Raw genomic sequence first — 54,520 nt, 5'->3', positions numbered from 1 at the left:
GGAGCGAATGGCCTGTTCTCTCACCACGCGCAGACCGCACGCGGGAGAGGCGAAGACCACCTTCGCCAGCATGCCATACTACCCCTGTTTTGCCCGACGGAGCAACCGGCGGCTTCGCCTTTCACGAATTCTGAAAAACGTCAATGATTTCCGCACCAGCCCTGCTGTGCATGGGGTTGTTTTCGCACTTTCGTTTTGCGAGGCTCTCGCCGGCCGCTACGCTGAGCCCCTCCGCCCCGGTCCCTGAGGTGATCCATGCCGATCCAGCATTTCGCGCCCCCGCCGCACGTCAAGGCGCCGCCGCTGTCCTTTGCGACGCGGGTTGGCGACCTCCTGTTCCTCTCCGGCATTCCCGGCTTCGATGCATCAGGCGCGCTGCCCGACGGCTTCGAGGCGCAGTTCGCCAACGTCGTCGTCAACATCCGCCGCGTGCTCGACGAGGCCGGCGCCACCTTCCGCGATCTCGTCAAGGTCAACGTGCTCCTGACCCGCGCCTCGGACGTTGCCGCCATGAACGCGCTCTATGCCGGCGCCTTCGGCCCGCCGCCGTACCCGGCACGCACCACCTGCGTGGTGCAGGCCCTGCCCGATCCGAAGATGCTGATCGAGATCGAAGCGGTCGCTTCGCTCGCCAAGTGAGCACCAAGTGAGAGCCAAGTGAGAGCCAGTGTGAGCCGAGCAAGCTGCCTGTGGCCCATCGGGCACGCAGCCAAACCAAATGCTTGGGGCAAGCCTGACATGTCCGTGAACGGCGGCTCCCCCGCTTGCAAAGACCGTGCTTTTACCGCACGAATTTTTCCGGTCCCATGTCCCACAAGGAGATAGTTCATGCGTCGCCTTCTCGCGCTCAGTGCCGTTGCCGGCATCGCCTCTTCCGTGTTCGCCGTGCCGGCCTCGGCCGCGGTCGGCTATTACGTGATCCGCTGGGACAACACCGGCATCTGCCAGGTCTGGAACGAGGACCTGAAGTACAAGCCGTTCCAGTTCGGGGTGTCGACCTACAAGGTCGTCAGCAAGCCGCTCCCGACCTTCCAGCAGGCCTCGGACCTGCAGATCAAGATGCGCGCCGAGAAGAAGTGCACGCTCTGAACCGGACGCGAGCATCGCATTGAAGGGCGGGTCGCGCGGGCGATCCGCCCTTTTGCTTTGCGCCGGCCTGAAGCGTTTCGCCGGCCGAAATCGCGCATCTCCAGCGCACATTGTTTGAACCTCGGCGGCGGGTGGAACTACTCACATCTTGTCCGGGGCGCCTGCCAAGCGCTTCCCGCACCGCCCTCCCCGTCATTGTCGGGAGGCACATCACATCATTCATTTGAGGAGCTGATCATGCGTCGTATTTCCATGCTGTGCGCTGCCGCCGGTCTTGCCGTCACCGCGTTCGTCGCCGCAAGCCCGGCCGAAGCCAGCTATCATCTGATCCGCTGGCAGGACACCGGCTTCTGCCAGATCTGGGACGAGAGCATTCCGACCACGCCGTGGCCGGCCGGCTACCAGCGCGCCAGCGCCAGCGTGCCGACCTTCGTCGATGCGCTGATGGTCAAGGACGCCGCGCTGAAGAGCGGCAGCTGCAAGTGGTAAGGTAATCGATCGGCGGACGATGAACCGGGCAAGGACGCAAGCGTCCTTGCCCGTTTTTCTTTTCGAAGGCCCGAGACGTTCACGCGTCCTTGTGTGCGCCGGGATGGATCAGGATGTCGCGCGCGGCGGCGAGGTCGATGAAGGCTTCGGCGCTGCCGCCCTGGTCGGGATGCAGGCCCTTGGCGGCGCGGCGATAGGCCTGGTTAATGTCCTCGCAGGTGAGCTGCACCGAAAGCGGCAGGCCGAGCATCTTGCGGGCGCGGTCCTCGCTGGAGAGCTTCTTCGGCGCGGCGTTGCGACGGCCGAAGCGCGGCGCGGTCAGATCGTGCACGACCTCGAGCACTACGCCGAGACGGCGCTGGGCCGCCGCCGTCACGCTGTGATCGTCATTGTCGACGGCCTGGCGCAGCACCGGCAGCGCCTGCTCGGCGGCCTGGCGCAGCGTGACGTCGCTGCTCATCCGCGCGATCTCGGCCACCAGCCGGCCGGCCTCGGCCCATTCCGGCGCTTGCGCCGACCGCAGGCGTTCCAGAGCGAGTTTCCAGGTTTCGAGCCGTTCCATCATGCGCGCAACGTTTAGCAATCGAGATCAGTATGCCAAGGCCGCCGTTTCCGACCCCTTAATTTCGCGTTAGCGTTTCGTGAAACTTCGAAACGAAAACGGGAGGAAACTGCCATGGCGCTGCTCGCAAACCACATCGCCGTCGTCACCGGCGCCGGTTCCGGAATTGGCCGGGCGATCGCCGCCGGCTATGCGCGCGAGGGCGCGCAAGTCGTGCTGCTCGACGTCAACGCCGAGACGGCGGCGGAGGCGGCGCAGGAGATCCGGACAGCGGGCGGCAAGGCCGAGAGCTTTGCGCTTGATGTGACCAGGCGTGAGGATTGCTTCGCGCTCGCCAAACAGGTCGCGGACAAGATCGGGCAGGTCTCGATCCTCGTCAACAATGCCGGCATCACCCGCCGCAACGCCTTCACCGCGGAGACCGAGACGGTGGCGAAGGACTGGAACGACATCATCTCGCTCAACCTCAACGGCGTCTTCAACGTGACGCAGGCGTTCCTCGCGCCCTTGCGCGCCAGCAAAGGCCGCATCGTCAATATCGGCTCGATCCAGTCCTTCGTGCATCTGCGCACGCCGAGCTCGGCGGCCTACACCACTTCGAAACACGGCTTGCTCGGCTTCACCAAGGCGCTCGCGGTCGAGCTCGGCAAGGAAGGCGTGCGCGTCAATGCGATCGGCCCCGGCTTCATCGAGACCAACCTCAACGCCAATGCGCGCGCGACCAATCCGGCGCTGGTGCAGGCTTTCATCGATCACACCCCGCTGGCGCGCACCGGCAAGCCCGAGGACATCGTCGGCCCCGCGGTGTTCCTCGCCTCCGATCTGTCGGCCTATGTCACCGGAACCATCGTGATGGTGGACGGCGGCTATCGCACGGTGTGAGGCGAGGCTCGCGCCAATCGCGGCCGCATCTGGGCATTCTCAAGATCAATTCGGTGCAGCCCCTCCAATTAACCTTTCATTAACCAAACCCGACCACCGTAGACCTACGGCTTGGGGGTCGTTGGTTCTCGATCCGCTTCCGACGATGGAAGCGGGCGTTGATCGGGAGGTGTGGTGATGACCACTGTTCATGTCGCCGCGTCCGGGCCGGACGCACAATTCCTTGCCCCGAACCAGATCGTTCCGCTTCTAATCGGTGCCACCGTCGACGAGGTCGAGCGTGAGCTCGTGCTCCAGACGCTGGCGCGCTGCGACGGCAACCGCACGCGCGCCTCGCGCGTGCTCGGCCTTTCGGTGCGCACGCTGCGCAACAAGATCAGGCTCTATGCCGCCTCCGGCATCGACGTGCCCGCCTGTCAGGATTAGCGCACGACATTAATCGGCCCGCGACGGCGCGCTACAATGATGTTGATCAAGCCTGGCACGATGCGCGGGCAGAATTGCTGCTGTCGTCAAACGCCGCTAAGTAGCTTGCTCCAGGTGAAGGGAGCGACTGCGTGGCAGACGACCAGGGACGACGGCCGGGGCCTCAGGGTCCTCGTGGGCGGCAAGGCGAGCCGGGACGGCCGGGGCCACAGGGTCATCCGGGCCGTCGCGGCCCGGATGGCGCACGCGGCAAGCCCGGGCCGCAGGGCAAGCCGGGCCCGGTCGGGAAGGCCGGACCGGCCGGCAAGCCTGGTCCGCAAGGCAAGCAGGGCGAAGCCGGTCCGCGTGGGCCGGCCGGCGCACCGGGACCTGCCGGGCCGCAGGGGCCGGCGGGACCGCAAGGCCCGCGCGGCGAGCCGGGTCCGCCCGGCCAATTGCCGTCGATCGAGCAGGTGCTGCCGTGGCTCGACCAGCTCTTCGACGCCTGGGACGAACGCCGCCGCCAGCGCGAACGCGAAGCCGCCGAGCGCGAAGCGCTCGAAGCCGCCGTCCAGGAGAGCGACGAGGCAATCGTCGACGGCGAGAGCGATGGCAGCGACGATCACAGGAAGAAAAGGAAAAAGAAAAAGCACGGCAAGGAATAGCCGACGAGTCTAGTCGGGCCGATCCTCGCGCCGCGGCAGCATGCCCATGCGCTCGAACTGCCAGCGCATGGCGCGATACCAGAGATAGCCGACCGCCGCGCCGCACAGCGCGAGGATGATCACATTCGCGCTCGAGAACGAGCCGCTCCACCACATCATCCACGCGGTCCACAGCAGCGTGAAGACGATGGCACCTGCTTTCAAGGGAAGAAGGGGGTGGCTCATGTCGTGCTCCGGGCGATCAAAACCCCGGCCGCCACCATCGCAAGCCGAGGCAGCCGATACCGTGAGCCAGATCACGGAGCACGCGGCCTGAGCTCACGTACCGAAACGCAGCCGCGAACGCTCTTTCGCCTTTTCCGCCTCAATCTCGCGGTCGCGCGCCGGCGCGTTCGTATGCAGCGAGGTCAGGAGCTTTCGCGCGACATCGGAGACCTCGGCCACCGCACGTTCGAACGCCGCCTCGTTGGCCTGCGACGGCTTGTTGAAACCCGACAGCTTTCGCACGAATTGCAGCGCGCTGGCGTGGATCTCATGCTCGCTCGCCGGCGGCTCGAAGTTGAACAGCGTCTTGATGTTGCGGCACATGCGGTCTCTCCCGAGTTTCCATAAAGACGATCGGCCGAGCTGAAATCCTACAACCTTCCGCATACTTCTGCTAAGTTCCGTCCCAACGTGGCCGCTAACGACGAGCCGCACTGGGGAGGAAAACATGAAGCTGTTTTGCACGGCGCTGTCGGCCGTCCTGCTGTCGTTTTCGATATCGGCGATGGCTGCCGACTACCCCACCCCCACGCAGGGCGACTGGATCGCCAAAGATTTCAAGTTCCACACCGGCGAAGTCATGCCTGAGCTGAAGCTGCACTATACCACCGTCGGCGAGCCTTCCGGCCTCCCGGTGCTGGTGTTGCACGGCACGGGCGGCTCGGGCACCGGCATGCTGGGGCCCTCCTTCGGTGGTGAGCTGTTCGGCCCGGGGCAACCGCTCGATGCCGCCAAATATTACATCATCATTCCCGACAATATCGGCCACGGCCAATCGTCGAAGCCCTCCGACGGGATGAAGACGAGCTTTCCGAAATACAATTACGAGGACATGGTCGAGGCGCAATATCGCCTGGTGACGGAAGGCCTCGGTGTCAAGCATCTGCGGCTGGTGATTGGCAATTCAATGGGCGGCATGCACACCTGGTTGTGGGGCGAGAAATATCCGAAGGCGATGGATGCGCTGATCCCGATGGCCTCGCAGCCGACCGAGATGGCCTCGCGCAACTGGATGATGCGGCGGATCATGCTCGACACCATCCGCAACGATCCCGACTACAATGGCGGCAATTACAGCAGCCAGCCGCGCATGATGAAATATGCCGTCACGGCCTACGGCATCGCCAGCATCGGCGGAACGCTGGCCTATCAATCGCAGGCGCCGACCGCGGCCAAGGCCGACAAGATGGTCGACGACCGGCTCGCGACGCCGATCACGGCCGATGCCAACGACTTTATCTACCAGTGGGAGTCCTCACACGATTACAATGCGAGCGAGAAGCTGGAGGCAATCGAGGCTTCGTTGCTGCTGATCAATTCCGCCGACGACGAGCGCAACCCGCCCGAGACTGGCCTCACGGAGGCCGCAATGAAGCGCGTCAAGAACGGCCGCCTCTATTTGATCCCCGCGAGCACCGAGACGCGCGGCCACGGCACCACCGGCAATGCAAAGTTCTACAGCGAGCAGGTCAGGCAATTGCTACAGACCGCGCCGCAGCGGACGATGTAGTACTTGCAGCACGACGATATGTCGAAAGCCCGCTTTCGCAAGGCTGCACTCGCGCTTCCCGGTGTCATCGAGGGCGCGCATCACGGCCATGCCGACTTCCGCGTCGGCAAGCGCGTGTTCGCGACGATCGGCTATCCCGATGACACATGGGGTATGGTGAAGCTGACGCCGGACCAGCAGGCCATGCTCGTCGATGCGGAGCCGGCGATGTTTCGGCCCGTGCCCGGCGCCTGGGGCAAGAACGGCAGCACGAATGTGAAGCTGGCGAAGGTCGATCAGGTGACGCTGCGAAGCGCGCTCGAAATGGCCTGGCGCAATGCCGCGCCAAAATCGCTCCTCGCCGCGATCGAGGCGCCATAGCGAAGGTCATGCCGCAACGCATCATGCGCCGCGCCTCTCGCGCGCATATTATTTGAGCATGCAATGCGCTGACAGCTCGGGCTTAATCGCATCAACGATACGAATCGGAATGCGGCGGAGGATCGCATGCGAAGGCTCGCAATGTGCGTTTGGCTGATCGCGGCGACGGCACTGGCAAACGTTGCGTTCGCGCGCGACAATGGCCAATACGATCACGTCCCGCCCGACATCCGCGCCTGGTTCAAGAGCGTGATTGCGCCGAACGGCGTGCCCTGCTGCGACATCTCCGACGGGCATCGCACCGAATACGACGTGCGCAATGGCGCCTATTGGGTGCCGATCGAGGGACAATGGATGGAGGTGCCCGGACGCGCCATCATCCGCGACCAGGGCAATCCGGTCGGCCAGGCGGTGGTGTGGTACGTCCACCACCGCGGCTCCATCGTCATCAGCTGCTTCGTGCCGGCGGATGCGGTGTAACGCGCCTTGGTGATTTCCATTGGCTGACGACGGCCCGATCGGGTAGCTTGAAGCCAAGCTGAAGTGGAGGCACGCCGTTGACCGATCTTAGCGCCGAAGACCTCGCCACCATCTATGCCAAGCCGAGCCCGCGCGTGATCGCGAAGGCACGGCCCGCGATCGATGCGCATGCGAGGAAATTCATCGAGATGTCGCCATTCTGCGTGCTCGCGACGTCGGGAGCGGACGGCAGCGTCGACGCTTCGCCGCGCGGCGGCGGCATCGGCTTCGTCCGCGTCGCCGGCCCCAACCAGTTGCTGATGCCCGACCGCTCCGGCAACAACCGCATCGACAGTTTCCGCAACGTGGTCGAAGGCTCAGGCTTCGTGCATTTGCTGTTCTTCGTTCCGGGCATCGACGAGACGCTGCGCGTCGGCGGACGTGGCACGCTGTCGGCCGAGCCGGATCTGCTCGCCTCGATGGAGGAATTCGGCAAGCCGCCGCGCGCGGTGCTGAATGTCGCGGTCAGCGAGGTCTATTTCCATTGCGGCAAGGCGCTGATGCGCTCGAAGCTGTGGTCGTCGGAGAAGATGCCGCGCTCGGTGATGCCGAGCATCGTCACGGTCATTCACGACCAGACCGGCCTCGGCGAGCCGGCGAGCCATGAGGCCGTGGAAGAGCTCTACAAGACGCAGCTGTAGCCGAGCGGTTCCGCAAAACGAAGCGTCGTGCGGAACACGTGGATGGCCGGGCTTTCGCCTCGCCGAAGCGGCTTCGGCCGCGCAGGCGGGTCAAGCCCGGTCATGGCGATGGAGGTAGCCGGGGCCCGAGTTTAGTGCCCGTCGCCCTCGAGCCCGCCGACATGCTTCTGGGTGTAGAGCTCAAGGCCGATGCGGCCGATCAGATCGAGCTGGGTCTCGAGGAAGTCGATGTGGTGCTCCTCGTCGCTCATCAGCTTCTCGAACAGGTCGCGTGTGACATAGTCCTTGGCGCTGTGACAGTAGGTCGCCGCTTCCTGATAGAGTGCCCGCGCGCTCATCTCGGCGGCGAGATCGCACTCGATGATTTCCTTGACGTTCTGGCCGATGCGAAGGGGGTCCAGCACCTGCATATTCGGAAAGCCGTCGAAGAACAGGATCCGCTCGGTGAGCTTGTCGGCGTGCTCCATCTCCTCGATGGATTCCTTGCGCCAGACCTTGGCCATGTCCAACAGTCCCCAATTGTCGAGGAAGCGGTAATGCAGCCAATACTGATTGATCGCAGTCAGTTCATGACGCAGCGCCTTGTTGAGATAGTCGATGACCTTTGCGTCGCCCTGCATGGTTCACTCCAGCTCTTGCAGTCCAAATCGGTCCCAAACCGAGTTTAGAACGTTTCTAAATCACTTTGCGAGCGAGAGCAACCGGCTACGGGAACCCAGCCGGGGAAAAGCTCAGCCGGAGTTGCGGAGTTTTCAGCAAGCCGCGAGGGCGAACTCGGCGGGTTCGGCGGTCTCGTCGTTGGCGGCCACGGTGTGGCTATGCGGGCAGCCGGCGCAGCAAGACTGCGCACAGGGGCCAAGCGCTTCGTCGATGATGCTCTTGATCGTCCGGGCGCAGCGGCCGCATTCTGCGCTGCAGCCGAGACAGCCATAGACCTGTTTGGCATGCCGCACGGCGTCGTCGGACTCGGCGACGGCGGCGCGGATATCATCATCGCTCAGCACGTTACAGGAACAAACGATCATGGAAGCGGCAGGCCCTTCGGTGATGTGCCATCATCGATATTTAACAGGCCCGCCGGATGCAAAAGGAAAAACCGGTATTTGAAGCTATTCCAAACTGGCCTGATCCAAGCCTAGAACGGCTCTAAAACAAGCGGTTGCGCTGGATCAAGATTGTACCAGGACTAGTCGCCGCCGCCGCCTCCTCCTCCGCCGTCGCCACCGCCTCCGCAGTCGCCGCCGCTGCTGCTGCCGCTATCGCTGCTCGAACAGCTTGCGCCGTCGCTAGAGCTCCCGGAACTGCCGCCGGAAAACCAGCTTCCCAGCGCGAAGCCGTCATTCGTCCCGGAATAGGTGCTGTCCCCACTACTCCCTCCGCGGCTGCCGGCGGTGGCGCGGGAGCGCCGTGCGCGGTTCTGGAGATGTGCGATCCAGCCGTAGCCGATCGCGAAAACGATCCCGGCCCCAATCAAAGCATTGACCATCGCGTTGCCCATCATCGTCTCCGGTGGGGACCCATACCAATTGGTCGTCTCCGGCAAAGGTGCCGTTCATTGATCATTCAAGCGAAATATGGAACCTTGCGGCCCAAACGGTTCCCGCGTGTTCGTCTGAAAGGTCAAGCAATGAAGAAGTCGCTCCTGGCGGTCGCTGCCGTCGCCACCCTGGCCCTGACGGCCGGAACGCCGGCCCATGCCCAGCGCGGTGTCGCGGCAGGCGTGGCGGCCGGGATCATCGGCGGCGCCATTGTCGGCAGCGCGCTGGCTTCTCCGTATTATTACGGGCCCGGCTACGGCTACTATGGGCCGGGCTACTACCCGCCGCGCTATTACGCCCCTGGTCCAGGCTATGTTGCCGACGATTATTACGGCGGCTGCGTCTGGCAGAAGCAACGCTTCTGGGATGGCTATGCCTGGCGCGTCCGTCGCGTCCGTGTCTGCGGCTGAGCGCGCCACGCCGGTCGACTACGGATGTGCCGTTCATCTCAGGGCCTGAAAAAGACCGCTTTTTCTCGTCACAGCTCCGTGTGCGTTTACCGTGGGTTGACCATTTGCGCGCTTCCTAGCTGCAAGGCCAATTCCATCAGAGTGTGCGTGAACCTTTGAAACCCGGGCGCCTCTCGCAGGAGGAACCCATCTCCCAGGAGAGCCAAGAGCATGAACAAGACTTTAGTTGCCGCCCTGACGGTTGCGACAGTCGCCGGTTCGCTGGTGACTGCAACCCCGCCGGCCAAGGCCGATAACGGCGTCGGTGCCGGCATCGCGGCCGGCTTGATCGGCGGCGCGATCGTCGGCGGCGCCATTGCCTCCAGCCGTCCCGCCTATGGCGGCCCCGTTTACATCGCCGAGCCCCCGCCGCCCGCGCCCTGCTACTGGCGCCGCGAGCGCTATTGGGACGGCTACGGCTGGGTCAGCCGGCCGGTTCGCGTCTGCTACTGATCTGATCGCAACGCGCTCATGAGCGCGGCGATCGAAGCCCGGCCGAGAGCATCGGCCGGGCTTTTTGTTTGCGCACGCTACCGCGCAGCCTGGATCGCGCGCAGCACCTCTTCACTCGGCCAGCAATCGACCTTGAGTCCCGCCGACTTCTGATAGGCGCCGAGCGCCGCACGCGTCTGCATGCCGGCCTTGCCGTCGATCTTGTCCTTGTAGAGCCCGATGCGGGTGAGTCCGCGCTGCATGGTCTCGACGTCCTTGGTGCGCAATTGCTTCGAAGCCGACCAGGGCGTTGCAAACGGCAGCGGGCTTGTCATGCGATCGCTGAGATGGCCGACGAACAGCACGTAGAGATCGGAGAAATTGTACTCCTTGATGACGAAGTAGTTCTTCGTGGTCAGGAACGACGGACCATAGATGCCTTCGGGCTGGAGCAGCGAGGCCGGCTGCGCCTGCTCGGCGGCGCTGAGCTTTTGGCCGCGTACCGGGACAAAACCCTCGCGCAGCCATTGGCCGATCGGCTTCGTCACCTCCGGCACGCCCGTCGTGCAATCGACTTTCGCCGGCGCCTGCACCTCGTAGGCCCAGCGCACGCCGCCCTGCCAGCCCTTGTTGACGAGCTGCTGCGCAGCCGAGGCCAGCGCATCCGGCACGGAGTGCCAGATGTCGATGCGGCCATCGCCGTCGAAATCGACGCCATGCTTGTAATATTCGGACGGCAGGAATTGCGTGAGCCCGGTGGCCCCCGCCCAGGACGAGCGCATGTCCTTGCGCGTCACCACGCCCTCGCCGAGGAGCTTCAGCGCGAGGATGAACTCGTTGCGGTACTGATCCTTGCGCCGCCCGACATAGGCTTGCGTCGCCAGCACACGAACAAGATCATAAGGCAGCGTGTAGCGGCCGTAATCGGTCTCACGGCCCCAGATCGCCAGCATCATTGTTGCCGGCACGCCGGAGCTCTTCTCGATCTCGGTCAGCGTCGTGCGATATTTCTGCAGCAGCCGCTGCCCCTCGCCGGCCAGCCGCGCGATCGAGGCTTCCTTGACGTAATCGGACGGCACCTGCACGAACTCGGCCTGCGATGGCGCACCTAGCGCCGGCCGCCCGGGCAAGAGCAGATCGGGCAGCTTGTAATCGGGCTCGAGCCCGCGCGTTTGCGCATCGAACGTTGCTCGCGAAACGCCGGCCTGTTGGGCCTCCGGCCACAACGAGGCGATGAACTGCGTGAAGGCGGCGTCGGCAGCGTGGACGGGCGACCAGCTGCAGGCGATGACGATCCCCACAGCGATGAGCGCCCGTCGCATCATGCCGCCATCACCGCGTCAGCTTCTTGTACTTCACGCGGTGCGGAATGATGCTGTCCTGGCCAAGCCGGCGCATCTTGTCCTTCTCGTAGTCCTGGAAGTTGCCTTCGAACCATTCGACATGGCTCTCGCCCTCGAAGGCCAGGATGTGCGTCGCGATGCGGTCGAGGAACCAGCGATCGTGGCTGATGATGACGGCGCAGCCGGCAAAATCCTCCAGCGCCTCTTCGAGCGCGCGCAGCGTGTCGACGTCGAGGTCGTTGGTCGGCTCGTCGAGCAGCAGCACGTTCGCGCCAGACTTCAGCATCTTGGCGAGATGGACGCGGTTGCGTTCACCGCCCGAGAGCGCGCCGACCTTCTTCTGCTGGTCCGCGCCCTTGAAGTTGAACGCCGAGCAATAGCCGCGCGAATTCACTTCCTTCTTGCCGAGCAGGATCAATTCGTTGCCGCCGGAGATCTCCTCCCACACGGTCTTCTTGCCATCGAGCGCGTCGCGCGACTGGTCGACATAGCCGAGATGCACGGTCTCGCCGACCGTGATCGTGCCGGAGTCCGGCTTCTCCTGGCCCGTGATCATCCTGAATAGCGTGGTCTTGCCGGCGCCGTTGGGACCGATCACGCCGACGATGCCGCCGGGCGGCAGCTTGAAGGTGAGATTGTCGATCAGCAGCCGATCGCCGAAGCCTTTGCTGAGGCCTTCGAAATCGACGACGTTGGCACCGAGCCGCTCGGCCACCGGGATGATGATCTGCGCGGCCTGGGTCTGCTTCTCGCTCGCCTTCTTGAGCAGCTCCTCATAGCGCTGATAGCGCGCCTTCGACTTGGCCTGGCGTGCCTTCGGCGAGGATGCCACCCATTCCTGCTCGCGCGCGAGCGTCTTCTGGTGCGCGGCGTCCTCGCGCCCCTCCTGCTCCAGACGCTTCTGCTTCTGCACCAGCCAGGACGAGTAATTGCCCTCGTAGGGGATGCCGCGGCCGCGGTCGAGCTCGAGGATCCAGCCCGTGACGTTGTCGAGGAAGTAGCGGTCGTGGGTGACGATCAGGATCGCGCCGGGATAGTTGCGCAGGTGACCTTCCAGCCACGACACGGATTCCGCGTCGAGATGGTTCGTCGGCTCGTCCAGCAGCAAGAGCTCGGGCTGGTCGAGCAGCAGGCGGCACAGCGCGACCCGGCGACGCTCACCGCCCGAGAGCTTGGTCACGTCGGCATCATCGGGCGGGCAGCGCAGCGCGTCCATGGCCTGGTCGACCTTGCTGTCGAGATCCCACAGGCCCTGGGCCTCGATCTCGTCCTGCAGCTTGGTCATCTCGTCGGCGGTCTCGTCCGAATAGTTGACCGCGAGTTCGTTGTAACGGTCGAGGATCGCCTTCTGCTTGGCGACGCCCTGCATCACGTTCTCGCGCACCGTCAGCTTGGCATCGAGCTGCGGCTCCTGCTCGAGATAGCCGACGCGGGCGCCCTCGGCGACCCAGGCTTCGCCGGTATATTCCTTGTCGAGGCCTGCCATGATCTTGAGCAGCGTCGACTTGCCCGAGCCGTTGACGCCGAGCACGCCGATCTTGGCATCCGGGTAGAAGCTCAGATGGATGTTATCGAGCACCTTCCGGGTCGGATAGCTCTTGGTCAGGCCCTGCATGAAATAGATGAACTGGCGCGCCATCGGTCCCGTGAAACCTTCGATTTGAGGAAATTTGCTTTGCCAGCGATGTAACGATCCTGCCCCCAAAGGGCAACGTTTTCCGTCCGTTCACCACGGATGAATACGGGACGGACACCATCCGGCCACCGATCCGGACAATTGAAACCATCTTTTAATAAATCAGGCCAAAGCTCGGTTTCGCGCGGAAACAGCGCCACCCGCTCAGAACGAACGGGGAGCACAGCGAGGCCGCATCATGGCTCTGATCGAGACCCATTCTCTTCCCGTTCCGGCAGGAGCCGGGCGCGACTCCGGGTTCGCCTCGGAGATCAAGGCCTTCTGGAAGCGCTTCTTCGCCACCGCCTTCAATCCCTACCGGCCCGAGCTGCACTACATGCGCGGTCCCGGCCCCGCCTGGCGTGCCAAGCACGGCATGGATGCACCGTTCCGCTTGAAGCCCCGCGACGTCTGAGCGACGATCTCCTATCGGACTTTTGAAGACGCAGGCCGCTTGCGCGCTGGCGCGATTGCGCGCAACCATGGGCCAGGGTCCGACGGCGGCGCCCGCCCGGCGCCCTCACCTCTCGCCATGGATGAACGCTGATGAGCCGGCTGCGCTGCGCAATCCTCGACGACTATTTCAATCTCGCCCTCGACGTCGCCGACTGGCCGAAATTGTCGGATCGCGTCGACGTCACCGTGTTCAGCCACCCCTTCGCCTCCGAGCAGGCCGCAGCCAGTGCGCTCACCGACTTCGAAATCATCTGCGCGATGCGCGAGCGCACGGCGTTTCCCGAGAGCCTGTTCGATCGCCTGCCGAAGCTGAAGCTGCTGCTGACGTCGGGCATGCGCAACGCCGCGATCGACATCGAGGCCGCGAAGGCGCGCGGCATCGTCATCGGCGGCACACAGTATTCGCGCGATCCGACGGCGCCGCTCGCCATGGGCCTGATCCTGGAATTGACCCGCGGCATCGGCCGAGAGAACGCGCGCATGCATGCGGGCGAGTCCTGGCAGACATTTGCCGGAGTCGAGATCGAAGGCCTGACGCTCGGCATCGTCGGACTCGGCAAGCTCGGCAGCAAGATGGCCGCGATCGCGAAAGCGTTCGGCATGAACGTGATCGCCTGGAGCCCGAACCTGACGCCGGAGAAGTGCGCGGCTGCTGGCGTCGGCTACGCCAGCAAGGAGGAGCTGTTCGCCAAGGCCGACATCGTCACCATCCACGTGGTCTTGAGCGAGCGCTCGCGTGGCCTTGTCAGCCGCGCCGATCTTGCGCGGATGAAGCCGACGGCCTTCCTGGTCAACACCGCGCGCGGGCCGATCGTGGACGAGCAGGCGCTGCTGGAAGCTTTGCAGCAGCGCAAGATCGCAGGTGCCGGCTTGGACGTGTTCTCGGTCGAGCCGCTGCCGGTCGACCATCCCTTCCGCAAGCTCGACAATCTCGTGCTGACGCCGCATCTGGGCTACGCCACCACGGATGGTCTGCGCATCCATTACGGCCAGATGGTCGAGGCGATCGACGCCTTCACCAAAAGCGGCGAGCTGCCGCGGAAGCTGGCCTGAAACGACAATGGGCGTGCCGAGGCACGCCCATTGCAATCCAAGCTCTGGCGGAACGCTCAGCGCACCGTGACCGGCGCGGGCAGCGGCGGCACGACGGTGGGCTGCGTCCCCGGGACCGGGCCCGCCTGGGCGGACATCGGAGCCGGCCCGGCCGCGCTCTGCGTCGGCGTGGCGGAGGCCGTCGCCGTTCCGGGCGGCGGACCGCCCGGCATCACGACAACGCGGGTGCCGACCTTGACGCGATCGAACAGGTCGGAGACGTCCTCATTCAGCATGCCGATGCAGCCCGACGAGACGAACTTGCCGATGGTCGAGGGCTGGTTGGTGCCGTGGATGCGGTACACGGTCGAGCCGAGATACATCGCGCGGGCGCCGAGCGGATTGCCCGGGCCGCCGGCCATGAAGCGCGGCAGATAGGGCTGGCGCTCGATCATCTCGGTCGGCGGATGCCAATCCGGCCACTCGGCCTTGCGGGTGATCTTCTGCACGCCGGTCCAGGTGAAGCCGTCGCGGCCGACACGGACGCCGTAGCGGATCGCGCGGCCGCCTCCGAGCACGTAATAGAGGTAAGTGTTGGGCGTATCGACCACGAGCGTGCCGGCCGGCTCCTTGGTCTGGAACGCAACCTCCTGACGACGCAGGTTCGGCGGCAGCTGCACCGGCGCGGCATCGGGCTGCTCCTCGGGCGGCAGCGCGGCCAAGGTCACCGGACGGCCATCGGTGCCGACCGGCGGCTGCCCGGCCTGGACCGTGCCGGTCGCGGCGGGACCGCCGACGGCCTCGGGCGGACGCAGGCCATCATTGGCGGGCGGCTGTTGAGGCGGACGGTCGGCATAGATCACCGCCGGCGGGCCGGCGGGCCGGCCGTACCGGGGATCGTCGGGCGACATCACGGGGCCCTGCGGCGCTGCCGAATAGACCGGCGGGGCGCCAGCCGGGCGGCCGTAACGCGGATCATCCGGCGACATCACCGGGCCTTGCGGCGGCGCAGCCGAATAGACCGGAGGCGCGCCCATCGGACGGCCGTAGCGCGGGTCATCGGCCGGACCGGGCGGCGGCAACGAGGCGTGCGGCATCGCGTCGTCATCGTCGTCGAGCGCGTCGAAATTCGGCATGCGGTCACCGGGCCGGTATTCGGCCGGTGCGCCATAGCCGGGCACCTGCTGGATCGGATAGCTCTGAGCCTGAGCGAGCGAGGTTCCCGCCGCAGCGACTGTTGCGGCAGCGCATATCGTCAGAAAGTGTTTGATCATCATCGCTCTTGTATAGTCCCCAAGCCCGATCGGACCGTTAACGGCCAGATGACGGAAGATAGCGGCACATTCAAGACATATCAGGCTTATTTGCGCCGGATTTGCCGTTTTGTGATCCGCAAGACTACCGTTGCCCCGTTGCATCACGGGGCTGAAATCGTATCGCGCCTTCGATTGGCGCGATGGTCGGCCGCGATTTTAACGGAACGATGCGGAGGCGTTGCGATATGGTCGAATCAGCCTGATTCGCCACCTTTTTGAGCTCCGATCCCGCGTGGCGAACGCGGCAAGCAGTACCGTCACCGCGTTCAGATGGCTCTTGGGCCCCGGCCACTCCGCCGCCGGGGCGGAAATTCGCAATCGCTCGATGCTTCCCGGCTTTCGCTTCCTGTTTGCCGCGATCCTGCTGTCAACCTCCATCCTGGTGTTCGGCCTAGGGGCCGCCGCGCTGCTGCGGGCGACCCATCAGCAATATGCCAGCAACCCCGGCTGGCGGAACGGCCCGCAGGAGCGGGTGTTTGCGCAGGCGCCCGAGCCGGCCCACCCGGTGCTCGCGGTGCTGCGGGCCGAGCCGGAGCTGCCCGCCGAGACCACGCCATCGCTCCGCGACCAGGTGCCGACCATCGCTCTGCCCCTGAGCGAGCCCGAACAGGTGGCCGCACTCACGACCGAGACCGACGTCCAGCCCGAGGCGGTCGCGCCCCCGGTTGAAATGCCGGCGATCGAACCAGACAAGCCCGAGCCGACCGTGGCGGCCGCGGCGCCTGCTTCCATCGATACGCTGACCCCCGCCGACACCACGGCGGCGATCCCCGAGGCCAAGCCTGCCGCAACCGCCAGCGAGCCGGCACCGGTCGACCCCGCGCAGGCCGCCGCAGCGCTCGAAGTCGCCTCCGCAAGGCTCGCCGCGCTGAACGCTGCAGCGGCGGATGCGCCGGCGAAGGCCAGAACCGAGAACAGCAAGGCCGAGAGCAGCAAGCCGGACAGCAAGGCGACCAAGCGCAAGGCGAAGGCCAAGAAGCGGCCCCGCGTCGTTCGGCGTCCGCCGCCTCAGCAGGTGCAGCAGCAGCTCGATCCGTTCGGTCAGCAGCAGCCGGCTTTCGCGACAACAACGACCGCACGCACACGGTGATCTTCTTCACCTCGCCCCGCTTGCGGGGAGAGGTCGGAATGCGCGCGTCGCGCGGATTCCGGGTGAGGGGGTACAGGTCCCTCGATAGTCTCATCGTGCGGAGAGAGGCCCCTCACCCCAGCCCTCTCCCCGTAAGAACGGGGCGAGGGAGCGCGCCTTCAGCGGGTCGGGCCGGTCGCGATGGCCGGGCCGCCGACCTGGCCCCATTCCGACCACGAACCGTCATAGAGCGCGGTGTCGGTGATGCCGAGGCGATAGAGCGCGAGCGTCAGCACGCCGGCGGAGACGCCGGAGCCGCAGCTCGTCACAATCGGCGCATCCAGCTTGACGCCGGCATTCGTGAACGCGGCGCGGAGCTCGTCGAGCGGCTTCATCTCGCCGGTGGTGGCATCGAACAGCAGATTGTAGGGCACGTTGCGGGCACCGGGAATGTGGCCGGAGCGGATGCCCGGACGCGGCTCGGGCGCGCGGCCTTCGAAGCGATCGGCAGCGCGCGCGTCGATCACCTGCTCCTTGCGGCTTTCGAGATTGGCGATCAGCTGCTGCATGCTGCGCACGCGGTCGGCATCATAGCTCGCCTTGAAGGTCGCAGGCTTCGGCTTGACCTCGCCGCTCTCGGTCGCGCGCCCCTCGGCCCGCCACTTCTTCAGGCCGCCATTGAGGATGCGTACGTTGCTGTGGCCATAGGACAGGAACATCCACCACGCACGCGGCGCTGCGACCCAGCCGCCGGCATCGTAAAGCACGACGGTGTCGCTGTTACCGATGCCGAGATTGCCGACGTCGCGGCCGAATTGCTCCGCGCTCGGAAACATGTGCGGCAGCGGGTTGGAATGATCCGACACCGCATCGACGTCGAAGAACACGGCGCCCGGCAGATGCGCGGCGAGATAATCGTCCTTCGGCAGCGGCAGCACGCCCGGCAGCTTGAAGCTGGCGTCGAGGATCTTGACGTCGGCATCGCCGATATGAGCGGCGAGCCATTCGGTGGAGACGAGGGGGTCGGTGGCCATGCTTCTATACTCTCCAATCGTCATGGCCGGGCTTGACCCGGCCATCCATCCTTCTTGAAATGATGGACACGCGGGTCAAGCCCGCGTGTGAAAGTTTACCCCTTCTTCTTCGGCTCCCACTTCTCCGTGGGCCCGCCGGCATCGCGCCAGGCGGCGTAGCCGCCGGCGATGTGGGCGACGGGCTTGAGACCCATGTCCTGCGCGGTCTTGGCCGCGAGCGCGGAGCGCAGGCCCCCCGCGCAATGGAACACGAACTTCTTGTCCTCCTGGAAGATCGGCTTTGCGTACGGGCTCTGCGGGTCGATCCAGAATTCGAGCATGCCGCGCGTGCAGGCGAAGGCGCCGGGGATGCGCCCCTCTCGCTCGATCTCGCGGGGATCGCGGATGTCGACGATGACGACGTCGCCATTCTTGGAGATCTCGATCGCGTCCTTGGCGGTGAGCGTCTCGATCTCGGCATTGGCCTCGTCGATCAGCGCCTTGATGCCGCGGGTGATGGTCTGGGGCATAAGTCTTCCCTTCTTTTCCTCCGTCGTTCCGGGGCGATGCGCAGCATCGAACCCGGAACCTCGATCGTCACACTCCATCTCGAGATTCCGGATCGGCCGCGTTGCGGCCGTCCGGAATGACGGTGGATGAAGCTAGTGCGTCAATTCCTTCATCGCAGCTTCCAGCCCCTCGATCGTGATCGGATACATCCGACCCGCGAAGATGCGCTTGATGATGGTGGTGGATTCCGAATAGTCCCAGTGCTTCTGCTGCACCGGGTTGAGCCACACCGTATGCGGATAGGTGCGGATGATGCGGTCGAGCCAGACCGAGCCGGGCTCCTCGTTGACATGCTCGACCGAGCCGCCGGGCACCATGATCTCGTAAGGCGACATCGAGGCGTCGCCGACGAACACGACCTTGTAGTCGTGCGGGTATTTGTGCAGCACGTCCCAGGTCGGCGTGCGGTCGGTGAAGCGGCGCTTGTTCTGCTTCCACACGCCCTCGTAGAGGCAGTTGTGGAAGTAGAAATACTCCATGTGCTTGAACTCGCTCTTCGCCGCCGAGAACAGCTCCTCGACCTGCTCGATATGCGCATCCATCGAGCCGCCGATGTCGAAGAACACCAGCAGCTTCACCGCGTTACGGCGCTCGGGGCGCATGTGCACGTCGAGATAGCCGTGATTGGCGGTCTCGCGAATGGTGGTGTCGAGATCGAGCTCGTCGGGCGCGCCGGTGCGGGCGAATTTGCGCAGGCGGCGCAGCGCGACCTTGATGTTGCGAATGCCGAGCTCGACATTGCCGTCGAGATCCTTGAACTCGCGCTTGTCCCACACCTTCACGGCGCGGTTGTTGCGGTTCTTCTCCTGGCCGATGCGCACGCCTTCGGGGTTGTAGCCGTGCGCGCCGAACGGCGAGGTACCGGCGGTGCCGATCCACTTCGAGCCACCCTGATGCCGGCCCTTCTGCTCCTCGAGGCGCTTCTTCAGGGTCTCCATGAGCTTGTCCCAGCCCATGGCCTCGATCTGCTTCTTCTCTTCCTCGGTGAGGTACTTTTCGGCGAGCTTCTTCAGCCACTCCTCGGGGATCTCGGCCTTCTCCATGGCGTCGAGCAGGCTTTCCAGCCCCTTGAACACGGTGCCGAAGACGCGGTCGAACTTGTCGAGATTGCGCTCGTCCTTCACCAGCGAGGCGCGCGACAGGTAATAGAAATTCTCGACCGTGTAGTCCGCAAGGTCAGCGTCGAGCGCCTCCATCAGCGTGAGGTATTCGCGCAGCGTCACGGGGACCTGCGCATCGCGCAGAGAGGTGAAGAATTGCAGGAACATGGGTGACAGATTGCCCGTCGGGTGGCTGACGTCAAGGGGCGCCGATCGTCCCTGAGCGCTGGACCGGCAGGCTTTTTGCTCTAGAATTGCCGGCCTCACGGGGTTGTTTTGGGGACGTTTGCAATGGGAATTCTCGCAGCGCTCATCATCGGCGCGATCGCAGGCTGGCTCGCGGGCAAGATTGTCCACGGGGCGGGATTTGGGCTGATCGGCAATATCGTCGTCGGCATCATTGGCGCGCTGGTGGCGAGCTGGGTGCTGCCGCAGCTGCACATCCAGCTGGCAACGGGCACGATCGGCGCCATCGTCGACGCCACCATCGGCGCGGTGATTGTGCTCGTCATCCTTTCGCTGATAAAACGGGTCTGAAAGCCTGACCGAACCAGGAACGGCCGCCGCGAGCGGCCGTTCGCTTGTCGTGACCGAGGCCATTGACACTGGCAATGCCTCGCGACGACGACCAACAAGGACGCGCAATGAAATTTACCGGCACCAAGGACTACGTTGCGACCGATGACCTCAAGGTCGCCGTCAACGCTTCGATCGTGCTCGAGCGCCCGCTCCTTATCAAGGGCGAGCCCGGCACCGGCAAGACGGTGCTGGCGGAGGAAGTGGCGAAGGCGCTGAACGCGCCGCTACTGACCTGGCACATCAAGTCCACCACCAAGGCGCAGCAGGGCCTCTACGAATACGACGCGGTGTCGCGCCTGCGCGACAGCCAGCTCGGCGATGCCAGGGTGTCCGACATCCGGAACTACATCAAGCGTGGCAAGCTGTGGGAAGCGTTCACGGCCGAGCAGCGCCCGGTGCTGCTGATCGACGAGATCGACAAGGCCGACATCGAATTCCCCAACGATCTGCTGCTCGAGCTCGACCGCATGGAATTCCATGTCTACGAGACCGGCGAGACGATCAAGGCCAAGCAGCGCCCGATCATGATGATCACCTCCAACAACGAGAAGGAGCTGCCGGACGCGTTCCTGCGCCGCTGCTTCTTCCACTACATCAAGTTCCCCGACGCCGACACGATGGGCCGCATCGTCGACGTCCACTTCCCCGGCATCAAGAAGCGCCTGGTCGAGGAGGCGCTGCGGATCTTCTTCGAGGTGCGCGAGGTGCCCGGGCTGAAGAAGAAGCCGTCGACCTCGGAGCTGCTCGACTGGCTCAAGCTGCTGCTCAACGAGGACATGAGCGCCGAGCAGCTGCGCGAACGCGACCCGCGCAAGCTGATCCCGCCGCTGCACGGCGCGCTCTTGAAGAACGAGCAGGACGTGCACCTGTTCGAGCGGCTGGCGTTCCTGAGCCGGCGGGAAGTGTAGGCACGCCGTAACGCGTCGCACGGTGTCGTAGGGTGGGCAAAGGCGCATAGCGCCGTGCCCACCGTTCCTCCGTGATGGATGCAGATCGTGGGCACGCTTCGCTTTGCCCACCCTACGATATCGAGCGTGTCGCGAGCAGCCTCCAGATCCCGTCAGTGCGAGCGCAGCGAAGCAATCCAGAGTCCCTCCGCGGAGAGCTTCTGGATTGCTTCGCTGCGCTCGCAATGACCGAGCAAAGGAGCAACGGCGCCGTTCTCCGCTGGTAATTCAATTTGCAGACATACCTTCGCAACCTCGCGGCTCATCTCGCCCGAGCTTTGCTTCATTCCGTCGCCCCTAAAGAAAGAGGGCGCAGGGAAGGCCGGGTGCTGACCTCGCACCCGCGGTCTGCTGCGCAAAAGGTGCACGCAGAAAACCGCACAGCAGCATACAGGTGGTGCCGAACACACGGCCTTCCCTGCGCGATGGTCGGACGGCTTATGCCGCGCTCTCCCGGGAGCCGAATTCCTTCTGGCCTCCCTCGCGCCTCGCGGAATTCACCGGCCTTCGCGCCGGTTGACGCGATTGCCGCCTCCGCAAGAGCTTGACCGTAGCAACGACGGCCAGGACCACACGGTTTTGCCGTACGCGCGGTTCGCTTGACCCCACCGGCTCCGACGGCCTTGTGCACATTGCCATCGAAGACCTGACGGGACGAACCTGTCAGCGCCGTTCGTCCGCACGACGTTTGGGCTCACGGAGAGCAATCCGCCCTGCCCTTGCCTTCGTGCCCGACGCTGCCGCGTCCACCGCAACCCGGCCCGCGTTTCGAACGACTCGCGAACCGCCCCTCTTCGTCGGGCCGGGCTGTTTCGACTTATGCCGCAATTCCGAATTTCGGTAAAGTGGAATATTTTGCGAGAATGGGTTGACGGGGCAGCGACACAGCCGGTCTCGTAGGGTGGGTTAGCGTTCAGCGTAACCCACCTCTTTCGTTTCTGCATCGGCAGAAGTGGTGGGTTACGCTACGCCAACCCACCCTACGCAGTCGCGCCTCACGCCACCGCCGTGTCCGGAATCCTTGCGGCTTCCATTGGCTGCTTGCCGCGGATCAGGTCGGAGGCACGATCCGCGATCATCATCGTGGACGCATTCAAATTCGCCGAGATCATACGCGGCATCACGGAGGCATCGATGACGCGGAGGCCTTCGAGGCCGTGGACGCGGAGCTGGTCGTCGACCACCGCCCAGGTCGAATCCGCCGGGCCCATGCGGCAGGTGCAGCCGGGGTGGAAGGTGGTGGTGCCGCGCTGGGTGGCGGCTGCCAGGAATTCGTCGTCGGTGTTGACGTTGGGGCCGGGAAAATCCTCGTAGGCGTAATAGGGCGAGAGCGGTGCGGACTTCAAAAGCTTGCGCGCGAGCTTCATGCCGCCGACGATGACGCGGCGGTCGAGCTCAGCGTCAAGATAATTGGTCTGGATAACAGGCGGCGCGAACGGATCGGATGAGCGGATGCGGACATAGCCGCGACTCTCGGGCCGCTGCTGCCAGGATGCGACCGTCATGCCGGGCTCGTCCTCGAGCTGGCCCTGCACGCCTTCCTTGTAGGACGCCGGCGTGAAGGTGAGCTGCAGGTCGGAGCTCTCGGCGCTCTCGCCGGAATGCCAGAAGCAATAGACCATGGTCGGCGACAGCGACAGCAGGCCGCGGCGCGCGGTCGCCCATTTCATCGCCTCGACCCAGAGCCGCCAGCCGCGGCGGAGCTCGTTGATGGTCTTGATGTCCTTGACCCGCGCCACCGTACGCGGGGCGTAATGGTCCTGAAGGCCTTCGCCGACCGGCAGCGCGTGACGCACGGCGATGCCGTGCTGCTGCAGCAGATCGGGCGAGCCGATGCCGGAGAGCTGCAGGAGCTGCGGGGAATTATAGGTGCCGCCGGAGAGGATCACTTCCTTGTTGGCGCGCACTTCGACGGGCTGGCCGCCGCGGCCGCCCTTGCTGTAGCGCACGCCGACCGCGCGCTTGCCTTCGAAGATGATCTCGGTCGCGTGCGCATGGGTGCGCACATGCACGTTCGGCCGTTTCATCGCGGGCTTGAGGAACGCGGTGGCGCCGGAGACGCGCAGGCCGTTGTTGATGGTGCGCTGGCAGTAGGAGACGCCTTCCTGGGTCTTGCCGTTGTAATCGGGGTTGCGGGGAATGCCGAGCGAGACCGCGCCTTCCATGAAGGCCTCGCAGAGCGGATCGCGCCAGTTCATGGTGGTGACGATGAGGTTGCCGTCGCGGCCGCGATAGGTCTCCTCGCCCTCGCCGATCCGCTTCTCCAATCGCCGGAAGTAGGGCAGCACGTCGGCATAGCCCCAGCCGCGATTGCCCATCTGCGCCCAGGTGTCGAAATCCATGCGCTGGCCGCGATTGTAGATGTGGCCGTTGATCGAGGAGGAGCCGCCGAGCGTCTTGCCGCGCGGCGCGTAGATGCTGCGCCCGCCGGTCCAGGGACCGGGCTCCTGCTGGTAGGCCCAGTTGATGCTCTTCATGTGGAAGGTCTTGATGAACCCCGCCGGCAGATGGATGTAGGGGTGCCAGTCGGACGGGCCCGCCTCGAGCACGCAGACGCTGGTGTTGGGATCCTCGCTGAGCCGGCTGGTGAGCACGCAACCGGCGGAGCCCGCGCCGACGATCACATAATCAAATCTATCCATGGTCCCTCGGCCGCCCCTAGCGCGGCTTGTCGTTGAGTTGGAATTCCAGATGCGCCTGCACCGTCGGCCATTCGGCGGCGGTGATGCTGTAGACGACCGTATCGCGCAAGGTGCCGTTCGGCGCGATCTGGTGGCTGCGCAGGATACCGTCCTGCTTGGCGCCAAGGCGCTCGATGGCGCGGCGGCTCTGGTGGTTGAAGAAGTGCGTGCGGAACTCGACCGCGATGCAGTTCAGCGTCTCGAAGGCATGGCGCAGCAGCAGCAGCTTGCACTGCGTGTTGAGCGGGCCGCGCTGCGCGCTCTTGCCATACCAGGTCGAGCCGATCTCGACGCGGCGGTTGGCGGCATCGATGTTCATGTAGGTGGTCATGCCGACGATGGTGCCGCCGGCGTCGAACACGGTGAAGGGCAGCATCGAGCCCGCGGCCTGCAGGCCCAGGCGGCGGTCGATCTCCTTGCCCATGTTTTCCGGCAGCGGGATCGCGGTGTACCACAGCTTCGACAGCTCGCCGTCCTTGACCGCCTCGACCAGCCCCTCGCGATGATCATGCGACAGCGGCTCGAGACGGGCGTGCTGTCCGCGCAGGGTGATGGGATCGGGCCAGGGCATTTGAAGTCTCTCTCCGTTGTCATTGCGAGGAGCGAAGCGACGAAGCAATCCAGACTGTCACCGCTGACGCATTCCTGGATTGCTTCGCTTCGCTCGCAATGACGGTAACTAGCACCGTTTACTTGTTTAGGAAATTGAGCGGCAATCCGCCGCGCGGCCAGTCCATGGCGATCAGCTCGCCCCTGCCCGACAGCGTGATGTAGGCGGTCTTCAGCTCGGGGCCGCCGAAGGCGATGTTGGTGGTGACGCGGTCGCCGGTCGGGACCTGCTCGATCAAGGTGCCGTCGGGCGCGATCACCGAGATGCAGCCGGAGACGAGCGTGGCGACACAGACATTGCCGCCAGCTTCCACCGCGAGCGAGTCGAACATCTGGTAGCCGCCGAGGCCGCAGATCGGCTTGCCGCGCTCGCCGCGATAGATCGGATCGCGCGGCTTGAGCGTGCCCGGCGCCGAGAGCTCATAGGCCCAGAGCCGCCCGGTCGGCGTTTCCGCGATGTAGACAATGTTCTCGTCCGGCGACAGGCCGATGCCGTTGGCCGGCAATACGCCGTGCACGACTTCGACGATCTCGCTCATCCCGGGCTTGAGGTAGTACATGCCGCCGACGTCCATCTCGCGCGCGCGGCGCTTGCCGAGATCGGAGAACCAGAGGCCGCCGTGCTTGTCGAAGACGAGGTCGTTCGGCCCGCGCAGATCGTGCGCGCCGCATTTGGTCACGACGGTCTCGACCTTGCCGGATTGCAGGTCGACGCGCTGGATCGCGCCGCCGAGATAATCGTCCGGCTGCGGACCCGGCATGATCATCTTGCCGGCCGGGATCCAGGAGAAGCCGCCATTGTTGCAGATGTAGATCTTGCCGTCGGGCCCGAGCGCGGCGCCATTCGGGCCGCCGGGAATCCTGGCCACGATCTCCTTGCGGCCGTCGGGGTAAACGCGGGTCAGGCGCTGGCCGCGGATCTCCACCAGCACCACCGAACCGTCCGGCATCACGACCGGCCCTTCGGGAAATTCGAGGTCGGTGGCGAGAACGCGGACGTTGGACATTGGAGACCCTCCCGGCTGCTTGTTATGGCTTGCGCGGGGTGTCCAGCACGGAGCTCCGCAGGCAAGATTTGCCTGCGGTTATGGCAAAGTCGCCGGAGCTTGCCAAGCAAGCGGGACGGTATGCCAGCGTTGCGTGTTACTCCCGCACCGGTATCCAGATTTCGAAGCCGCCGTTGCCAGTCGCCGGATCGAATTTTTCGTCATAGCGCTCGAAGTTCGGCGCATCCGCGGCTTTCAGGCCGGACGCCGGCAGCCATTGATTCCAGATCGTGTTGACGGTGCGGCGGATCGAGGCGACGTGGTCCTCGTGCGTGAACACCGCATAGCGCTGCTCTGGAATGCGGATGCGGCCGAAGCGGCGCGGCAGGTCGGAGAAATCGGCGACCTCGACGCCGGCGATGTAGTCGAAATTGCCGGCATCATCGCCGTTGCAGCAGACGCCATAGGCGACGTTACCGATGCGCGCGGGAATGTCGGCAACCTCCCGATTGAAGCGCTGCCATAGACCAGGGATCATGGCACCATTGTCGCAGGAGATGCGCTCGGCGAGACCGGCGATGAGAAAAGCCTTGGCGGTCTCGAAGCGCGGTGGGGCGAGGGTATCGAGCATGGTGGAGTCCATGAGGATCGGCTCCTGTAGCCTGAGCTGGTTGACGCACGCTGCCGCCCTCACCGCTTCGGGCGTGGTGCCGAATTGGTCGCGGAACGCGCGGGTGAAAGCTTCGTGCGAGCCGTAATCCGCCTCCAGCGCCAGCGACAGGATGTCGGGTGCGCCCTTTGCCAGACGGCGCGCCGCCTCACTCAGCCGCCGCGCGCGCACGTAGCGCATCACCGGCAGACCGACGGCTGCGGCGAACGCACGCACGATGTGGAACCGCGACACGCCCGAGATCGCAGCGATCTCGTCGAGCGTCATCGGCTCGGCCAGATGGCTTTCGATATACCAGAGCGCGCGCTGGGCTGGATTCATGGCGATTTGGGCCCTCGTTCGAAGCACCGCGATGGTGCGCCGGTCATGCCCGCTCCGCTTGATCGGCATTGCTGTGCTTCGCATGAGGTTAGCCGGCCAACGGCCACTGGCAACGCCCCGGTGTTCGTGGCTACACTCGTCCGAACCGCTCACGAGAAAGAGGAAACGGGATGGACATCACCGATGTGCGCGCGCACCACATCCGCATCCCCTATGACGCCGGTGTCGCGAGCTTCCGCCAGGGCGCTTCCGCCATCACGGCGCTGGACATGGTGCTGGTCGAGGTCACGACCGATGCCGGGCTGACCGGCTGGGGCGATGCTTTCGCCTATGTCTGTCCGCGCACCACGCGCAGCGCGGTCGAGGAGATGATCGCGCCGCAGGCCCGCGGGCTGAAGGTGCCCGATGCGGCCGGCATTGCCGCATTGATGGAGCAGATCCAGCGCAACCTGCATCTGTTCGGCCGCTACGGCATCACCATGTTCGCGATCTCCGGCCTCGATATCGCATTTTGGGACCTGGCCGCGAAGGCCGCGGGCGTGCCGCTGCATCGCCTGCTGGGCGAGATCAGGCGCACGGCGATTCCGGCTTACGCGAGCCTGCTCCGGATCGGCGCGCCCGACAACATCGCCGCCGAATGCAGAAAAGCGCTCGCGCTCGGCTATGGCGCGATCAAGCTGCACGAGACCACGATGCCCGCGGTGCTCGCCGCGCGCGAAGCGATCGGCCCCAACGTTCCGCTGATGGTCGACATGAACTGCCCGCTGACCGGGGAGCAGGCGATCGCCTTCGCGAAGACATGCCGCGACGCGCAGCCGATGTTTCTGGAGGAGCCGGTCTGGCCGCCGGAAGACTTCGCCACGCTTGCCGAGGTGCGCAGCAAGAGCGGGCTCGGAATTGCCGCCGGCGAGAATGCCTGCACCGAATATCAATTCCGCCAGATGATGGAGGCGGGCGCGGTCAGCCACGCCCAGCCGTCAGTCATCAAGGTCGGCGGCATCACGGAATTCCTGAAGGTCGCAGGCTTGGCCGATCGATCCGGCGTCAAGATCGTGCCGCACTCTCCTTACTTCGGCCCGGGCCTGCTGGCGACGCTGCATCTGCTCGCGACGCGCGACGACGGGCTGGTCGAGATGTTCTATCTGAAGCGTGAAGCCTGCCTCTGGGGCGGCCGCGCCGATGTCGATGCAAGCGGCCATGTCGCGGTGCCCGCAGGACCCGGGCTCGGCTACGAGCCCGATCGTGGCGTGATGGAGCGCTATCGCGTGGCGTGATCGGCGCGCCTATTTCGCAGCATCCTTCGGCGGCGGCGCGTCCTGCTTCTTCTTCAGATCCTCGGCGGTCTTCGCCTGGGCAGCCTGGAGATCGAGAAGCGTCTTCTGCAGGCCGGCGATGGCCGTCTTCAACGCATCGATCTGGCGACCCGCCGCATCGAGCTTCTGCTGATGATCGAGGGAGAGCTTGGTGATCGTCTTCTGCAGGAAGTCGACATTGCTCTGGAGGCAGCTGGTGCGGCGCTCCATGGTCTTCTCGACCGTGCAGATCTCGATGCCAGGCACGTCCTGCCCGAGCACCGGCAGAGGCGCCAGCGTGGCGAGCAGCAACATTGCGAAACAAATGCCGGCGTTTCGAAGCAGCATGAAAGTTCCTCGGCCAGTCGATCACATCAATGTGCGCTGTTTGCGCGCTGCTGCGTGAGGCTACCACACTCGCACCGCATTCTCGCGTTGAGCTTGGGCTCGTTCCCCTGGGACGGGGAGCAGTGAACCGCACGCGGACGAAGTGGGCACTCTCCGCGGCTTTGTTTAGGGGAGATTTTTGGAATGGCAACGCGCGATAGACGTTTGGCGGAATTCGACGGCGCCGGAGAACCACCGCCGGGCCTGCCACTCGAAGTGCTGTGCGAGGATCACAGCGGGACATATCAATTGCCGTTCGCCTGCCGCTATGTCGAGGGACGCTGGCAAAACCACGAGGCCGGGATTGCGGTGGAAGCAACCGTGATCGGCTGGCGCCTGCCCCGCGTGAAGCAGCGCGGGGCCGCCTGAAGGCGTTCTCTGTTTCAAAATGCGACGGGGCCGCGCTGCGCTTTAACCTTCGGAACGCGGCCCGAACGAATCACGTCCGAATCAGCCGAAACGCCTTGTACGCATTTGTTCACGACTAGATGTCGACGCGGTTCGGCAGGCGCGCACAATATCTGCGCAGCCGGCCGGATCGCAGGCGCCTGTCTCCGGGTCCAAAGGTTAATTGTTGCAAAGGCATAGCGCTGCGGTCCACAGCGGATGACCGCCGCCCCTGAAACAGGCAGGGCCGTGCGACGCCTGCCTAATATTCGACCTCGAGCTCCTCGATCTCGGCCGGCTCCTCCTTCGCCGCCGCGACCCATTCCTGCATCTCGGGCATGGCCATGATGGTGTCGGCATAGGCTTTCAGCGGCGGTGCGAGCTTGACGTCGTAGGTCACGAAGCGCGTCACGACGGGAGCGTACATCGCATCCGCCATGGTGCGCTTCGCGCCGAACAGGAAGGGACCGCCCGATCTCTCCAGGCAGTCGCGCCAGATGAACCAGACCCGGTCGATATCGGCCTGCGCCCGCGACCAGATCTTGAAGCCGGGAAAGTGCCCCTTCAGATTGACCGGCAGCGAGGCGCGCAGCGTGGTGAAGCCGGAATGGATTTCGCCGCAAATGGAGCGGCAATGGGCGCGCTGGACGCGGTCATCAGGCAGCAGGCCGGCGTCCGGCATCACCTCGTTGAGATATTCGGCAATCGCCAGCGTGTCCCAGACCACGGCGCCCTCGTGCCGCAGGCACGGCACCAGGATCGAGGACGACAGCAGCAGGATCTCGGCACGCGCCGACGGATCGTCCGGCGCGGTGACGATCTCCTCGAAGTCGAGCCCGGAGAATTTCGTCAGCAGCCAGCCACGCAGCGACCAGGACGAGTAGTTCTTGCTGCTGATGGTCAGTGTCGCCTTCGCCATAGAGCCCTTCCCTCACGCCTGGGCAACGCACCGCCGCGCGTGCGTGCCCGTAATCTGTGCCTACCCGCCCAAGGCGCGCAGCAAGCGACGTGCCAATTTTCCGGGCGGTCCGGCTCCCGTCTGGCTTCGATATTGCATCACGACAGGAGGCAAGTGGGCGCTTCAGTATGATGTCGATGTATTATCAGGCTTTTCAGAACCACATGGACCTGACGGCGCCATGGCGCGCGGGGGCTTCGTCCGCACTCAAATTCCTCAATCTGGTGCCTCAGGGCTCATCGGACCAGGTGGTCGGCCGGCTCTCGGCCGCGCTGGAGCTGATCTCGCGCTCTACCCTCACCTACGACCGTCCTGCCTACGGCATCGACAGCGTCATGGTGGGCAACCGCGAGGTGGGGGTCAGCGAGGAGATCGCCTATGCGACGCCGTTCGGCTCGCTGCTGCACTTCAAGAAAGAAGGCGTCGGCGAGCAACCGCGCATGCTGCTGGTGGCGCCGATGTCCGGCCATTTCGCGACTCTGCTGCGCGGCACGGTGAAGACGCTGCTGCAGGACCACGACGTCTACATCACCGACTGGCACAATCCGCGCGACATTCCGCGCAGCGAGGGCCGCTTCGGGCTCGACGACTACACCGAGCACCTGATCGATTTCCTCGGGCAGCTCGGGCCGCGCCCGCACATGGTGGCGATCTGCCAGCCGTCGGTCTCCGCGCTCGCGGCCGCCGCGATCATGTGCGAGGACAACCATCCCTCGCGCCCGGCGACGCTGACGCTGATGGCCGGCCCGATCGACACGCGCATCCAGCCGACCAGGGTCAACGAGTTCGCCAAGAGCAAGCCGATCGAATGGTTCGAGCGCAATCTCATCAACTACGTGCCGGTGCAGTGCCGCGGCGCCCTGCGCAAGGTCTATCCCGGCTTCGTGCAGCTCACCGCCTTCGTCTCGATGAATCTCGAGCGCCACATCAAGCAGCATCTCGACCTCGCCAACCACATCGCCAAGGGGGAGAAGGAGAAGGCCGCGACCATCAAGACGTTCTACGACGAATATTTCGCCGTGATGGATCTGCCGGCCGAGTTCTACATCGAGACCGTGCGCGACGTGTTCCAGGAGCATCTCCTGCCGCAAGGCAAGCTGATGCATCGCGGCCGTCCCGTGAACACCAAAGCCGTCAGCCGCATGGGGCTGATGACGGTCGAGGGCGAGAAGGACGACATCTGCTCGATCGGCCAGACGCTCGCCGCCCAGGACCTCTGCACCGGCGTGCGCGCCTATCGCCGCGTCCACCACATGCAGGCCGGCGTCGGCCATTACGGCGTGTTCTCCGGCAAGCGCTGGAACAACGAGATCTATCCGCTGCTGCGGGATTTCGTGCACGTGAATTCGTGAGGGAACGGCAGCCTCAGCCCGACCACTCCTCGCCCCACACCTGCACCACGTGGCCGGGCGACATTTCGCGATATTGCCGCACCGGCGGCTGGTAGTCCGGGGTGCGGACCGGGCTTCTGATCTCGTCGTTCGAGGCCTGGCGCCGGGTGCCGCGGCGTGACGGGTCGGGCACCGGCACCGCGGCCATCAACTTTTTCGTATAGGGATGCTGCGGATCGCCGAACACGGCTGCGCGCGGGCCGATCTCGACGATCTCGCCGAGATACATCACGGCGACGCGGTGGCTCATGCGCTCGACCACGGCGATGTCGTGGGAAATGAAGAGATAAGCGAGGCCCATGCTGGCCTGCAGATCGAGCATCAGATTGACGACCTGCGCCTTGACCGAGACGTCGAGCGCGGACACCGCTTCGTCGGCGACGATCAGCTTCGGCCCGAGCGCGAGCGCGCGCGCGATGCAGATGCGCTGGCGCTGTCCACCGGAGAATTCGTGCGGGAAGCGCGCGGCCATGTCGGCGGAAAGGCCAACACGGACGAGCAGGTCGGCGACCTTGTCGCGCGCCTGCGACGCCGTCGCGAGCCCGTTGGCGAGCAAGGGCGCAGCGATCGCCGTTCCCACCGACATGCGCGGATTGAGGCTCGCGAACGGATCCTGAAACACGATCTGCATGTGCTTGCGGACATCGCGTAAAGCCCGGCCGTTCATGGCCAGCACATCCTGGCCGTCGATCAGGACCGTGCCGCTATCCGGCTGCGTCAGCTTCAGGATGGAGCGGCCGGTGGTCGACTTGCCGCAGCCGGATTCGCCGACCAGCGCCAGCGTCTCGCCGGCGCGCAACGTGAAGGAGACGTTCTCGACCGCATGGACGCGGCCCGAGACCTTGCCGAACAGGCCCGAGCGGATCGGAAAGCGCGTCGTGAGGTTTGAGACTTCCAGTAGAGGCCGCTCGGCGGGCGAGACCGTATCGGGCGTCTCGGCCGGCTCGTCCGAGGTACCCGTCACCTTGTCGACGACCGGAAAGCGCATCGGCCGCGTCCGCCCGTCCATCGAGCCGAGCCGCGGCACGGCCGCGAGCAGTGCGCGTGTATAGGGATGCGCGGGCGCGGCAAAGACGCGCGCGGTCGCGTCCGTCTCTACCGCCTGCCCGCCATACATCACCACGGTGCGGTCGGCGATCTCGGCGACCACGCCCATGTCGTGGGTGATGAAGAGGATCGACATCCCCTCTTCCTGCTGAAGCTCCTTCAAGAGCTCGAGGATCTGGGCCTGGATGGTGACGTCGAGCGCGGTGGTCGGCTCGTCCGCGATCAGAAGCTTCGGCTTGCAGGCCAGCGCCATCGCGATCATCACGCGCTGACGCATGCCGCCGGAGAAACGGTGCGGATGCTCGTGGAAGCGCGATGAAGCCGCAGGAATGCGGACGCGATCGAGCAGGCGGACGGTCTCCGCCTCCGCTGCCGCGCGCGACAGGCCGCGATGCTGGATCAGCGCTTCCGCGATCTGGAAGCCGATGGTGAGCACCGGATTGAGGCTCGTCATCGGCTCCTGGAAGATCATGGCGACGTCGTTGCCGCGGATATCCTTCATATCAGCCTCGGGCAGCGCGAGCAGATCGCGCCCCGCCAGCATGACCCGGCCCTCGACCCGGCCGATCTCCTTCGGAACGAGCCGCATGATCGACAGCGCGGTGACGCTCTTGCCCGAGCCGGACTCGCCGACGATCGCCACGGTTTCCCGGGGCGCGATGTCGAACGAGACGTTCCGGACGACGGGAATCCATTGCCGCTCAAGCATGAATGAGGTGGTGAGGCCGGCAACGGAGAGCACCGCGGCCTGCGCGTTGGTGGCGATGGGTTTGGTCGCGGCGCTGGTCACAGGTAGACCTCACGGCCTGCCGCGAAGAAGGTGCGCTCCCTCCCCCGCTTGCGGGGGAAGGTTGGGGAGAGGGTGTCTCCGCAGGCGAGAACCCCCAAGGGGAGATAGCCCTCTCCCGGCGCAACGCGCCGACCTCTTCCGCAAGCGGGAGAGGTAAGAGGAGTTCGTGGCTGCACCGGTGTCGCCATCACCATCACGCCCTCAGTAACCACGCCTACGATCGACCAGACCCGGCAGCTCCTCGCCGCGACGATGCCGCGCGATGACGTCGAGCACGAAATCGACCGCCGTATCAGGCGTCGTCATGCTGGCATTGTGCGGCGTCAGCAGGATGCGCGGATGGCTCCAGAACGGGTGCCCTGCAGGCAGCGGCTCGGGATCGGTGACGTCGAGCACCGCACCCGATAGCGCGCCGCTGTCGAGGGCTGCGAGGACATCAGCCTCGACGAGATGCGGGCCGCGTCCGACATTGACGAGCGCTGCCCCGCGCGGCAGGCGCGCGAACAGCTCGGCATTGAGAATGCCGCGCGTCTGATCCGTCAGCGGCAGCAGGCAGACGAGAATGTCGGCCTGCGCCAGAAATCTTGGCAGGGCGTCGGCGCCCGCATAACAGCTGACGCCTTCGATCTCGCGCGGCGAACGATTCCACCCAAGAAGCGGAAAGCCGAACGTCTTGAGCCGTTCCAGCACGGCCTGGCCGAGCTGGCCCAGCCCCATCACGCCGACACGCCTGCGCCTGGCCGGCGTGATCCGGATCTCGCGCCAGACCTGCTGCCTCTGCTGGCTGATGAAATCGAGGAGATCGCGATGCAGGGCAAGCACGGCCATGGTGACGTATTCGACCATGGTCTCGGCGATGCCGGGCTCCAGCATGCGGACCAGCGGGATGTGCGCCGGGACTTTCGTGGTGTCGAACTGATCGACACCCGCGCCCACCGAGAAGACCAACTCGAGATTGGGAAAGGTCGTCGCGATGTCATCCGGCGGGACCCAGGCCACGAGATAACGCACCGCGGCGGGATCGCCGATATCAGGCCAGAGCCGGAACGGCAGGTCGGGCGCGCGCTCCGCGAAGAAGCGCGCCCACTCGGCGCCGCGCACCATGTTGGCCTTGTAGAGAACCGTCATGCCGGCCTCAGAACGGGCTGACCGGCGCGAGCCGGCGGCCGTCGATCATGCGCTTGTGGCTGTAAGCGGCGGGATCGACCAGCGGCGTCGCGCCGGTCACGAGGTCGGCGGCGAGCTTGCCGGCGGCGGGGCCGATGCCGAAACCGTGGCCGGAGAAGCCGGTGGCGAGGAAGAAGCCCGGCAGCGCGTCGACCGGCGAGATCACCGGGATCGTATCGGGCGTGCAGTCGATGGTGCCGCCCCAGGCTTCCGCGATCTCGATGTCCTTCAAGTCCGGATTCGACTTGATCAGCGCCGCCAGTGCCGCATTGACCAGCGACATGTCAGGCGCGGGATCGCGCACGCGCTCAGCCTCGAACGGCGATGGCTTGTCGAAGCTCCAGCCGGTGCCGCGCATGAGCTGGTCGAAGAACGACTTGCCGAACGAAAGTTTCAATCCGTTCTTGCGATGCTGATAGGTCGGCCAGAACGTGCGCGCGTAACGAAACAGGTCCGGCGACAGCTCGACCGTGCCGCGGTTGCGCAGCGCCAGCGTGAAGCCGCCGTCGAGGCGGCGGCGGATGCAATAGAAATCGGTGCCGAGCGCGCCGGAGGTGATCTCCGGTCCCGGCGTGGTCCGGCACGCGGTGGCGTTGACGAGGCCGATCGGCAGCTCGATGCCGTGGCGGCGGCTGAACAGCGACGACCACGCGCCGCCCGCCAGCAGCACGGATTGCGTGCGGATGGTGCCCTTCTCGGTGACGACGGCACTGACCCTCCCGCCAGTCGTCTCCAGCCCGCGCGCGGCGCAGCCCTGGTGGATGGTGACGCCATGTTTTCGCGCTGCGGTGGCGAGCGCAGGGACAGCCATCGACGGCTCGGCGCGGCCGTCGCTCGGCGTGTGCAGGCCGCCGACCCATGTGTCGGCGTTGCCGGGCATGCGCTCGGCGACCTCGGCCGGCGTCAGCACGGTGGAATGGACTTGCATCTCGCGCGCGACAGCGGCCCAGCGCTCCCAGCTGGCGAGCTCGTCCTTGCTCTTGGTCAGGAACAACACGCCGGTGCGGCGGAAGCCGGCATCGACGCCGGCATCGTTCTGCATGTCCTCCCACAGACGCAGCGCCTCGCGCGCGAGCGGGATCTCCTCGCGGGCGCGCCCCTGCTGGCGGCACCAGCCCCAATTGCGGCTCGATTGCTCGCCGCCGACATGGCCCTTCTCGACCAGCGCGACGGAGTGCCCCTTCTTCGCCAGATGATAGGCGGCCGAGACGCCGATCACGCCGCCGCCGATGACGACGACGTCCACCTGCGCCGGCAGGCGTTCGTCGCTGTTGATGCGGCTGAGCGGCGGGGACATGGGGCACTCCTGGAGTTCAGTTCGAGGTCTTGCGTCATGGGATGTTCATTCGCGGATCGAGCGCGTCGCGCAGCCCGTCGCCGAGAAAGTTGAAGCTGGTCACCGCGAGGGTGATGGCGAGGCCCGGCGCGATCGCGAGCCAGGGCGCGCTGGTCAGATAGATCTGCGCATTGTTGAGCATGTTGCCCCAGCTCGCCGCCGGCGGCTGGATGCCGTAGCCGAGATAGCTGACATAGGATTCGAGCAGGATCGCCTTGGCGACGTTGAGCGTCGCGGCAACGACGATCGGCGCGATCGCGTTGGGCACGAGCTCGCGGAACATGATGCGCAGGTTCGAGGAGCCGAAGGCGAGCGCGGCGACTGCAAATTCCCGCTCGCGCAACGAGCGCACCTGGGCCTCGACCACGCGCGCGACCGCCATCCAGGCCGTCGCTGCGATCAGCACGGTGGTGGTGACGAGGCCGGGCTCGGTGAGCGCGGCGAGCGCCAGCAGCAGGAAGATGGTCGGAAAGCACAGCACGGCGTCGACGAGCCGCATCAGCACCGCGCCGATCGCGCCGCCATAGAACCCTGCAAAGGCGCCGACGACGATGCCGACCGCCATCGCGATCACCATCGCGACAATGCCGATCGAGAGCGAGACCCGGCCGCCCATCATGAGCCGCGCCAGCACGTCACGGCCGAGCTCGTCGGTGCCGAGGATGTGCGCGCCGGAGAGCGGCGGCGCGAACCGCTTCATGATGTCGATGTAAGTGTCGTCGAACGGCAGAAAATAGGGACCGAAGGCCGAGCCGAGCATGAGCACGAGGATGATCAATGCGCCCGCGAGCGCCAACCGATGCCGGCGAAAGCGGCGCCACGCGGCCCGGCCGGGCGCGAGCTGAACGGTGGAAAGGGCTGCGGTCGCCATCGCTTCAGCCCACCCGGATGCGCGGATCGACAACGGCATAGAGGATGTCTGCCAGCAGCGAGCCGATCAGCACCATCGTCGCCGAGAACATCAGGATGCCCATCACCACGGGATAGTCGCGATAGCCGATGGAATCGAGGAACAACCGGCCCATGCCGGGCCAGGTGAACACGGTCTCCGCCACCAGCGCACCGCCCAGCAGCGTGGGAAACTGCAGCCCCGCGACCGTGATCATCGGCAGCAGCGCGTTGCGCAGCGCGTGCACCGTGAGGATGCGCCATTCCGGCATGCCCTTGGCACGCGCGGTGCGGATGTAGTCCTGGTTGATCACCTCGAGCATCGAGGAGCGCATGAAGCGGCCCCACATCGCGGTCTCGACCAGCGCCAGCACCATGGCCGGCGCGATCAGATGATGCAGCAGGTCGAGGAAGGAGCCGTCGCCAATGGTGTGCCGGTTGCCCGCCGGCAGCCAGCCGAGCTTGACCGAGAAGACGTAGATGGTGACGAGACCGAACCAGAAGGTCGGGATCGACAGCGCGATCATGGCGCCGACGGTGGCGAGCGTATCGAACAACGAATAGCGGCGCAGCGCGCCCAGGATGCCGATCCAGCAGCCGAGCAGCACCGCGATGATGGTCGCCGTCGCCATCAGTTCCAGCGTGGCGCCGAGATGCGAGGAGATCACCGACAGCACCGGCTCGCCGTCGCGATAGGAGCGACCCCAATCGCCTCGCACCATGCGCCCGAACCAGTCGAGATATTGAACCGGCAGCGGCCGATCGAGGCCGAGCTGCCGGGTGACGCGGTCGAGATCCTCCTGCGTCATCTGCCCGGAGACGGCAAACTGCGACAACGGACCGCCCGGTGCCAGATGCAGGATGGCAAAGCCGATTCCCGACACGATCACGAGCAACATGATCGCCTGCGCCAGGCGGTTGACGACGTAGCGGGCCATCTCAGGCGATCCAGCGGATTGGACGCATCACGCCCAATACCATTCGCGGATATTCCAACAATTGATGGAGGTGTTGATGTTGGGACGGAAGCCTTGCAGCCCTTCCTTCACCCCCTCCGCAATGAAGCCCTGGAACAGTGGCAGGATCGCAAGGTCGTTGCGGACCAGCTTCTGCAGGTCGCCATAGGTGGTCTTGCGCTGGGCGAGCTCGAACTGCCTCGCGCCTTCGGCGAGCAGACGATCCGCCTCCGGGCTTCTGTACTGATAGGTGTTGAAGCCGCGGCCGCCCTTGGCGGGAATGGCGCCTGAGCCGAAGCGCGGCGTCACGTCGGGGTCACTGCCGAGCATGAAGTTCACCGCCACCAGCACTGAGTTGAACTTCGACTGCTGCCAGAACTCGCCCCAGATCACCGCCGCCGGCATGTTGTTGACGCGCATCGCAGCGCCGATCGCGCGCCAGTCCTGGATCAGGAGCTGCTGGGTCTGCTCGCGCACCGCATTGCCCGACGTCGTCGAATTGGTGAATTCGAGCTTGACGCCGCCCTTCTCGCGCACGCCGCCGGAGCCGCGCGTCCATCCGGCCGCGTCGAGCAGCGCGTTAGCCTTGGCCGGATCGTATTTGTGCTGCGGCAGACCCTGCTGGAACGACCAGGCCTGCTGCGGCACGAAGCTCTCGGTCTTCGTCGGCAGGCCGTAGTTCAGCGCGTCGATGATCGCCTGCTTGTTGATGGCGAGATAGAGAGCCTCGCGCACGGTGCGATCGGCAAAGGGACCAAATTCCAGATTGGGCGCGATGTGCTCCACCGAAGACGTCGAGGAAACGAATATCTTGCGGCCCTTGAGCGTCTTCGCCTCCTGCACGAAGTTCGGCAGGATGCCCTGCAGGCCGGTGTAGTCGACCTGGCCGGTGCGGAACTGGGTGTAGAGAACGGTCAGGTCCGGAATGTATTTGAAGACGACGCGTTCGACGTAAGGTCCTTTGCCGTGATAACCGGCATGGGCATTCAGCTGGATGTGGTCGCCCGGCACGCGCTCGGCCCAGCGGAACGGCCCGGTGCCGACGGGTGCGTTGTGGAACGGCGAGGAATTCGGATCGGACACCTTCTCCAGGATGTGCTTGGGAACGATGAAGGTGAGCGAGAGGATCGACATGTATGGCGAATAGGGAGCCTCCATTCGCCAGTGGATCTCGTCGGGCGCCACGACGGTGATGTCCTTGACGAGGCTATGACCGACCCGGCTGCGCGCACGGAATGCGGGATTGTTGATCAGTTCGATGGAGAATTTGACATCCTCCGCGGTGAACGGCGTGCCGTCGTGCCACTTCACGTCGCTGCGGAGCTTGATCTTCCAGGTCAGGCCGTCGGCGGAGAGGCCGCCATTCTCGATGGTCGGGACTTCGCGGGCAAGGTCGGGGACGAACTTGCCGTCGGGCTCGATGTACCAGAGCGGCGAGAACACCTGCCACCAGATGCCCTGATCGACCTCGATGCCCGGCATCAAGGGATGAAAGACGGTCGGCTCCTGCGACAGCGCCGCGATGACCTGACCGCGCGGCTTGTCCGGCGGATTAGAAGGACGTTCGGTCTGCGCGAAGGCGCTCCCCGAAAGCGTCCAGCCTGCGGCTGCGCCCGCGCCGAGCTGAAAGAATTGACGACGATTCGGAATGCCGAGATGCCCTGCCCCAACGCCGAACTTGCCGGTGTCGTCCGCCATGACCCACTCTCCGTTTCCGCACGCGGCACCGTCTCCCGCGCCCCCTAGACCCCGGCAAAGGGACAGGAGTGGGCTTTAGTGCTTCTAAATTTTTGTAGCAAAAGTTCATCATGACTAAATACAGCTGTCAATCACATTGCTAGAATGCGCCAACTTTTCACTCTGATTGACGCCACGGGCGTGACGCCCGAGGGCTGAGATGATGCATGGGAGAGAGCGACATGGATGGTCGCGGCGATACCAACGGCAGCAAGGACGCTTCGGCGATCGAAGCTGACGATGCGGTCGACCAGCGCTTGGGTGAAACCGTGCGGCTGCTGCGTCAGCGCGCCGGCCTCTCGATCCAGGACGTCGCCAACAAGACCGGTCTGTCCACCGGCATGATCAGCCAGCTCGAACGCGCACGCGCGATGCCGTCGATCCGCACACTGCGCCTGCTCGGCATCGCGCTCGACGTCCCGATCTCCTATTTCTTCGAGAGCAGCGATCCCGCCGACGGGCAGCGCTACATCGTGCGCAAGACCAACCGGCGGCTGCTGCGGCTCACCGCCAGCGGCGTCGTCAAGGAAGCGCTGACGCCGGAAGGCAAAGGCCAGCTCGAGCTCTACGAGCTCACGCTCAACCCCGGCGCCTCCTCCGGCACCGACTTCCTGCAGCACACCGGCGAGAAGGCGGGCTACATCCTCTCGGGCAGCCTGCGGCTGTGGCTCGACAACCAGGCCCAGGTGCTGGAAGCCGGCGACAGCTTTCGTTTTCCGAGCATCGTGCCGCACATGTTCGACAACCCGACCCAGCAGGTGGCGCGCGTGATCTGGGTGACGACGCTGCGCCAGACCGACTCGCCGGCCGGTTGAGGCGTCCTCGTACCACACCGCGAAAATTGCCCTCGACGCCGGAGCGCCGAGTCTGTAGCTCACATGATGCCCGAAGCTCGCGAAGGCCGGGCGGCCGGCGTCTTTGGTGTGAGACCATGAAACTCAGGAGGCTTCTGACACTCGCGTTGGCCGCACAGGCCATCGTGACTGCTGCAGCCTTCCTCGCCTCCTCCCTGGCGACCGGCAGTGCGGAATTCGGCACGGCCCAGCTCCTCGCCCTCCTGGTCAGCGCCGCCGTGGCGGTGTTGCTCGCCGCTCTTTGCACCCGTGCGATCGAGACGTCGCGGGCAACGCGCACGGCCGAGCTGCTGGCCGGCCAGGCGCAGACCAACACGCAGATGATGCAAGCCGTCGTCAAGACCGCGCTCGACGCCTTCATTCAGATCAACGAGAGCGGCGTCGTGCTGGAGTGGAGCTTTCAGGCGGAGGCGCTGACCGGATGGACGCGGCAGGAGGCGCTCGGCGCCGATGTCGTCGATCTTCTCGTTGCCGAGCCGCTGCGCGCCGGCTTCAGGCAACGCATGGCGCGCCTCGTTCCGGAATTGTCCGCCGCGCCGGCCGGCATGCGCTTCGAAGTCACCCTGGTCCACAGGAACGGCGACAATATCCTGGTCGAGGCCTCCAGCACGGTGTCGCGGATCGGAGGGCGCTCGATCATCAACACCTTCGTCAGGGACATCACCCAGAAGCGTGCGGCCGAGGAGCAGCTGATCCAGTCTCAGAAAATGGAGGCGGTCGGGCATCTCACCGGCGGCATCGCGCATGAATTCAACAACATGCTCACGGTGATAACGGGCACGATCGAGATCCTCGCCGACGCCGTCAAGGACAACCCGCCGCTCGCGACCATCACCAAGCTGATCAGCGAGGCCGCCGATCGCGGCGCCGCGCTCACGTCGAGCTTGCTCTCCTTTGCCCGCAAGCAGGCGCTGCAGCCGGCCGAGATCGACGTCAACGAGCTCCTCGAGGAGCTCGCCAAGCTGCTGCTGGCGACCTTCGACAAGAAGATCGAGATCGTGACGAAGCTGGGCGGCAATGTCTGGCTGGCCTACGCCGACCGCGGGCAATTGAGCTCGGCGCTGCTCAACCTCGCCATCAATGCCCGCGATGCCATGCTGGACGGCGGCAGGCTGACGCTGACGACGCGCAACGTCGTGTTCGGCGTGCGCGAGGCCCTCGCGGTCGGTGCCGGCTATGCCGGCGACTATGTCGAGATCGAGATTGCCGACACCGGCACCGGTATTCCGCAGGCCATTCTCGAACGCATCTTCGATCCGTTCTTCTCGACCAAGGAGGTCGGCAAAGGCACGGGGCTCGGGCTCAGCATGGTGTTCGGCTTCGTCAAGCAGTCCGGCGGCGGCATCAAGGTCGCCTCCGAGGAAGGACGCGGCACCATCTTCACCATCTACCTGCCGAAGGCGGAGACGAGCACGCTGCGCCCGACCGGCTACGACGATCGCAAGATCGTCGGCGGGACCGAAACCATCCTCTGTGTCGAGGACGACCGCGAGGTCCGCCACTACGTCACGGTCCAGCTCGAAGGGCTCGGCTACAAGGTCATCCCCGCCGCCGATGCGACCGAGGCCCTCGCCATCGCCGCCGAAGGCACGCCGTTCGACCTGCTCTTCACCGACATCGTGATGGCCGGCAGCATGAACGGACGCGAACTCGCCGAGCAGATGGTGGCCGCGCGGCCGTCCTTAAGGGTCCTCTTCACCTCCGGCTACGCCTACGATTCCCTGCATACCCAGGGACGCGCCACGATGGGCGCGCCGCTGCTGCGCAAGCCCTACCGCAAGGCCGAGCTGGCACGCCTGCTGCGTCGCAGCCTCGACACCGCAGTCGATTCCGCCGGCGATGCGATCCCGACGCCCTACTCGGTGCAGGCCGACGTCGAGGCGTTTCTGCGCAGGCAGGCCGCGGAGGACAATGGCACGACGCGGTCGCGGAAGTAGGCGGCCGCGCTAGCTCATCCTTCGTCGCAGCGTCGCCGACGGCGTCTCGCCGAATTTCTCGCGGTAGGCGCCGGCCATGCGGCCGAGATGGCTGAAGCCGAGATCGAAGGCGATCTCGGTGATGGAGACATCGGGTGCGGCTTGCGTGAGGCGCGCGTGGAGGCTGGCGAGGCGCATGTCGAGCAGCATCTGCGAGATCGACACGCCGAAGTGACGGCGGAAGCCGAGCTGCAGCGCGCGGATGCCGATGCCGGAAACGCAGGCGAGCTGCGCGAGGTCGAGCGGCTCGCCGGCATTGCCGGCAAGGTGATCGCGTGCGGCGCGAAGGGCACGCGGCAAACGCTCGGCCTGCCCCGAGAACGTTTCAACCGCATTCGACAGGCCATGCCGCTGCCGGTTGAGCAGATGATCGAGCAGCGCTTCGCGCCAATCGGCCATCGCGGCCGGCGACAGCCGGCCTGATGGCCCGAGGCGCTCGGCGAGCGTCATCAACTCGGCGAGCCTGGTCTGCAGGGCCCGCCCGGACGGCGCATCCAGCTCGATCACCGGATCGAACTCGATCCTGCCTGCCGCCCTCCCCGACAAGGCCGCGGCGCGCTGCTCGACCATGCGGCGGTCGAGCAGCAGGATCGCCTGCGCGCAATCGCGCCACATCATCCGGGTCGGTATCGTCGGCGACAGCAGCGACGCCGTCCGGCCCGGGGCCGCATCGAGCTCGCGACCACCAGCACGAATGCGGGCGCTGCCCGCGAGCGGGACCTGCACCAGGAAGAAGCGTTCGAGGCAGCCCGGATCGATGCTGACCGATCCGCCATAGGCGACGTAGTTGATGGAGAAGCCGTCGAAGGCCGCGCAATTGTGCCGGGCCGAGAAGCCGGCCGCCCGCGCCTGCGTCGGCTTGAGATCGTGCGGGCAGAAGATGCGTCCGATCTGCTCGGCCGCCTCGTCGACGTCATCCGTGGTGACGCGGGCGAAGCCCGCAAGCCGTTCGGCTGCAGAGGCTGTTGCGCTCATTTCCAGCTCGGCTGCGGACATCGTCGACCATGCTTCGCGCCCGGAATTCCTTTAAGCCTATAATAGTTTCACGGGGGCGAAAAGGGCCGTAGCTCGCAAATTCGTCGTGCTGCATGGCAATAGGTTCATCCGGATTCGTTTAGCGGATAGACAGGCGGTCCGTCCTGGGACGATGCTCCGTCCCCGCCGGAATCCATCAGGAGCAAGCCATGACTGCACTCGAAAAAGGCATCACCGCGAACGGCACAGGCTATGGCGGCAAGAGCTGGAACATCCTTGGCCAGGTCTATTTCCCCAAGGCCGTCACCGACTCCACCTTCGCGTTCGAGACCAACAGCGATCCCGGCCAGTTCGTGCCGGTGCACATCCATCCGACCCAGGACGAGTTCATCCTCGTGCAGGAAGGCACGCTCGATCTCAAGCTCGACGGTCAATGGGTCAAGGCCCATGCCGGCGACCTCGTGCGCATGCCACGCGGCATCCCGCACGGCTATTTCAACAAGTCCGACAAGCCGTGCCGCGCGCTGTTCTGGGTCTCGCCGATGCAGAAGCTGGAGGCGCTGTTCAACCAGCTGCACAATCTGACCGACCCTGCGGAAGTCGTTCGCATCTCGGCGCTGCATGAAGTCGACTTCCTGCCGCCCGAGGCCAACGACTAACCGTCGCCGCTTCCTCCGCTTTCATCTGCTTGCAGCCCGGCCGGCCGCCCCTTGCGGCCGAACGCGGCCGCTTGCGCGCCAAACACATCGAGCAATCCCATGATCAGCCCAAAACATGTCAGCCCAAAACATGTCTGCGTGATCGGCGCCGGCGTCTCCGGACTTGCCGCCGCAAAGGCGTTCTCCACCCGAGGCCATCGCGTCACCATCGTCGAGCGCAGCTCGGATCTCGGCGGCGTCTGGGAGCCGGCGCGCTCCTACCCCGAGGTGCAGACCCAGAGCCCGAAGGAGCTCTACCGCTACACCGACCGCGCCATGCCGCAAGGCTATCCGGATTGGCCGACCGGGCCGCAGGTCCACGCCTACCTCGCCGATTATGCCAAGAGTTTTGGCCTCGACCGCATGCTTCGCCTCAACAGCGAAGTCGCCGGCATGGCGCGCCGTGCCGACGGCAGGCCGGGATGGACGCTCGCCCTGAAGGACAAGAACGGCACGACCACGAGCGAGGATTTTGATTTCGTCGCGGTCTGCACCGGGCAATTCAACGAGCCGCGCGAGCTGCATTGCCCCGGCGAGGACGGCTTTCTTGCGCAGGGCGGCCAGATCCTGCACTCGTCGACATACGGCGATCCGACACTGGCGAAGGGACGCCGCGTCGTCGTGCTCGGCGGTTCGAAGTCCGCAACCGACATCGCCGTGAACGCGGTGAAGTCGGGCGCCCGCGAGGTCACCATCGTGATGCGCGAGCCGGTCTGGCGCATACCCTATTTCATCGGCGGTCTCGTGAACTTCAAGCGCATCCTCTACATCCGCGCGCAGGAGGAGATGTTTCCGGGCTGGGGCCTCAGTGCGATGGGCCGGCTCGCGCATCGCATCGCCGCGCCGCTGGTCTGGGCCAACTGGCGCGGGCTGGAGAGCCTGCTCAAGGCGCAGCTCAAGCTCGGCCGCTGCAACATGGTGCCGAAGCAGCGGATCGAGGACGGCGTCAACTGCTCGGTGCCGATCGCAACGCCGGGCTTCTATCCGATGGTCGCCGACGGCCGCATCAAGGCCGTGTTCGGCACGTTCGACCATTATGAAGGCGACAGCATCGTAATGAGCGGCGGCGAACGCATCCAGGCCGATATTGCCGTGCTCGCGATCGGCTACAAGCTCGGCGTGCCGTTCCTGCCCGAGCCCTATCAAGCGAAACTGGTCGATGCCGACGGGCAGTACCGGCTCTATCGCCTGATCGCCAACCCTGATCTGCCCGAACTCGGCTTCGTCGGATTCAACTCCTCGTTCTGCACCGTGCTGTGCGCCGACCTCGCGGCGAACTGGCTGGTGCGTTATGCCGACGGCCAGCTCGCCAAGCAGCCGACGGCGCAGGCGATGCGCGACAACATCGAGATGATGCTGCACTTCAAGCGCGTCGAGCGGCCGGCCGCGGGCGTCTATGGCGGCCTCTGCGTCGCACCCTATCACTTCCGCCATTTCGACGAGCTGATGGCCGACATCGGCGCGAAGAACCAGAAACGCGGCGGCCTGGCGGGACGCTTCCAGCCGCCGGATGCGGATGCTTACGCCAAGTTCCTGGCGACGGCGCCGGACTACCGGGCCGCGTGAGAGGAGAATTGCGGCGGCTCGCCTCCGACGTTTACGATCTCGCTGGCCATCGAATCGACGGGAACCAGCCATAGGATCGGCCATGGGATCGAGACGACTTGCCGCCGCCGCCCTTGCGGCTGTTGCCTTCTTCGTCGCGGCGCCCGCGCCAGCGCAGAAGGCGGCGCCGACGCCACAGCAATCGGAGGCGCTCGCAGCTTACGAGCGCGCGCTCGGCGACTTCAAATCCATCCTCACTGAGCGGCGGCGCCAGATCGAGGCGAAGGAGCCGCTGCCGAACCTGCCGGGACAGGCGCTCTATCTCGCGCGCGTCGCTGTGATTAGTAGCTACAAGGACCTCACCGACGTCATGCCGTCGCGGATCGGCCGGCCCAACAAGTTCGAGATTCCTCCGGCCTATTTCGACGCCGAGATCGAGCCGCTGGTCGACGAATACGGCAGGCTGTTCGACCTCATGGAGGCGCCGCCTGCCAGCGCGCAGAACTCGCCGACGCCGTTCGAGGACGTCGTCGATCTTGCGGTCGCAATTGCGCGCGCCAAGGGCCTCGCGCCTGAACACGCCGAAGCTGCCGGGCGGATCAGCCTCGGGCTGTTCTTCGCCGAGACCAACGGCAAGCAGAATGTCCGCAATGCGCGCTCGAACACCTATATGGGCAGCTTCCAGACCGGCCCCTCCGAAGACCGCAACGGCCGGCGGAAATGGGAGAAGATCAAGGGCGACGTCGCTGCGATCGACCCGGGCTTGAATGCGCGCGACGACAGGGAGGAGGCGCGTGCGCGCGGCACCGATCAGCGCTTCAACCACTGGACCAACGTGCGCAACGGCCTGATGAATGCGCACGCGGATATTTTCCGCGAGATCCCGGGCATCGTGAAGACGCTGCCCGATCCGATCGATCAGATGAAGCTGTTCGAGCTGATCCAGATCGTTCCGACCCCGACGCGGTCCGCACTCAAATCGGGCGATCTCCTGAACTACCGGGTGTCCAGCCCTGCGATCATGAAGCACCTGCGCAACAACAGCATCTTCGCGTTCGGACGGGCCGACCGGGCGAAAACCTCGGCAAGCTACCGCGAGATCCTCGCTGCGATGTGGCTGTTCAACCGGAAGTTCGAGCGCGCGATGGCGAAATACGCGGAGATCAGGGCACGCTGACGGCCGGGGCACTTCAACCGGCAGCGCCATACCTTCAGTCCGGGTCAGCATCCTTCGGACGATTGTCGTCTTGAATCTGTCAAGAGCCACACGGTTCAAGGCCGTTGACTACCATGGCTATGGTGTTCCACGGCTGCCCGTTTGTTGGTAGCCTGCCGCACCGACAGACAGCAATCGGGGATCACCGAATGACGCGCGCGAATCCCACCTCTCCCGCACGACGCAATGAAGCGTGGACGCGTATCGGGCAGGTCCTTTCCGCTGCCACCGCCGTGATCATGCTCGCCGGCTGCGAGGACAAGAACACGTTCGTGGCGCCGCCGCCGCCCAAGGTCGACGTCGCGACGCCGGTGCAGCGTCCGGTGACGCGCTACATCGAGGCGACCGGCAACACGGCACCGATCAAGAGCGTCGATCTCGTCGCGCGCGTGCAGGGCTTTCTGCAAACGATCGATTATCAGGACGGCACGTTCGTCAAGCAGGGCACCCAGCTGTTCACAATCGAGCCTGAAACCTACAAGCTCAAGCTCGAACAGGCACAGGCGGCCGAGGCCGGCGCGCAGGCCTCGCTCCGGCAGGCGGAAGCCGACTACAAGCGGCAGGCCGAGCTGGTGCAGCGCCAGGCCGTCTCGCAAGCCACCCTCGACACCTCGACCTCCAACCGCGACAACGCCCAGGCCAATCTGCAGCAGGCCCAGGCCAACACCAGGCTCGCCGAGGTCAATTACGGCTACACCAAGGTCACGGCGCCGTTCGACGGCATCGTCAGTGCGCACATGGTCTCGATCGGCGAGCTCGTCGGCGTCTCCTCGCCGACCCAGCTCGCCACCATCGTCGCGATGGATCCGATCTATGTGAACTTCACCGTCAACGAGCAGGACGTGCTGCGCATCCGCGCCGAGGCGACCCGTCGCGGACTGACGCCCGCGGACATGAAGCACTTCCCGATTCAAGTGGGGCTGCAGACCGAGACCGGCTACCCGCATGAAGGAAAGCTCGATTACGTCTCGCCGACCCTCAACCAATCGACCGGGACGCTGGCGGTGCGCGGCCTCGTCCCCAACGACAAGCGGGTGCTGCTGCCCGGCTATTTCGTCCGGGTCCGGGTGCCCTTCGACCAGGAGAAGAGCGCCCTGCTCGTCCCTGATACCGCGCTCGGCAGCGACCAGGGCGGCCGCTATCTCCTCGTCGTCAACAGCGACAACATCGTCGAGCAGCGCAAGGTGCAGATCGGCCCGGTCGACAACGGCCTGCGCGTGATCGAGAGCGGCCTGAAGCCGGAGGACCGCGTCGTGACCGCGGGGCTCTTGCGCGTCATCCCGGGCCAGAAGATCGATCCGCAGGTGACCAAGATCGAGCAGACGCAGGCCTCGAGCAAGTAAAGGCTGCCACCATGATCTCAAAGTTCTTCATCGAGCGGCCGGTCCTCTCGAACGTCATCGCGCTGTTGATGATCCTGATCGGCGGCGTCGCGCTGTTCAATCTCGCCATCGCGCAATATCCCGACGTGGTGCCGCCGACCGTGCAGGTCACCACGCGCTATCCCGGCGCCAGCGCCAAGACCGTGATCGATACCGTGGCGCTGCCGATCGAGCAGCAGGTCAACGGCGTCGAGGACATGCTGTACATGCAGTCCTACAGCGGCTCGGACGGCACCTACACGCTGACCGTGACCTTCAAGATCGGCACCGACCTCAACTTCGCACAGGTGCTGGTGCAGAACCGCGTCTCCAGCGCATTGTCGCAATTGCCGCAAGCCGTGCAGAACCAGGGCGTCACCGTGCAGAAGCGGTCGACCTCGATCCTGCTGTTCGTGACGTTGACTTCGCCCGATTCGCGATACGACAGCCTCTACTTGAGCAACTATGCCACTATCAACATCCGCGACGAGCTCTCCCGCCTGCCCGGCGTCGGCAACGTCACCGTGTTCGGCGCCGGGCAATATTCGATGCGAATCTGGCTCGATCCCAACAAGCTACAGGTGCGTGGCCTGGTGCCGCAGGACGTGATCCAGGCGATCCAGCAGCAGAGCCAGCAGGTCTCCGCCGGCCAGGTCGGCGCGCCGCCGACGCCGCCGGGACAGGCGTTCCAGTACACGCTCAACGTCAACGGTCGGCTCGACGATTCCGGCCAGTTCGAGAACATCATCGTCAAGACGGGCACGAGCGGCGACGTCACGCGCGTGCGCGACGTCGGCTGGGTCGAGTTAGGGGCGCAGACCTACAGCCAGATCTTCTCGCTCAACAAGCAACCCGCGGTCGGCATCGGCGTGTTTCAGTCGCCCGGCGCCAACGCACTCCAGGTCGAAAAGGCCGTCGAGAGGAAGATGGCCGAGCTTGCCAAGCGCTTCCCCGAAGGCATCAAGTACGACACGCCGTTCGACACCACCAAGTTCGTCGAGGCCTCGGTGCACGAGGTCTACATGACCCTGATCGAGGCCGGCCTCTTGGTGCTGGTCGTGATCCTCATCTTCCTGCAAGACTGGCGTGCGATGCTGGTGCCGGCCACGACCGTGCCCGTCACCATCATCGGCGCCTTCGCCGCGATGGCGGCGCTCGGCTTCACCATCAACATGTCGACGCTGTTTGCGATCGTGCTCGCGATCGGCATCGTGGTCGACGACGCCATCGTCGTGGTCGAAGGCGCCGCCCACAACATCGAACAGGGCATGAACGGCCACGACGCCGCGATCCGCGCGATGGACCAGCTGTTCGCGCCGATCGTCGGCATCACGCTGGTGCTGATCTCGGTGTTCCTGCCGGCCTCGTTCCTCGCCGGACTGACCGGGCGCATCTACTCGCAATTCGCGCTGGTGATCGCCGCGACGGCGCTGCTCTCCGCCATCAACGCGGCGACCTTGAAGCCGACGCAATGCGCGCTGTGGCTGCGGCCGGCCGTGCCGCCGCAGCAGCGCAATTTCTTCTATCGGGGTTTCAACGCGGTCTACGACCGCGTCGAGCGCGGCTACACGCGGCTGATCACGTTTCTCGTCAAGCACGCCACCATCTCGGTCGCGTTCGCGCTATTGATCATCGCAGCCAGCGGCTACGGCCTGTCGCGGGTGCCGACTGGCTTCCTGCCGATCGAGGACCAGGGCTATCTGATCGCCGCCGTGCAGCTGCCCGACGGCGCCGCGCTGGAGCGGACGCAGGCCGTGCTCGACAAGGCGAGCGGCTTGATCAAGGACACGCCCGGCGTGGCGCAGGTCATCACCATCGCCGGCATCTCTGCGCTCGACAACAGCGCCAGCCTCGCCAATGCCGGCGTCGCCTACATCATCCTGAAGGATTGGGACGCCCGTAAAGGGCCCGGCGAGGATCTGCGCTCGCTGGTCTTCGGCCTCAACGACAAGCTCGCTGATATCATGGAGGCGCGTACCATCGTGTTGCCGCCGCCCCCGATCCAGGGCATCGGCAACGCCGCCGGCTTCTCGATGCAGGTCGAGCTGCGCGACGGCAACAGCGATTTCGCCAAGCTGCAGGCCATCACCACGGCAATGGTGTCCAACGCCCAGAGCCAGAGCGCGCTGCAGCGCGTGCAGTCCTCGTTCCGCTCCTCGGTGCCGCAGTTCAATGTCGAGATCGACCGCGTCAAGACCCAGACCCTGCATGTCACCACCGATCAGGTGTTCTCGGCGCTGTCGACCTATCTCGGCTCGTCCTATGTCAACCAGTTCAACAAGTTCGGCCGTGTGTTCCAGGTCTACACCCAGGCCGATCCCGCCTTCCGCGTCACCGAGCGCGACATCGCCAACATGCAGGTGCGCAATTCCAACGGCGACATGATCCCGATCGGCACCGTTGCCAAGATCACGCCAGCCACGGGTCCGTCGCTGATCAGCCTCTACAATCTCTATCCCTCCTCGACCGTGATCGGCCTGCCGGCGCAGGGCTATTCGTCGGGCCAATCGCTGAAGCTGATGGAGGAGATCGCGGACAAGACGCTGCCGCCCGGCACCGGCTATGAATGGACCGCGATGTCGTATCAGGAGAAGGCGGTCTCGAACCAGATCTACTGGGTGTTCGGCCTTGCCATGCTGCTGGTCTATCTCGTGCTCGCCGGCCAGTACGAGAGCTGGTACGCGCCGATCTCGGTGATCCTCGCGGTGCCGCTGTCGCTGCTCGGGCCGATGCTGATCCTCTCCGCCCTCAAGATCGACAACAACCTCTATTGCCAAATCGGCCTGATCCTCTTGATCGCGCTGTCGGCCAAGAACGCGATCCTGATCGTCGAGGTCGGGCTCGAGCTGCACGGCCGCGACGGCAAGCCGATCATCGAATCGGCGATCGAGGCGGCGCGCGCCCGTTTCCGCCCGATCCTGATGACCTCGTTCGCCTTCATCCTCGGCGTCGTCCCGCTGGTGCTCGCCACCGGCGCCGGCGCCAGCGCGCGCAAGTCGATCGGCATCACGGTGTTCTCGGGCATGCTGGCCTCGACCTGCCTTGCGGTGCTTTTCGTGCCCGCCTTCTTCGTCGTGGTGCAGCGCTTCGAGAACTGGCGGGTGGGCAAGAAGGCGCCGAAGGCGGTAGCGGAGGTGAAGCCTTAACTCCATTTCGTCCGTCCAAAACAAAAAGTGCGAAAACAACCCCATGCACAGTAGGGATGGGGTTGAAAAGGCTGGCGTAATTTCGGTCTTGACGAAACGGCTTGCTCCGTCGGGCAAAACAGGGGCAGAATGGCATCGTAGTGTAATGGCGAGGCTGCCTCCTCATCCTCCGTCATTGCGAGCGCAGCGAAGCAATCCAGTATCCCTCCGCGGTAAGATTCTGGATTGCTTCGTCGCAAGGGCTCCTCGCAATGACGGTGGAGAGAGTTCGGCTCACACCGTCTGCGGCGTGCGGATCTCGCGGGGCAGGATCAGCGCGGCGGCGATGGCGAGCAGGCACAACGCGGCGAAGGCGTGCAGCATGGTGACGAAGCCGCCCTGCTCGTAGAGCCAGGCGACCAGGCCGACGGAGGCGCCGGCCGCGGTGAAGCCGACGAAATAGCGCACCGCATAGGCGCGCGAGCGCCACTCCTCGGTGGTGTATTTGCCGACCATGGCGTCGTTCACCGTCACCTGCCCGAACGCGCCCATGACGATGCCGATCGAGACCAGGATCAGCGGCAGATTGTTCAGGCTGGCGGCGAGATACAGGAACGGCGCCAGCATGAAGGACAGCGGCAGCGCCACCGTCTTCAGCGAATAGCGGTCGAGCAGCCGGCCGATGGTGTACTGCGTCATCGCGCCGAACACGTAGACGCCGGCCGCGATCACACCTAGCAGCGCCGGGCTCTTGGTGAGATCCGCGAGGCGTTCGGCGAACAGCTTTGGCAGCGCGACGGTGACGGCGTTGAAGGTCGTCGAGATCGCGATCACCACGATCAATAGCGCCAGAATCACGCGCCACATGTCCCGCCTGGCCACCCGCGCCTGCGCCGCCGCCTGCTTCGAGCCCTTGCGGTCCTCGTGCACGACGCTCAGCGCGAAGGCGATGCCGATCAGGACCGTGACCACGCCGGGAACGATGAAGGCAAAGCGCCAGCCGAGATATTGACCGATCACGCCTGTCACCAGCGCCGACGAGGCCACGCCGAGATTGCCAAAGACGCCGTTGATTCCCATCTCGCGGCCGAGCCGGTCGGCGTAGGACACGATCATGGCGGTGCCGACGGGATGATAGATCGAAGCGAAGATGCCGATCGCGAGCAGCGCGGCGCCGAGCTGCACGGGGGTCTGCACGAAGCCGACCGCGATCATGGAGAGGCCGATGCCGACGAAGAAGATCAGCATCATGTGGCGGCGGCTCCAGCGGTCGCCCAGCCAGCCGGTGAGCAGCGAGCCCGCGCCGAACGCCACAAAGCCAGGTGTCGCGTAGGGCAAAAGTTCCGAATAGGTCATGCCGAGCGCCGGGCCCATGATGATGACAGCGGCGGCGAAGATCAGCATCGAATAATGGTCGATGAAATGACCTGCGTTGACGAAACCGATGACCCGACGGGGGCTGTTCATTTACCGAATCCTCTCCTGCTCCGAAATGAGTTATATGTCCTCCCCATGACGGGATGCTGCCAATGACTGTCTTGGAAAGGCCAATCTTGGAAACGCGAATCTTGGAAACGCCAATCCTGCGGGAGGTCCGGAGCAACCACCGCTCGCCCGCGGGCGTGCATCTGGTCGCCCGCGACTATCCCAAGGGGATGCGGATCGATCTGCACATGCACCGCGAGGCACAGCTGATCTATGCGGCGAAGGGCACGATGCAGGTGGCGACGCCCGCCGGACGCTGGCTGGTGCCGCCGGACCGCGCGGTCTGGGTGCCGGCCGGGCTCGAGCATGCCATCGACCTGCTCGCCGACATCGAGATGCGCACGCTGTATTTCGACCTGTCCTGGCTGAAGCGCGAGCAGCGCTATGACGGCCTGACCCGGGAATTCGTGGTGCGGGTGTCGCCGCTGCTTAATCAGGCGATCCTCGCGCTGTTCGACGGGCGCAGCACCGAGGAGCGCACCGAGCTCTTGGTGCGCCTCGTGATGCTGGAATTGCACCAGGCCGAGGATTCCGCGACCTTCGTGCCGCTGCCGCGCGAAGCGCGCTGCCGCCGCGCGGCGATGATCGTGCTCGACGATCCCACCGGCCTGCACGACATCGACACGCTGGCGCGCGAGGTCGGAACCTCGGCGCGGACCTTGTCGCGGCTGTTTTCGAGCGAGACGCAGCTGAGCTTCAAGAGCTGGTGCCAGCGCGCGAGGATTGCGGCGGCGATCGAGCGGCTGTCGACGGATGCGAACGTGTCGGTGAAGCAGCTCGCCACCCAGCTCGGCTATGCCAGCGTGCCGGCGTTCTCGGCCGCGTTCCGCCAGGTGACGGGGCGGACGCCGACGGAGTTCTCCGGGAAGGGGTGACTCGTCACACGCGGGCTTGACCTGCGTGTCCATCCCCTTTGCAAGAAGCTTTCCAATTGGCGATGGATGGCCGGGTCAAGCCCGGCCATGACGAAAGAGATTGCGGACAGGACATGCCACACCATCAAAATGACGCTTGATTGTGATCGGCTTGCCCCCAAATCCCGTGTAAGCTTGCCGCATCGCACCGACCTGATACGAAAGCCCCGATGGCCAACGCCTTCTTCTCCGACCTGCTTGCCACCATCTCGGAGCGCGGCCGCACGTTGCTGCGCCGTGGCGACTCTGCCGATACCAAACGCGATGCCGATGGACTGCTCGAGCTTTGCGATGCGCTGCTGTCGGGCCGGGGCGAAGCCTCGGGCACGGCGATGGCGCGCGAGGTGCTCGACATCTACCGGGAGCTGGACGCGGCGGGACGCCGCGCTTTCTTCGAGGGATTGGTGCGCGATTTCGGCCCCGATCGGGAGCGCCTGTCCAAGGCGATCGAGACATGGCGGGCTGCGCCCAGCGACGAGGACGCAAGCTCGCTGCACTTCGCCTCGGAGCCGCGCCGGCAGGAGCTGATTCGGCGGCTCAACCGCGCGCCCGGCGGCACCGGCGATCTCGTCAACATGCGCGCCGATCTGCTCGGCATGATGAACGGGCACACCGATCTCGCCGCGCTCGACCGCGACGTCTCGCATCTTCTCTCTTCGTGGTTCAACAGGGGGTTTCTCGTGCTGCGCAGGATCGACTGGTCGACCCCGGCCAACATCCTCGAAAAGATCATCCGTTATGAGGCCGTGCACGAGATCTCGGACTGGGACGATCTGCGCCGCCGCATCGATCCGGTCGACCGGCGCTGCTACGCCTTCTTCCACCCTGCCATGGTGGACGAGCCCTTGATCTTCGTCGAGGTGGCGCTGACCGAGACGATCCCCGGCGCGATCCAGCCCCTGCTCGCAGTCGACCGCCAGCATCTGCCGATCGAGCGCGCGCGCACCGCCGTGTTCTATTCGATCTCCAACACCCAGCGCGGCCTGGGCGGCATCTCCTTCGGCAGCTTCCTGATCAAGCAGGTGGTGGAAGAGCTGCGGCGCGAGCTGCCGAAGCTCGACACTTTCGTCACGCTGTCGCCGGTGCCCGGCTTCATGGCTTGGGTGAAGCAGGACAAGGACCTGCCGCTGTCGGACGAGGATCGCGAGGTGCTGAGGCGCCTCGACGATCCCAGATGGTTCGAGAGCCCGGAGACGGCGGCACTGCTCCGCGCCGTGCTGGAGCCGCTCGCGGCGCACTATTTCCTCAAGGCACGCACGCCGAAGGGCAAGCTGATCGATTCCGTCGCCCGCTTCCATCTCGGTAACGGCGCCCGGCTGGAGCGCATCAACTGGCTGGGCGACCTCTCGCCCAAGGGAATGCGCGAGTCCGCCGGAATCATGGTCAACTACCTCTACCGCCTCGACGACATCGAGAAGAACCACGAGGCCTATGCCAATGACGGCGAAGTCGTGGCCTCGAGTGCGGTGAAGAAGCTGCTGAAAGGCGAAGGGCGGCGGCTGCTGGATATGCGATTGTCGTAAGGCAAACGCTCGCTCTCCACCGTCATTGGCAAGGAGCTCTTGCGACGAAGCAATCTAGACTGCCACCGCGGAAAGACTCTGGATTGCTTCGCTGCGCTCGCAATGACGGAGAATGTGGCGACCCCTCGCGCAATTCGGCCACATCGAGCCGCGGGCCAGACGCCTGCGAGCGGCCACTGGCCCCTCCACCGTCATTGCGAGGAGCCCTTGCGACGAAGCAATCCAGACTGCCTCCGCGGGAAGACTCTGGATTGCTTCGCTGCGCTCGCAATGACGGAGAATGTGGCGACCCCTCGCGCAATTCGGCCACATCGAGCCGCGGGCCAGACGCCTGCGAGCG

At 65.2% G+C, this 54,520-nt stretch carries 56 protein-coding genes; 29 read left to right on the top strand and 27 right to left on the bottom strand.

Going from position 1 to position 54,520, the window contains the following annotated elements; genetic code table 11:
* Positions 1-255: 255 nt before the first annotated feature.
* From AC24YW_RS30260 to AC24YW_RS30250, 3 genes are all read left to right on the top strand, one after another.
* Positions 256-639 (top strand): RidA family protein, encoded by a 384-nt coding sequence (locus AC24YW_RS30260; RefSeq protein WP_487486132.1) that lies wholly within the window; start codon positions 256-258, stop codon positions 637-639.
* Positions 640-828: 189 nt separating this feature from the next.
* A complete protein-coding gene (locus AC24YW_RS30255) occupies positions 829-1,089 on the top strand; it encodes a hypothetical protein (RefSeq protein ID WP_487486131.1) in 261 nt (86 codons plus the stop codon).
* Positions 1,090-1,326: 237 nt separating this feature from the next.
* Positions 1,327-1,578 (top strand): hypothetical protein, encoded by a 252-nt coding sequence (locus AC24YW_RS30250; protein WP_487486130.1) that lies wholly within the window; start codon positions 1,327-1,329, stop codon positions 1,576-1,578.
* A 79-nt stretch (positions 1,579-1,657) separates the two neighbouring features.
* Here AC24YW_RS30250 and AC24YW_RS30245 read toward each other — a convergent pair whose 3' ends face one another.
* On the bottom strand, positions 1,658-2,143 hold the full coding sequence (locus AC24YW_RS30245) for a J domain-containing protein (RefSeq protein WP_487486129.1): 486 nt from the start codon (positions 2,141-2,143) through the stop codon (positions 1,658-1,660).
* Between the two features lie 111 nt (positions 2,144-2,254).
* Here AC24YW_RS30245 and AC24YW_RS30240 point away from each other — a divergent pair, with 111 nt between their 5' ends.
* The 3 genes from AC24YW_RS30240 to AC24YW_RS30230 all read left to right on the top strand — a co-directional run bounded on the left by AC24YW_RS30240 (position 2,255) and on the right by AC24YW_RS30230 (position 4,092).
* Positions 2,255-3,022: an SDR family NAD(P)-dependent oxidoreductase gene (locus AC24YW_RS30240; protein ID WP_487486128.1), complete on the top strand. Its 768-nt coding sequence runs from the start codon at positions 2,255-2,257 to the stop codon at positions 3,020-3,022.
* Between the two features lie 177 nt (positions 3,023-3,199).
* Positions 3,200-3,448, top strand: a complete 249-nt coding sequence (locus AC24YW_RS30235; RefSeq protein WP_157281651.1) for a helix-turn-helix domain-containing protein — start codon at positions 3,200-3,202, stop codon at positions 3,446-3,448.
* Positions 3,449-3,579: 131 nt separating this feature from the next.
* Positions 3,580-4,092 (top strand): collagen-like protein, encoded by a 513-nt coding sequence (locus AC24YW_RS30230; RefSeq protein ID WP_487486127.1) that lies wholly within the window; start codon positions 3,580-3,582, stop codon positions 4,090-4,092.
* Positions 4,093-4,101: 9 nt separating this feature from the next.
* Here the strand turns inward: AC24YW_RS30230 and AC24YW_RS30225 are convergent, their stop codons facing one another.
* Together AC24YW_RS30225 and AC24YW_RS30220 are read right to left on the bottom strand one after the other, a co-directional pair.
* On the bottom strand, positions 4,102-4,317 hold the full coding sequence (locus AC24YW_RS30225; protein ID WP_157281653.1) for a hypothetical protein: 216 nt from the start codon (positions 4,315-4,317) through the stop codon (positions 4,102-4,104).
* 93 nt (positions 4,318-4,410) lie between these two features.
* The gene (locus AC24YW_RS30220) at positions 4,411-4,680 is read right to left on the bottom strand and encodes a DUF2277 domain-containing protein (RefSeq protein ID WP_487486126.1); all 270 of its coding nucleotides are present in this window, start codon (positions 4,678-4,680) and stop codon (positions 4,411-4,413) included.
* Positions 4,681-4,804: 124 nt separating this feature from the next.
* On the opposite strand from AC24YW_RS30220, the gene AC24YW_RS30215 reads away from it, so the two are divergent.
* The 4 genes from AC24YW_RS30215 (at position 4,805) to AC24YW_RS30200 (ending at position 7,386) form a co-directional block, all read left to right on the top strand.
* Positions 4,805-5,866 (top strand): alpha/beta fold hydrolase, encoded by a 1,062-nt coding sequence (locus AC24YW_RS30215; protein ID WP_487486125.1) that lies wholly within the window; start codon positions 4,805-4,807, stop codon positions 5,864-5,866.
* Between the two features lie 18 nt (positions 5,867-5,884).
* The gene (locus AC24YW_RS30210; RefSeq protein ID WP_487486124.1) at positions 5,885-6,226 is read left to right on the top strand and encodes an MmcQ/YjbR family DNA-binding protein; all 342 of its coding nucleotides are present in this window, start codon (positions 5,885-5,887) and stop codon (positions 6,224-6,226) included.
* 126 nt (positions 6,227-6,352) lie between these two features.
* A complete protein-coding gene (locus AC24YW_RS30205; RefSeq protein ID WP_487486123.1) occupies positions 6,353-6,706 on the top strand; it encodes a hypothetical protein in 354 nt (117 codons plus the stop codon).
* A 77-nt stretch (positions 6,707-6,783) separates the two neighbouring features.
* Positions 6,784-7,386, top strand: coding sequence for an MSMEG_1061 family FMN-dependent PPOX-type flavoprotein (locus tag AC24YW_RS30200; protein ID WP_487486122.1), 603 nt, complete (start codon positions 6,784-6,786; stop codon positions 7,384-7,386).
* A gap of 131 nt (positions 7,387-7,517) precedes the next feature.
* Here the strand turns inward: AC24YW_RS30200 and bfr are convergent, their stop codons facing one another.
* The 3 genes from bfr to AC24YW_RS30185 form a co-directional block, all read right to left on the bottom strand.
* Complete coding sequence (gene bfr, locus AC24YW_RS30195) at positions 7,518-8,006, bottom strand: bacterioferritin (RefSeq protein ID WP_487486121.1); 489 nt, start codon at positions 8,004-8,006, stop codon at positions 7,518-7,520.
* Between the two features lie 132 nt (positions 8,007-8,138).
* Positions 8,139-8,411, bottom strand: a complete 273-nt coding sequence (locus tag AC24YW_RS30190; RefSeq protein WP_036013202.1) for a (2Fe-2S)-binding protein — start codon at positions 8,409-8,411, stop codon at positions 8,139-8,141.
* Between the two features lie 161 nt (positions 8,412-8,572).
* Positions 8,573-8,887 (bottom strand): hypothetical protein, encoded by a 315-nt coding sequence (locus AC24YW_RS30185; protein WP_487486120.1) that lies wholly within the window; start codon positions 8,885-8,887, stop codon positions 8,573-8,575.
* A 126-nt stretch (positions 8,888-9,013) separates the two neighbouring features.
* Here AC24YW_RS30185 and AC24YW_RS30180 point away from each other — a divergent pair, with 126 nt between their 5' ends.
* Together AC24YW_RS30180 and AC24YW_RS30175 are read left to right on the top strand one after the other, a co-directional pair.
* A complete protein-coding gene (locus AC24YW_RS30180) occupies positions 9,014-9,334 on the top strand; it encodes a hypothetical protein (protein ID WP_487486119.1) in 321 nt (106 codons plus the stop codon).
* 210 nt (positions 9,335-9,544) lie between these two features.
* The gene (locus AC24YW_RS30175) at positions 9,545-9,826 is read left to right on the top strand and encodes a hypothetical protein (protein WP_487486118.1); all 282 of its coding nucleotides are present in this window, start codon (positions 9,545-9,547) and stop codon (positions 9,824-9,826) included.
* A 77-nt stretch (positions 9,827-9,903) separates the two neighbouring features.
* Here AC24YW_RS30175 and AC24YW_RS30170 read toward each other — a convergent pair whose 3' ends face one another.
* Together AC24YW_RS30170 and ettA are read right to left on the bottom strand one after the other, a co-directional pair.
* Positions 9,904-11,130: a lytic murein transglycosylase gene (locus AC24YW_RS30170; protein ID WP_487486117.1), complete on the bottom strand. Its 1,227-nt coding sequence runs from the start codon at positions 11,128-11,130 to the stop codon at positions 9,904-9,906.
* 7 nt (positions 11,131-11,137) lie between these two features.
* Positions 11,138-12,787 (bottom strand): energy-dependent translational throttle protein EttA, encoded by a 1,650-nt coding sequence (gene ettA / locus AC24YW_RS30165; protein ID WP_487486116.1) that lies wholly within the window; start codon positions 12,785-12,787, stop codon positions 11,138-11,140.
* Positions 12,788-13,022: 235 nt separating this feature from the next.
* On the opposite strand from ettA, the gene AC24YW_RS30160 reads away from it, so the two are divergent.
* Together AC24YW_RS30160 and AC24YW_RS30155 are read left to right on the top strand one after the other, a co-directional pair.
* A complete protein-coding gene (locus AC24YW_RS30160) occupies positions 13,023-13,238 on the top strand; it encodes a hypothetical protein (protein ID WP_487486115.1) in 216 nt (71 codons plus the stop codon).
* A gap of 131 nt (positions 13,239-13,369) precedes the next feature.
* A complete protein-coding gene (locus AC24YW_RS30155; RefSeq protein ID WP_487486114.1) occupies positions 13,370-14,332 on the top strand; it encodes a D-2-hydroxyacid dehydrogenase family protein in 963 nt (320 codons plus the stop codon).
* Between the two features lie 56 nt (positions 14,333-14,388).
* Here the strand turns inward: AC24YW_RS30155 and AC24YW_RS30150 are convergent, their stop codons facing one another.
* Positions 14,389-15,585, bottom strand: a complete 1,197-nt coding sequence (locus AC24YW_RS30150; protein ID WP_487486236.1) for a L,D-transpeptidase — start codon at positions 15,583-15,585, stop codon at positions 14,389-14,391.
* Positions 15,586-15,952: 367 nt separating this feature from the next.
* On the opposite strand from AC24YW_RS30150, the gene AC24YW_RS30145 reads away from it, so the two are divergent.
* Entirely contained in the window at positions 15,953-16,717 is a 765-nt protein-coding gene (locus tag AC24YW_RS30145) for a hypothetical protein (RefSeq protein ID WP_487486113.1), read from the top strand.
* A 158-nt stretch (positions 16,718-16,875) separates the two neighbouring features.
* Here the strand turns inward: AC24YW_RS30145 and sseA are convergent, their stop codons facing one another.
* The 3 genes from sseA to AC24YW_RS30130 form a co-directional block, all read right to left on the bottom strand.
* Positions 16,876-17,730, bottom strand: a complete 855-nt coding sequence (gene sseA, locus AC24YW_RS30140; RefSeq protein ID WP_487486112.1) for a 3-mercaptopyruvate sulfurtransferase — start codon at positions 17,728-17,730, stop codon at positions 16,876-16,878.
* Positions 17,731-17,825: 95 nt separating this feature from the next.
* Positions 17,826-18,239 (bottom strand): rhodanese-like domain-containing protein, encoded by a 414-nt coding sequence (locus tag AC24YW_RS30135; RefSeq protein WP_275497021.1) that lies wholly within the window; start codon positions 18,237-18,239, stop codon positions 17,826-17,828.
* A gap of 132 nt (positions 18,240-18,371) precedes the next feature.
* Complete coding sequence (locus AC24YW_RS30130) at positions 18,372-19,547, bottom strand: vWA domain-containing protein (protein ID WP_487486111.1); 1,176 nt, start codon at positions 19,545-19,547, stop codon at positions 18,372-18,374.
* A gap of 123 nt (positions 19,548-19,670) precedes the next feature.
* Here AC24YW_RS30130 and AC24YW_RS30125 point away from each other — a divergent pair, with 123 nt between their 5' ends.
* Both AC24YW_RS30125 and AC24YW_RS30120 read left to right on the top strand, forming a co-directional pair.
* Complete coding sequence (locus AC24YW_RS30125; protein WP_036028526.1) at positions 19,671-19,916, top strand: GlsB/YeaQ/YmgE family stress response membrane protein; 246 nt, start codon at positions 19,671-19,673, stop codon at positions 19,914-19,916.
* A gap of 107 nt (positions 19,917-20,023) precedes the next feature.
* Entirely contained in the window at positions 20,024-20,866 is an 843-nt protein-coding gene (locus AC24YW_RS30120; RefSeq protein ID WP_487486110.1) for an AAA family ATPase, read from the top strand.
* A gap of 152 nt (positions 20,867-21,018) precedes the next feature.
* Here AC24YW_RS30120 and AC24YW_RS30115 read toward each other — a convergent pair whose 3' ends face one another.
* The 5 genes from AC24YW_RS30115 to AC24YW_RS30095 form a co-directional block, all read right to left on the bottom strand.
* Complete coding sequence (locus AC24YW_RS30115; RefSeq protein WP_487486109.1) at positions 21,019-21,192, bottom strand: hypothetical protein; 174 nt, start codon at positions 21,190-21,192, stop codon at positions 21,019-21,021.
* 708 nt (positions 21,193-21,900) lie between these two features.
* Positions 21,901-23,547: a GMC family oxidoreductase gene (locus tag AC24YW_RS30110; protein ID WP_487486108.1), complete on the bottom strand. Its 1,647-nt coding sequence runs from the start codon at positions 23,545-23,547 to the stop codon at positions 21,901-21,903.
* Between the two features lie 16 nt (positions 23,548-23,563).
* Positions 23,564-24,157 carry a GNAT family N-acetyltransferase gene (locus tag AC24YW_RS30105; RefSeq protein WP_025034446.1) on the bottom strand — a complete coding sequence of 198 codons (594 nt, stop codon included), beginning with the start codon at positions 24,155-24,157 and terminating at the stop codon, positions 23,564-23,566.
* A gap of 118 nt (positions 24,158-24,275) precedes the next feature.
* Entirely contained in the window at positions 24,276-25,202 is a 927-nt protein-coding gene (locus tag AC24YW_RS30100) for an SMP-30/gluconolactonase/LRE family protein (RefSeq protein WP_487486107.1), read from the bottom strand.
* 136 nt (positions 25,203-25,338) lie between these two features.
* Positions 25,339-26,172: an AraC family transcriptional regulator gene (locus tag AC24YW_RS30095; protein ID WP_487486235.1), complete on the bottom strand. Its 834-nt coding sequence runs from the start codon at positions 26,170-26,172 to the stop codon at positions 25,339-25,341.
* Positions 26,173-26,342: 170 nt separating this feature from the next.
* Here AC24YW_RS30095 and AC24YW_RS30090 point away from each other — a divergent pair, with 170 nt between their 5' ends.
* Positions 26,343-27,446: a mandelate racemase/muconate lactonizing enzyme family protein gene (locus tag AC24YW_RS30090; protein WP_487486106.1), complete on the top strand. Its 1,104-nt coding sequence runs from the start codon at positions 26,343-26,345 to the stop codon at positions 27,444-27,446.
* A gap of 9 nt (positions 27,447-27,455) precedes the next feature.
* Here the strand turns inward: AC24YW_RS30090 and AC24YW_RS30085 are convergent, their stop codons facing one another.
* On the bottom strand, positions 27,456-27,812 hold the full coding sequence (locus tag AC24YW_RS30085) for a hypothetical protein (protein WP_487486105.1): 357 nt from the start codon (positions 27,810-27,812) through the stop codon (positions 27,456-27,458).
* A 183-nt stretch (positions 27,813-27,995) separates the two neighbouring features.
* Between AC24YW_RS30085 and AC24YW_RS30080 the strand changes: the two genes are divergently transcribed.
* On the top strand, positions 27,996-28,220 hold the full coding sequence (locus AC24YW_RS30080) for a hypothetical protein (protein ID WP_024339451.1): 225 nt from the start codon (positions 27,996-27,998) through the stop codon (positions 28,218-28,220).
* Positions 28,221-28,500: 280 nt separating this feature from the next.
* Here AC24YW_RS30080 and AC24YW_RS30075 read toward each other — a convergent pair whose 3' ends face one another.
* The gene (locus AC24YW_RS30075; RefSeq protein ID WP_487486104.1) at positions 28,501-29,157 is read right to left on the bottom strand and encodes a glutathione S-transferase family protein; all 657 of its coding nucleotides are present in this window, start codon (positions 29,155-29,157) and stop codon (positions 28,501-28,503) included.
* Between the two features lie 167 nt (positions 29,158-29,324).
* Between AC24YW_RS30075 and AC24YW_RS30070 the strand changes: the two genes are divergently transcribed.
* Positions 29,325-30,548, top strand: a complete 1,224-nt coding sequence (locus AC24YW_RS30070) for a polyhydroxyalkanoate depolymerase (RefSeq protein ID WP_487486103.1) — start codon at positions 29,325-29,327, stop codon at positions 30,546-30,548.
* A gap of 13 nt (positions 30,549-30,561) precedes the next feature.
* On the opposite strand, the gene AC24YW_RS30065 is transcribed toward AC24YW_RS30070, so the two are convergent.
* From AC24YW_RS30065 to AC24YW_RS30040, 6 genes are all read right to left on the bottom strand, one after another.
* Entirely contained in the window at positions 30,562-32,343 is a 1,782-nt protein-coding gene (locus AC24YW_RS30065; protein WP_487486234.1) for an ABC transporter ATP-binding protein, read from the bottom strand.
* 282 nt (positions 32,344-32,625) lie between these two features.
* Positions 32,626-33,552, bottom strand: a complete 927-nt coding sequence (locus tag AC24YW_RS30060; RefSeq protein ID WP_487486102.1) for a 2-hydroxyacid dehydrogenase — start codon at positions 33,550-33,552, stop codon at positions 32,626-32,628.
* Positions 33,553-33,559: 7 nt separating this feature from the next.
* The gene (locus tag AC24YW_RS30055; RefSeq protein ID WP_487486101.1) at positions 33,560-34,888 is read right to left on the bottom strand and encodes an NAD(P)/FAD-dependent oxidoreductase; all 1,329 of its coding nucleotides are present in this window, start codon (positions 34,886-34,888) and stop codon (positions 33,560-33,562) included.
* Between the two features lie 34 nt (positions 34,889-34,922).
* Entirely contained in the window at positions 34,923-35,798 is an 876-nt protein-coding gene (locus tag AC24YW_RS30050) for an ABC transporter permease (protein WP_487486100.1), read from the bottom strand.
* A 4-nt stretch (positions 35,799-35,802) separates the two neighbouring features.
* The gene (locus tag AC24YW_RS30045; protein WP_487486099.1) at positions 35,803-36,753 is read right to left on the bottom strand and encodes an ABC transporter permease; all 951 of its coding nucleotides are present in this window, start codon (positions 36,751-36,753) and stop codon (positions 35,803-35,805) included.
* A gap of 27 nt (positions 36,754-36,780) precedes the next feature.
* On the bottom strand, positions 36,781-38,469 hold the full coding sequence (locus AC24YW_RS30040; protein ID WP_487486098.1) for a peptide ABC transporter substrate-binding protein: 1,689 nt from the start codon (positions 38,467-38,469) through the stop codon (positions 36,781-36,783).
* A gap of 221 nt (positions 38,470-38,690) precedes the next feature.
* Here AC24YW_RS30040 and AC24YW_RS30035 point away from each other — a divergent pair, with 221 nt between their 5' ends.
* Positions 38,691-39,323, top strand: a complete 633-nt coding sequence (locus AC24YW_RS30035) for a cupin domain-containing protein (protein ID WP_487486097.1) — start codon at positions 38,691-38,693, stop codon at positions 39,321-39,323.
* 116 nt (positions 39,324-39,439) lie between these two features.
* Positions 39,440-41,299, top strand: coding sequence for an ATP-binding protein (locus tag AC24YW_RS30030; protein ID WP_487486096.1), 1,860 nt, complete (start codon positions 39,440-39,442; stop codon positions 41,297-41,299).
* Between the two features lie 9 nt (positions 41,300-41,308).
* On the opposite strand, the gene AC24YW_RS30025 is transcribed toward AC24YW_RS30030, so the two are convergent.
* Positions 41,309-42,334, bottom strand: coding sequence for an AraC family transcriptional regulator (locus tag AC24YW_RS30025; RefSeq protein ID WP_487486095.1), 1,026 nt, complete (start codon positions 42,332-42,334; stop codon positions 41,309-41,311).
* A gap of 188 nt (positions 42,335-42,522) precedes the next feature.
* On the opposite strand from AC24YW_RS30025, the gene AC24YW_RS30020 reads away from it, so the two are divergent.
* From AC24YW_RS30020 to AC24YW_RS30000, 5 genes are all read left to right on the top strand, one after another.
* A complete protein-coding gene (locus tag AC24YW_RS30020) occupies positions 42,523-42,972 on the top strand; it encodes a cupin domain-containing protein (protein WP_024339447.1) in 450 nt (149 codons plus the stop codon).
* Positions 42,973-43,071: 99 nt separating this feature from the next.
* Positions 43,072-44,577 (top strand): flavin-containing monooxygenase, encoded by a 1,506-nt coding sequence (locus AC24YW_RS30015; protein WP_487486094.1) that lies wholly within the window; start codon positions 43,072-43,074, stop codon positions 44,575-44,577.
* Between the two features lie 82 nt (positions 44,578-44,659).
* On the top strand, positions 44,660-45,733 hold the full coding sequence (locus tag AC24YW_RS30010; RefSeq protein ID WP_487486093.1) for a hypothetical protein: 1,074 nt from the start codon (positions 44,660-44,662) through the stop codon (positions 45,731-45,733).
* A 188-nt stretch (positions 45,734-45,921) separates the two neighbouring features.
* Complete coding sequence (locus tag AC24YW_RS30005; RefSeq protein WP_487486092.1) at positions 45,922-47,115, top strand: efflux RND transporter periplasmic adaptor subunit; 1,194 nt, start codon at positions 45,922-45,924, stop codon at positions 47,113-47,115.
* A gap of 11 nt (positions 47,116-47,126) precedes the next feature.
* The gene (locus AC24YW_RS30000) at positions 47,127-50,279 is read left to right on the top strand and encodes an efflux RND transporter permease subunit (protein ID WP_487486091.1); all 3,153 of its coding nucleotides are present in this window, start codon (positions 47,127-47,129) and stop codon (positions 50,277-50,279) included.
* A 273-nt stretch (positions 50,280-50,552) separates the two neighbouring features.
* Here AC24YW_RS30000 and AC24YW_RS29995 read toward each other — a convergent pair whose 3' ends face one another.
* A complete protein-coding gene (locus AC24YW_RS29995) occupies positions 50,553-51,725 on the bottom strand; it encodes an MFS transporter (protein WP_487486090.1) in 1,173 nt (390 codons plus the stop codon).
* 53 nt (positions 51,726-51,778) lie between these two features.
* Between AC24YW_RS29995 and AC24YW_RS29990 the strand changes: the two genes are divergently transcribed.
* Together AC24YW_RS29990 and AC24YW_RS29985 are read left to right on the top strand one after the other, a co-directional pair.
* The gene (locus tag AC24YW_RS29990; protein WP_487486089.1) at positions 51,779-52,618 is read left to right on the top strand and encodes an AraC family transcriptional regulator; all 840 of its coding nucleotides are present in this window, start codon (positions 51,779-51,781) and stop codon (positions 52,616-52,618) included.
* A gap of 209 nt (positions 52,619-52,827) precedes the next feature.
* Complete coding sequence (locus AC24YW_RS29985) at positions 52,828-54,180, top strand: malonyl-CoA decarboxylase (RefSeq protein ID WP_487486088.1); 1,353 nt, start codon at positions 52,828-52,830, stop codon at positions 54,178-54,180.
* The last annotated feature ends 340 nt before the right edge of the window (positions 54,181-54,520 follow it).

It is taken from the genome of Bradyrhizobium sp. USDA3516 (genome assembly GCF_057651995.1).
The sequence above is the reverse complement of the archived record's forward strand: the minus strand, read 5'-3'. Positions and strand labels throughout refer to the sequence as shown.

Coding starts and splice junctions, on each gene's coding strand:
- AC24YW_RS30260 (WP_487486132.1), top strand. CDS start 256: ATGCCGATCCAGCATTTCGCGCCCCCGCCGCACGTCAAGGCGCCGCCG.
- AC24YW_RS30255 (WP_487486131.1), top strand. CDS start 829: ATGCGTCGCCTTCTCGCGCTCAGTGCCGTTGCCGGCATCGCCTCTTCC.
- AC24YW_RS30250 (WP_487486130.1), top strand. CDS start 1,327: ATGCGTCGTATTTCCATGCTGTGCGCTGCCGCCGGTCTTGCCGTCACC.
- AC24YW_RS30245 (WP_487486129.1), bottom strand. CDS start 2,143: ATGATGGAACGGCTCGAAACCTGGAAACTCGCTCTGGAACGCCTGCGG.
- AC24YW_RS30240 (WP_487486128.1), top strand. CDS start 2,255: ATGGCGCTGCTCGCAAACCACATCGCCGTCGTCACCGGCGCCGGTTCC.
- AC24YW_RS30235 (WP_157281651.1), top strand. CDS start 3,200: ATGACCACTGTTCATGTCGCCGCGTCCGGGCCGGACGCACAATTCCTT.
- AC24YW_RS30225 (WP_157281653.1), bottom strand. CDS start 4,317: ATGAGCCACCCCCTTCTTCCCTTGAAAGCAGGTGCCATCGTCTTCACG.
- AC24YW_RS30220 (WP_487486126.1), bottom strand. CDS start 4,680: ATGTGCCGCAACATCAAGACGCTGTTCAACTTCGAGCCGCCGGCGAGC.
- AC24YW_RS30215 (WP_487486125.1), top strand. CDS start 4,805: ATGAAGCTGTTTTGCACGGCGCTGTCGGCCGTCCTGCTGTCGTTTTCG.
- AC24YW_RS30210 (WP_487486124.1), top strand. CDS start 5,885: ATGTCGAAAGCCCGCTTTCGCAAGGCTGCACTCGCGCTTCCCGGTGTC.
- AC24YW_RS30205 (WP_487486123.1), top strand. CDS start 6,353: ATGCGAAGGCTCGCAATGTGCGTTTGGCTGATCGCGGCGACGGCACTG.
- bfr (WP_487486121.1), bottom strand. CDS start 8,006: ATGCAGGGCGACGCAAAGGTCATCGACTATCTCAACAAGGCGCTGCGT.
- AC24YW_RS30190 (WP_036013202.1), bottom strand. CDS start 8,411: ATGATCGTTTGTTCCTGTAACGTGCTGAGCGATGATGATATCCGCGCC.
- AC24YW_RS30185 (WP_487486120.1), bottom strand. CDS start 8,887: ATGATGGGCAACGCGATGGTCAATGCTTTGATTGGGGCCGGGATCGTT.
- AC24YW_RS30180 (WP_487486119.1), top strand. CDS start 9,014: ATGAAGAAGTCGCTCCTGGCGGTCGCTGCCGTCGCCACCCTGGCCCTG.
- AC24YW_RS30175 (WP_487486118.1), top strand. CDS start 9,545: ATGAACAAGACTTTAGTTGCCGCCCTGACGGTTGCGACAGTCGCCGGT.
- AC24YW_RS30170 (WP_487486117.1), bottom strand. CDS start 11,130: ATGATGCGACGGGCGCTCATCGCTGTGGGGATCGTCATCGCCTGCAGC.
- ettA (WP_487486116.1), bottom strand. CDS start 12,787: ATGGCGCGCCAGTTCATCTATTTCATGCAGGGCCTGACCAAGAGCTAT.
- AC24YW_RS30160 (WP_487486115.1), top strand. CDS start 13,023: ATGGCTCTGATCGAGACCCATTCTCTTCCCGTTCCGGCAGGAGCCGGG.
- AC24YW_RS30155 (WP_487486114.1), top strand. CDS start 13,370: ATGAGCCGGCTGCGCTGCGCAATCCTCGACGACTATTTCAATCTCGCC.
- AC24YW_RS30150 (WP_487486236.1), bottom strand. CDS start 15,585: ATGATCAAACACTTTCTGACGATATGCGCTGCCGCAACAGTCGCTGCG.
- AC24YW_RS30145 (WP_487486113.1), top strand. CDS start 15,953: ATGCTTCCCGGCTTTCGCTTCCTGTTTGCCGCGATCCTGCTGTCAACC.
- sseA (WP_487486112.1), bottom strand. CDS start 17,730: ATGGCCACCGACCCCCTCGTCTCCACCGAATGGCTCGCCGCTCATATC.
- AC24YW_RS30135 (WP_275497021.1), bottom strand. CDS start 18,239: ATGCCCCAGACCATCACCCGCGGCATCAAGGCGCTGATCGACGAGGCC.
- AC24YW_RS30130 (WP_487486111.1), bottom strand. CDS start 19,547: ATGTTCCTGCAATTCTTCACCTCTCTGCGCGATGCGCAGGTCCCCGTG.
- AC24YW_RS30125 (WP_036028526.1), top strand. CDS start 19,671: ATGGGAATTCTCGCAGCGCTCATCATCGGCGCGATCGCAGGCTGGCTC.
- AC24YW_RS30120 (WP_487486110.1), top strand. CDS start 20,024: ATGAAATTTACCGGCACCAAGGACTACGTTGCGACCGATGACCTCAAG.
- AC24YW_RS30115 (WP_487486109.1), bottom strand. CDS start 21,192: ATGAAGCAAAGCTCGGGCGAGATGAGCCGCGAGGTTGCGAAGGTATGT.
- AC24YW_RS30110 (WP_487486108.1), bottom strand. CDS start 23,547: ATGGATAGATTTGATTATGTGATCGTCGGCGCGGGCTCCGCCGGTTGC.
- AC24YW_RS30105 (WP_025034446.1), bottom strand. CDS start 24,157: ATGCCCTGGCCCGATCCCATCACCCTGCGCGGACAGCACGCCCGTCTC.
- AC24YW_RS30100 (WP_487486107.1), bottom strand. CDS start 25,202: ATGTCCAACGTCCGCGTTCTCGCCACCGACCTCGAATTTCCCGAAGGG.
- AC24YW_RS30095 (WP_487486235.1), bottom strand. CDS start 26,172: ATGAATCCAGCCCAGCGCGCGCTCTGGTATATCGAAAGCCATCTGGCC.
- AC24YW_RS30090 (WP_487486106.1), top strand. CDS start 26,343: ATGGACATCACCGATGTGCGCGCGCACCACATCCGCATCCCCTATGAC.
- AC24YW_RS30085 (WP_487486105.1), bottom strand. CDS start 27,812: ATGCTGCTTCGAAACGCCGGCATTTGTTTCGCAATGTTGCTGCTCGCC.
- AC24YW_RS30080 (WP_024339451.1), top strand. CDS start 27,996: ATGGCAACGCGCGATAGACGTTTGGCGGAATTCGACGGCGCCGGAGAA.
- AC24YW_RS30075 (WP_487486104.1), bottom strand. CDS start 29,157: ATGGCGAAGGCGACACTGACCATCAGCAGCAAGAACTACTCGTCCTGG.
- AC24YW_RS30070 (WP_487486103.1), top strand. CDS start 29,325: ATGATGTCGATGTATTATCAGGCTTTTCAGAACCACATGGACCTGACG.
- AC24YW_RS30065 (WP_487486234.1), bottom strand. CDS start 32,343: ATGCTTGAGCGGCAATGGATTCCCGTCGTCCGGAACGTCTCGTTCGAC.
- AC24YW_RS30060 (WP_487486102.1), bottom strand. CDS start 33,552: ATGACGGTTCTCTACAAGGCCAACATGGTGCGCGGCGCCGAGTGGGCG.
- AC24YW_RS30055 (WP_487486101.1), bottom strand. CDS start 34,888: ATGTCCCCGCCGCTCAGCCGCATCAACAGCGACGAACGCCTGCCGGCG.
- AC24YW_RS30050 (WP_487486100.1), bottom strand. CDS start 35,798: ATGGCGACCGCAGCCCTTTCCACCGTTCAGCTCGCGCCCGGCCGGGCC.
- AC24YW_RS30045 (WP_487486099.1), bottom strand. CDS start 36,753: ATGGCCCGCTACGTCGTCAACCGCCTGGCGCAGGCGATCATGTTGCTC.
- AC24YW_RS30040 (WP_487486098.1), bottom strand. CDS start 38,469: ATGGCGGACGACACCGGCAAGTTCGGCGTTGGGGCAGGGCATCTCGGC.
- AC24YW_RS30035 (WP_487486097.1), top strand. CDS start 38,691: ATGGATGGTCGCGGCGATACCAACGGCAGCAAGGACGCTTCGGCGATC.
- AC24YW_RS30030 (WP_487486096.1), top strand. CDS start 39,440: ATGAAACTCAGGAGGCTTCTGACACTCGCGTTGGCCGCACAGGCCATC.
- AC24YW_RS30025 (WP_487486095.1), bottom strand. CDS start 42,334: ATGTCCGCAGCCGAGCTGGAAATGAGCGCAACAGCCTCTGCAGCCGAA.
- AC24YW_RS30020 (WP_024339447.1), top strand. CDS start 42,523: ATGACTGCACTCGAAAAAGGCATCACCGCGAACGGCACAGGCTATGGC.
- AC24YW_RS30015 (WP_487486094.1), top strand. CDS start 43,072: ATGATCAGCCCAAAACATGTCAGCCCAAAACATGTCTGCGTGATCGGC.
- AC24YW_RS30010 (WP_487486093.1), top strand. CDS start 44,660: ATGGGATCGAGACGACTTGCCGCCGCCGCCCTTGCGGCTGTTGCCTTC.
- AC24YW_RS30005 (WP_487486092.1), top strand. CDS start 45,922: ATGACGCGCGCGAATCCCACCTCTCCCGCACGACGCAATGAAGCGTGG.
- AC24YW_RS30000 (WP_487486091.1), top strand. CDS start 47,127: ATGATCTCAAAGTTCTTCATCGAGCGGCCGGTCCTCTCGAACGTCATC.
- AC24YW_RS29995 (WP_487486090.1), bottom strand. CDS start 51,725: ATGAACAGCCCCCGTCGGGTCATCGGTTTCGTCAACGCAGGTCATTTC.
- AC24YW_RS29990 (WP_487486089.1), top strand. CDS start 51,779: ATGCTGCCAATGACTGTCTTGGAAAGGCCAATCTTGGAAACGCGAATC.
- AC24YW_RS29985 (WP_487486088.1), top strand. CDS start 52,828: ATGGCCAACGCCTTCTTCTCCGACCTGCTTGCCACCATCTCGGAGCGC.